The following is a 44,610-nucleotide window of genomic DNA, read 5'->3' on the forward strand; positions in this document are numbered from 1 at the left end:
GTCACCGATTCCCCGACGCCATCCGCGTGGCCTCGGGCAGCCCGCGGAGGCGCAGCATGCTCCAAAGTCCGACCGCGGGCCCGATCGCGAGGAGCGGAAAGGTGCCGGCCCAGCCCCACGCGTCGACGAGCGGCGGGACGGCACGGAGCGTGACCAAGGTGAGCAGAAAGCCCAGGCTGGTCTGCACCGTGAGCGCCGTGCCCACGTACCGCGGATCGGTGAGCTCGCTCACGGCGGCGCTGAACTGTGCGCTGTCGGCCACCACGGCAAAGCCCCACACGAGGCAGAGGACGGTGAGCACACCCGGCATCTCAAAAAAGAATCCCGCCACGAGGGCACAGCTGCCGCTCACGCCGAGGCTCCAGGCCGTGATGCGGGTGCGGCCGAGCCGGTCCGCCAGCGTGCCGGCCAGGTAGCAGCTAATGCCCCCCACGGCGATGACGCTAAAGCCCGCCACGCGGGCCCACTGCTCGCTCCACCCCGCCGCCTCGTAGCTCGCCAGGAGAACGATGGGCACCCACGTCCACATCGCGTAGAGCTCCCACATGTGCCCCAGATAGCCAATGTTGGCCAGGCGGGGCGGCTCGTTGCGGAGCCCCTCTCCCGCGTGCCGCCAGTCAAAGCCGGAGGCCGACCGCAGATACGGTCCCTCCTCCACAAAGACGTACGCAATCCCCGCCGCCCCGACGGCGAGCCCCGACGCAACGAGGACGACGCTCCGCCAGGGCGGCAGTCCGCCCGTGCCGCCGGCCACGGGCACGGCGTTGAGCAAGTGGGGCAGGGCCGACCCGACGGTGAGCGCCCCCACGAGCAGCCCGATGCCCTCCCCCCGATCCTCCTTGCACCAGGTCGCCACCAGCTTCATCCCCGGCGGATAGACGCCCGCCAGCGCCATGCCGGTGAGGAAGCGACAGGCAATGGCGACGCTGGGCCCTGGTGCCACGACCACCGCCGCATTGACGACGGCCCCAGCGAGCGCGGACGCCGCGAAGAACGTCGATCCCGGAATCCGGTCGGCCACGTTCAGGCTCGCGCTCAGCAGCGCCCCCGCGACGAACCCGACCTGCACGCTCATCGTCATCCACGACTGCTCCCCACCGGTCAGATTCCACTCCGCCGTCAGCTGCGGCACCACGGCCGATCCCGAAAACCAGAGGGCCATTGCAAAGAGGGTCGCAATCGCCAGCAGGGCCAGGGTGCGCGGCTTGCGACGCAGGGCACCGGGGGCGAGGGACTCCGAAGGGGCAGGGACCTCCGACGAGGACGAGGCAGGACTCATGCGAGCATTGAGATGCGCGGGAAAATTGTGAAGGGGCCGCCCCCATTTCTTCTCGGCGCCGCCTGTTTGGTAACCGATGGGAGACACCAGTTACACCCATCCTGGGTCCTCAGTGAGGTCCGCGTCCCGCCTGAGTGGGACCGGGCCCTCCACGACCGTTTGCAGTCAATGCGGACGTGTCGACGGAGAGCAGGATGCCAGGACGAGAACTCCTCCCGTCCGGACGTCTACACGTTCCGTGCGTCTACCGGACGCCCCCATGTTCTTCTGCCTGACGCCCGCCCCGGCGCCGCCCTCGCGGGCATGGTGCCCCTCGTACTCTTCTACGGGCGCCCCCCGGTTTTGAAGGAAGGCGAGCCCGCGACCGAGCCGCCGTTTCCACACACCCATCCCACTTGCCCACACCGTGCACAACCCCTTCGGCCCGTACTCCTGGGAGGAGTTTTTTCCAATGGTGTGGCGGCGCTTCACCGGCCCGTCGCCTCGCCCCGCCTCCCTCGACCGGGACCTTCATTTTCGAGACGTGTCGCCGACACAAACCATTGGCTTCGTCGGCGACATCTGTCCCCTCTTCGGGCGTGAAGCGCAGTTCGGCGAAGGCGTGCGGGACTTTCTGACAGACTGCGACGTGGTGGTGGGCAACTTCGAGGGCATCTTCTCGGCCCGTGCCTGGCGGCCGTTCCTCATGAAGCACGCCCCGGACATCTTTCCGGCCCTGGCCGCGCTTTGTCCGCTGGACCGATGGGTCGTCTCGGTTGCAAACAACCACGCCACCGACTACGGCCCCGACGGCCTTCGGCGCACCCTCCAGACCTTAGAAGAGCGCGGCCTGCGCTGGGTGGGCACCGCCGGCCGGCCCCGCCTCCAGGTCGAAGACGGCATTACCGTGACGGCCTGGACTTGGTGGCTCAACCGGAGCGGCGAGGGCGTCGTCCGTCGCGACCCGGGCGCACCCGACGATCCAGGCCTTCACGTGGCCCTGCCCCACTGGGGCTACGAGCACGAGCGGCGGCCGCGCCCCGAACAAGCCCCGCCCGACGGCTACGCGCTGACCACCGGACACCACACGCACCTCCCCCAGCCGTTCGCGGTTCAGAACAGTGGGCAACTGGTGGCCTATTCGCTGGGCAACTTTGTGACGGGCAAGCAGCTCCCCGTCCTCGGCGAGGGGGCCATGCTCAAAGTCGACCTCACCCACGAGGACGAGACTGTCCCCGAAATCGTGCGTGCCGAGTTCCGCGAAATCACCCTCGACCGCGACCGCCACCGGTGCCGCGTCACCCTCCACCACCCCACCCCACCCTCCCCACAGCACATTTCGCTCGACGACAAGTCTTGAAGGCTGCGCCCGATTCGTCCCTCGTTCTCCTTGCCCACTTCTCCCTTCTCTCTTCCCGCTTCCCCACGCTCCTGGGCCCAATTGCCTCGCCTGCCATTCCCGCTGCTGGTTCTTAGGTTGGATCGCCGCACGTTCATCCTCCCAATCCACTGCTTTCTCTGATGCTGATCTACGAAGTCAACCTGGCCGTCGACGGCGACGTGGCCCCCCGATACAGCTCCTGGCTGCGCGAGCACATCCGCGAGATGCTGGAGCTCGACGGCTTCGAGGCCGCCGTCTGGTACACGTCGACGGAGAACGGCAACACGGTCCCGGACCCGGACGAGCCGACAGGGAATCGCACCTGGACCGTGCAGTATCAGGTGCGCGACCGGGAGGCCCTGCAGGCCTACTTTGACGAGCACGCCCACGACCTGCGCGAGGCGGGCCCTCAGCACGGCGACCATGTGACGGCCAACCGCCGTGTCCTCGAGCAGAAACGCCTCTTTCAGGGATAGCCGGCGCCCGCGACGCAGAACGTCGGGGGCAGTCCACCAGCGATTAGGGGTTAAGAAAAAGCGGCACGGGCCGATAACCTGTACGAAGAAGTATCCGTCTCGTCCCCGTTCCCGGTGCCCCCAATCGGCACCGGCGACCGGATCGGGCGCACTTCGGACTCTTCCTTCGTCGGACTGTCTCACCAACCCCGCCCTCCGCCCGTGCAAGAGCAGGGTCTAACGCTCACGTTTCCGACCCTTCCCTCTACCATCTCGAAGGTTGAGGACTTCATTGCCTCTGGGCGGACGGATCCCGAGCCGCTGATCGAGATTGTGGAGCAGGACCCGTCCGTCTCCCTCAACGTGCTCCGGCGCGTCAATTCCCCGTACCACGGCCTCCGGCGAGAGGTCGAAAGCATCGACCGCGCCGTTCGCCTCCTGGGATTCGTGGAGGTCTCCTCCATCATCATGATTGAGGGCGTTGAGGAGCTGCGGAGCCACTTTGACTCCCATTCCATTTTGCTCCGCCAAATTGCCCACACTGCCGTGTTTACCGGGCGGTTTGCACAGGAGCTCACCAAGGCACTCGACGTGTCGCAGGACTGGATCCGGCTTGCCTTTTCCGCCGGCTTCATCCACGCGATGGGGCGCCTGGTCCTGCTCCACATCCAGCCGGAGCGGTATGCGACCCTGGCCGAGACGAGCCCAATGCCCCTCCCCGACACCGAGACCGAGGCCCAGGCGTTCGGCGAGAACTACCGCACCCTCGCCCCGCAGGCGGCCGACCACTGGACCCTTCCGGAACGAGTCCGCTCGGTGCTCCAGATCGCCGCCAGCCCGACGGACGAGTCGGAATCGCCCAGCAAGATGCTCGCGGTGTCTATCCGGAATGGCAGCGACCTGGCCCGCCGTGACCTTGCGGAGAACTTCGCCTCCTCGCTCAACCCCCCCGACGACGCCCCCGCATCGAGCGTCGACGACCTCTTGGCAACGGTCGCCCAGGACGCATCGACATACGCGTCGGACGTCGGGCACTTCTGAGCGCCCCCGTGGGCAATCGGTCCTGTGGAGCCCGGGCCCTCAACATCGGACCGACCGCCTGCCCCCGCACTGCACCTGTTTCTGGCACTCGTCTTTCTGGTACTCGTCAGTGCGCGTGCTCCTCAAACTTCGACTGCAGGGTGAGCTGAATTTTCCCGAGGAGCTGCGAGATCCGCGCGGCACTCAGGTCGAGCACCTCGCCAATTTCTTGAAGGGTCAGGTTCTCCGTGTAGTACAGCCCCAGAATGGTCTGCTGGCGCTCCGGAAGCGTCTGAATGAGGGTTTCGAGGTGCTTCTGGGTGGAGGCCTGTTCGAGCTGCTCAAAGCCCTTCGTGCCGTCCTCGCTCGGGAGCACGTCGAGCATCGTGTGGGCGTCGTCGTCGCTGGGCCGTGACAGCGAGAGCGAGAACCGGGACTGCGCGTCTCGTAGGAGCCGACGATAGTCGTCCACGGACATGCCCATGTAGTCGGCCACGTCCTCGTCCGACGGCTCCTCCCCCAGCATCTGCCGGAGGGACGCGAGCGCCTCCTGCACGGCCCCCATTTTCTTGCGCTTGTCCCGAGACAGGACGTCGATCGACCGAAGATAGTCAATGATGTTGCCCCGGATGCGCCGGTACGCGTGGGTCGCAAACCGCGCCTTCTCCGGGTCGTAGTTGTCGAGCGCCTCCAGAAGCCCGACGATGCCCACACTTTCCAGGTCCTCGTGCGAAGCGAGCAGGTGATCGGGCACGCTGATCTTGCCGATGATGGACCGCACGAGGGGCAGGCCCGCCATCACGACGGCTTCCCGGTTCGACGGGGTCGAGTCGTTGAGGTACTGCTCGACGAGGGGCTGGAGGTCACGGGACATGGCACTACTGCGTTAGGACGTCGCAACGAGTCGCAGGGGTTTAGGCTGCCTGGGCCTCCGGAACGTTGTCGGACGGCTCGGGCTCCGACTCTGTGGAGGGCCCGTCGCTCGGGGCGTCGTCCCCCGCGTCCAACTCGAAAGGCACCCCGTGCTGGATGATGTGGCGGGCCGCCGCGTAGCCAACCGCCAAGATGAGGTAGCTCGCCACGCCTCCCCCGGCGGCGGTCACCAGGGTGTGCTCCAGGGGCGCCCCGGCCCACATTTGCGCCAGAAAAATCGCGGTCCCAAACAGCACGCTCACGTCGGCGATGACCGTATGGTACGAGGGGGAGACGGAAGCGGTAGAGGACGAAGGCATGGTCCAGAATGCGATTGAGGAAGGAGGGAAACCAGAAGGGCCGGCCGCTCAAGAAACGGCGGGCGAGAGGACGTACTGCCCCTGGGCGGCCGTGTCGGCCAGGTCGGCAAAGGCGTCCCGCACCGGCCCCTCGCTCCGCACCACCGGCGCCTGGGCCGAGACGGAGCGGCGAACGGCGTGCGCGAACGGAATCCAGCCGAGGGTCTTCGGGGCCTGCCCCAGGAAGCGAGTGGTGACCGCCTTGAACCGCTCCGCCACGCTGCGGGCATCGGCCTCGTCCTCGGCAAAGTTGACGACAAGGCCGAGCGGGTAGTCCGGATCGGCGGCCCAGAGCTGTTTGGCGAGGCGGTACGCGTCGGCGACGGCGGTCGGCTCGCCCACGACGACGAGCACGCCGAGGTCGGCCCGGTCCAGGGCCCACTGCACGGGCGCGTCGGTGCCGGCCGCGGCGTCGACGAGCACGTAGTCGTGATTCGTGCGGAGGCGCCCCAGCAGGGTGTCCAGCGCGGCGTACAGGGCCTTGCTCTCCGTCGGGTCTCCAGGCACGGGCCGGCCGGCGGCCTGCACCAGGGTCACGCCGGCCGTCGTTTCGTGGGGGACGGCGCGGAGCGAGACGTCCTCCTGCACCGCGTCCAGCACCGTCGCGGCTGGCGCCTCGTTGAGGAGCACCGCCGCGTCGCTCTGGCCCAGGTCCGCGTCGACGAGGGCCACGCGGTGGCCGTCGCGGGCGAGCATCTCGGCCAGGTTGGCCGTCACGACGCTCTTCCCGACGCCCCCCTTGCCGCTGGCAAAGGTCAGTACGTTGGAGGTGACTTCCATCGGTCAAAAGATCGGGCAGCAGGAGGAAGCAAGGCGATCAGAGGTCCATGATGTCTTCCACGAACCACCGCAGGGAGAAGGCGCGGGCCCCGTCCGGCACCTCGGGCCCCTCCGACACGATCTGGACGGGCAGGTCGACGTGGATCATCCACTCGGCCACCTGGCCCCAGTCGTGCACCTCGTCCAGGTGGGTGACGGCCGCCGCCGTGGGGCGCAGGGGGAGGCGGGCAAACGTTGCCTCGTCGGCGCCCCCGAGGGCACGGGTGGCGTCGACCACGAAGTGCACGGCGGGGCTGGGAAGGGGCCGCAGGAGGCGACGAAACCGGCGCAGGACCGGACGGGCGTCCGACAGGGGCATGGGAAGCGGCGGCGTGTCGATGATCACCTGCTCGAAGCCGTCGATGGACCGAAGCGCCTTCGCCATGTCCTCCTCCGTGCGCACGCTTCGTACCGGCAGCCCGAAGCGCCGGTACAGGGCGGTCGGGTTCTGGTACGACGCGTTGCGGCCCTCCTCCGGGAGCAGGTGAATCACGGCGGTGTCCTGCGCGGCGAGCATGCGGTCGTGGACCGCGAGCTTGAGGGCGAGCGATGTCTTCCCCGCCCCGCTGGGGCCCACCAGGGCAAGCACGCCCGTGTCGTCGGTCGGCGGGTCGGTCTGAATCCGGCGACACACCACCTGCGCGAGGGCCCAGTGCAACTCGTCGCGGGGGCTTTCGTCGGGGTCCACGCCCCGGTCCACCAGATCGCCGAAGAGGGCATTGGCGGTCTTGGGGCGGAGGCCCTCCTTCAGCAGCCTGCCGTAAAGGGGATGGGCCCTCCACGCCTCGGCCTCCCCGCCGCCGCGGCGAGCCGTCCGGTCGCGCCCGCCCTCCGAGCGGGTTCGGAGCTCCTCCAGGCGCGACTCGACCCAGGCCTCGTGATCCCCGGCGGCCGAGGCCTCGGCCGCCTCCGATCCGGAGGACGGAAACACTCGCCCCCGGCCCGGCCCCTGCTGTGATGCGCGGGCCCCGGATTTCGACTGCGCCTCCAGTTCGGACTGAAAGCGCGATGCCGTCTTCGATTCTGTAGACTCGTGCCCGTCGCCTTCGTCGTACCCGAAGGACGGATTCCTGGAATCGTCGGCGCGGTCGGGCGACGGCCCGGTGTTCGGGCTCGATGCAGGGGCCTTGGAGGGCTTCGGCACGTGTCCCCACGACTGCTCGCGCTCCGGGGTGGGCTGCTCGGCCGCCTCGTCGACCATGACGGCGACCCGGGCGGGCGCCCCGTCGGCGGCCGGCTCCGACTCGACCAGCACAACCTGGTCGCCCAGCGTGTGCCGCGCCTTTTCGAGGGCGGCCTGGATGCTCGAATCGGTAAAGGTCTTGACGTCCATGGCAGTGCGCGCGTCGAACGGATGAGGCTATGCGTTGGCCACCCCGACGGCCGCCTCCGACGGATCCGCCGCGGCGGACAGGTCGGGCGCGGACGACGACCCCTGAGGGATGCTCACCTGGTCGACGATGTCGACCGGGGCGTCGGGCGTGAGGTCGTTGTAGGAAAGCACCGTGATGTCCGAGACCATCGGGTCCAGGAACTCGTGCACCGTCGCCCGCAGGACCGGAGAAATCAGGAGGATCGGGGCCCGGTCGTTGCTAATGAGCTGGGTGGCCTTCTTGTCGACCGCCTTCACGAGCGCGTCGGCCCGCTCGGGCTGGAGGCCAAGGGTGTTGGCGTCGAGGCCCCCCGCCTCGGCCTTTTCGAGCAGGTGCTGCTCCAGGGCGGGATCCATCACGACGGCCTTGATGCGCCCCTCGGGCCCCGAGAACTCGCGCGTGATGGTGGGGGCGAGGGCCGCCCGGCAGTGCTCGGTAAGCACCTCCACCGTCTGTGTCTGGGACGCGTGGTCGGCCAGCGTTTCGAGGATCGTCACGAGGTCGCGGATCGGAATGCGCTCCTTGAGCAGCCGCTGAAGCACCTTGCGGATGCTGCCCAGCGAGAGCAGGTCCGGCACCAGCTCGTCCACGAGGGCGGGGGCCGACTCCTCGACCTTGTCCAGCATCTCGCGGACCTCCTGCCGGTCGAGGAGCCGGTAGGCATTCTTCCGCAGCTCTTCCAGCAGGTGGGTCGAGATCACGGCCGGCGGCTCGATGACCGTTAGCCCCATCTGTTCGGCCTCCGACAGGTTGCGCTCCGCGACCCAGACGGCGGGGAGGCCGAAGGTCGGGTCCTCCACCTTGATGCCCGACGGGGCTTCGTCGATGTCGTCGGGCAGCAGGGCGAGCTTGTAGCCCGGCATCACCTCCCCTTCCCCGATGGGGTTTCCGCGCAGCCGGATCACGTATTTGTTCGAGTCCATGTCGACGTTGTCCCGGATGCGCACGGGCGGGATGACGAGCCCCATCTCTTCGGCCAGCTGCTTCCGCAGCATCTTGACGCGCTCCAGGAGGTCCCCGCCCTGATCCGGGTCCACGAGGGAAATGAGTCCGTACCCGATCTCCAGCTCGAGCGGGTCCACCAGCAACAGGTCGGAGGGGTCGTCGTCCGCCTCCTCTTCCGCCTGCTTCTCTTCGGCCTCGCGTTGGCGCTCGGCCTCCGCCTCGTCCTCGGCCTGCTTCTCCTGGCTGCGCAGGTACCACAGCAGGAGCACCCCCGCGCTCAGCGACCAGAACGGGATAATCGGCAGTCCCGGCACGAGCCCCATGAGGGCCAGAAAACTTCCCGTAATCAGCAGCGGGGGCGGCTTGTCGAGGAGCTGGCCCTTCATTTCACTGGCCAGCGACCCCTCCTCCCCGCTGGCCCGCGAGACGATGATGCCGGCCGCCGTCGACACCATCAGTGCGGGAATTTGCGACACGAGCCCGTCCCCAATCGAGAGCAGGGCAAAGGTGCTCGCCGCCTCGCCCATGCCCATCGCCTGCTGGGTGACCCCGATCACCAATCCCCCGACGATGTTGATGGCCGTGATCAGAATGCCCGCAATGGCCTCCCCCCGCACAAACTTCGTGGCCCCGTCCATGGCCCCGTAGAAGTCCGCCTCCTGCGTCACCTCGTCCCGCCGTCGGCGCGCCTCTCGCTCATCGATGAGGCCCGAGTTGAGGTCTGCGTCAATGGCCATCTGCTTGCCCGGCATCGCGTCGAGCGTAAAGCGGGCGGCCACCTCCGAGATGCGCTCCGTGCCCTTCGTGATGACCACGAAGTTAATGATGACGAGCACCAGGAAGATGATGCCGCCCACCACGTAGTTGCCCGCCACCACGAAGCTCCCAAACGCGTCAATGAGAGCGCCCGCCTGCGCGTCGCCCAGGATGAGGCGGGTCGACGCCACGTTCAGCGAGAGCCGAAAGAGGGTCGTCGTGAGCAGCAGGCCCGGGAAGATCGCAAACTCCAGGGGCCGCTCGGCGTAGAACGACGTCAGAAGCACCCCGAGGCTGAGGGCGATGTCCGTGGCCAGGAAGAGGTCCAGCAGGTAGCTGGGCAGCGGGACCACCATCATGAACAGAATCGCCACGATGGCGCCGGCCACGAAAATCTCGCTGTCAAAACCGCCAATCCCCAACGACCCGTTGGGCGACGACGTGCGGGAATCAGCAGCGGCGCGGGACAAGGGACCTGCGGGGGTGGATGACAGGGCGTAGCGGATTAGACGTCGCCGCGCTGCTCGTAGACTTCGGCGAGAATGGCGGCGACGGCAGGATAGAGGTCTTCGGGGATTTCCTCCTCCTCCGGCACATTCTCGTACAAGGCGTGTGCCAGGGATCGGTTTTCGAACGTGGGGACGTCAAATTCGGCCGCCAACTCCTTGATGCGCAGTGCGCGCTTGCGCACGCCCTTCAGCAGAACGCGCGGGGCCGGGGCCTCGTCGGGGTCGTAGCGCAGGGCAATGGCGTAGTGCGTCGGGTTCGTCACCACCGCGTCCGACTTCATCACGGCGTGGTCCATGCGCGGCTGCTCGGCCAGCTCCTTCGCCTTCTCTCGACGCTTCTCGTTGAACTCGGGGTCCCCCTCCGTTTCTTTCTGTTCGTCCTCCATTTCTTTTTTGCTCATCTTGAGGTCCTCGTAGTACTTCCAGCGCTCGAACGCATAGTCGAGGGCCGCGATCACGACGAGCCCGGCCAGGATCTGCCACATCAGCGCAAAGAACCAGTCGGCCGCCTGGTCGAGCAGGGCCGGCAGCGGAAGCGTGTAGACCTGCACCATCTCCGGAATCAGCGGCCGCATGGCGAAGTACGCGATCGGCCCCACCACCCCAATCTTGAGGAGCGTCTTCGCAAACCCGAAGGCGCCCTCCGAGGAAAAAATCTGCTTCAGGCCCTGCAGGGGGTTCACGCGGCTGAACTGCGGCTGGACCGGGGTGAACGACACGTTCCACCCGGACTGGGCCACGTTGAGCCCCACCGCCACCACGACGAGCGCGATGAAGAGCGGGGCCAGCATTTCTGCGAGCTGGGTCCCAATCTCTGCGACGAGGGCCTGCAGCGACTGCACGTTCAGGGGCATGCGCGCCGAGCGCAGGAAGATGCGGGACGCCAGGTCCTGGAGATCCCGGAACGCCGAGGCGCCCCCCACCGAAAAGGCCGCGATCGCCGTCAGAAGGAGCCCTACGGACACGGGCTCCGTCGCCCGCAGCACGTTCCCCTTCTCGCGCGCCTGCTCCAGGCGTCGAGGCGTTGGGTCGTATTGTTTTTCTTGCGTCTCGCTCATGAGCAGCGCGTGGGAGCGTCGAACGATCGACCGTCGCGGCGTCGCCGCGGGGAAAGGACTGCGCGGGGCGCCCCGGAAAACTTTTCCCGCCCCGGCCGCCGGCTACCCGGGCGCAATGACCCGGAGGACCTCGTGCACCATCTGCTCAATCTGCCCGAACAGCGACGGGAAGAACGGAAAGACGCCCTGGATAAAGGCGAAGAAGATTCCGATGCCCACCAGCAGCTTCGCGGGCAGGCTGAGCGTAAACAGGTTGGCCTGCGGCACGAGGCGCGCGAAGATGCCCAGCGCGATGTCGGTCAGGAAGAGGATCACCAGAAACGGCGCCGCCAGCCGGACGGCGAGCCGAAAGAAGTCGCCCATCCACTCCAGCAGCGGCGGCCCGACCGCCGCGAGGGTGGCCCCGCCCAGCGGCACCACCTCGAACGACTGCGCAAGGGCCCGCAGGAGGAAGTGGTGGCCATCGGCCAGGAGAAACGCCAGCAGAAACGCGTACGAAAGAATCTGCCCGAGGGGATTGCTCGACGTGCCGCTGATCGGGTTGTAGGTCTGCGCGAGGCTCAGGGCCATCTGGTACCCCATGATGGTTCCCGCAAAGCTCATCGCCCAGAAGATGATGCGCGCCGTGAAGCCCATGACCAGCCCCGTGCCCGCCTCCACCAGCACGACCAGGATGAACCCGACGTCGTGGGTCACATGCTCGGGCAACGGCCCTGTGGCGAAGCCCGCCAGGCTGTAGGCGAGCACCACGCCGGCCAGCACCCGCACCCGTACGGGAATGGTTTGCTGCCGAAACACCGGGGCCGCGAGCAGCAGGCCACTGACCCGCACGAAGACGAGCAGCACCCGCAGAATGTATTCGGAATCAAGCAGCGACATGGGACACGCCGTGGGACTTGGCGTCGGGCGTCACGGTCGGGACGACGAATCGGTCGAGAGCAGGCCCGCCGGTCACTTCGACACGCTGGGGATGGCGGAGAAGATCTCAACCGCAAAGTCGGTCATCATCTCGATCATCCACGGCATCATGAAGAACAAGACGACGGCGATCGCAACGAGCTTGGGGATGAAGCTGAGCGTCATCTCCTGCATGGAGGTGACGGCCTGGAAGAGGCTCACGACGATCCCGGCCAGCAGGGCCATGCCCAGCATGGGCCCGAGCACGAAGAATCCCGTTCGGAGCGATTCTTTGAGCCAGAAGATGGCGACGTCTACGTTCATGGAAACGGGGGAAGACTGATGGACGAGGATCGAAAGGGAACGGACGGGGGCGGACGCAGGGCTTTAGCCCATCGCGTAGCCCTGCATGAGCGACTCGACGATGAGGTACCAGCCGTCGGTCAGCACAAAGAGCAGCAGCTTGATGGGGAGCGAAATCATGACGGGCGGGAGCATCATCATGCCCATGCTCATCAGAATGCTCGCCACGATGAGGTCCACAATGAGGAACGGCAGGAAGATCATGAAGCCGATCTGGAACGCGATCCGGAGCTCGCTGATGACGAACGCCGGCACCACCACGTAGAGCGGCGCCTCGGCCGGGCCCTCGAAGCTCTCGATCTCCCCCATGTCCATAAAGAGCATGAGGTCCTTGTCCCGCGTATGGGTGAGCATGAACCGCTTCATCGGCGTGGAGGCCCGGTCGAACGCCTCCTGCTGAGTGATCTCGTCGTCCAGGTACGGCCGCAGCGCGTCCTGGTGGACGGTCTGCAGCACCGGTTGCATGATGAAGATGGATAGAAAGAGCGAGAGGCCGATGACGACTTGCCGGGGCGGCGACTGCTGCAGCCCCAGCGCCCGGCGCAGGATGCTAAAGACGACGACCAGCCGCGTGAAGCTGGTCATCAGGATGATGATGGCCGGGGCGAGCGTAAGGACCGTCAGCAGCAGGAGGAGCTGGATCGGCAGCTCGTACCCGTCCTCCGAGGGGGTGACGTCGACCTGGGGAAAGCCCCCGAGCGCCGACCCGGACGTGTCGACCTGAGCGGCCGTCGCCCCGGCGTCCTGCGCGAGGGCGGTCGGCCCCACGAGGGGCCCGCTCGCGAGCAGCAGTGCGACCAGGATGAGGAGGCCCGCGACCGCCCGGAGGCCCGAGGGGCACGGGGTGGAGACACGTGCAGACACGGCGTGCGGCGTCACGACAGGGAGTTACGACGGGCGAACTGCTTCAGCACGTCGGCGAAGTGGGCCGACGTGGACCCGGAGCTCCCTCCCGGCGGGGCCTCGCCCCCCTCCGTCGCGTCGAGGACCGACGCCTCAAACGCCTCCCGCGGGTACGTCTTCAGAAGCTCAACTGCCTCCTCGGTCGCGCCGACCAGGAGCACCTCGTCCCCGCACGCAACGAGGCGGAGGTGCTGCGACGGCCCCAGGGCCAGTTGCCCAATCGGATGGAGCGCAGCGGCTCCGTCCTCGGAAGAGACGTGGCGCCGCATGTACAGCGCATACCCGCCGGTGCCGACGAGCACCAGGAGGGCCGCCAGGTTGCCCCAGGTGAAGAGGTGGGGGCCGGCGTCCGACGCCGTCGAGGGCGACGCGACGGACTTTCCCGCGGACGCGTCCGCGCCCTCAGCGGACGGAACCAGCGCGGCGGCCTGCACCAGCACCCACAGGGCCACCAGGGCACCCAGCGCATACAGCGCATACCAGGCCAGACGACGCGTGGAGACACCGGTCGAGTCCGAGGGCGAGGGGACCATGAGAAGCGGACGGCGGGTCGATGAGCAGGGCAGAAGCAGAGGAACCGATGGCCGTCCCCTCTGTCTGCGAAAACGATGCCAGCCGAAAATCTCCCCTCACGTTCTTTCTCCGCCACCGCCGTGTCCGCCTAGAAAAATGCCTTCTCGCGGCTTCCCTCCGAAGCGAGATTCGTGATCCGCACCCCAAACTGTTCATCGATCACCACGGCCTCCCCCTCGGCGATCAGGCGCCCGTTGGCGTACACCGAGAGCGGCTCGCCGACCATCTTCTCCAGCTCCACCACGCTGCCACTCGTAAGCTTCAGCACGTCCGCGAGGGGAAGCTCCCGGCGGCCCAGTTCCACGCGCACCTCCAGGTCCACGTCCGCCAGCAGCTCGAAGGTGCCGGACTCGCCATCCCCGCCGATCTCCTCGTCGCCCAGCTCACTGAAGGCGGCGGGCGACACCTCGACGCTTTCCGAATCGTCGCCCGACGATGGGGCACCGCCCCCTGATGCGCCCGACGACTGCGCGGTCTCCGTGGCGGCCTGCTGGGCGGGGCGGTCGGGCTCGGCCGTCTCCTCGCCGTCCGGCAGGAGCGCAAACCCGTCCAACTCTCCACCGTCCCGCTGCGCGGTAAACGGCACGAGCCACGCGGCCCCGTCGAGGGCCGGGGGCGGTTGGCCTGGGGCGGCCGCGTCGAACTGCACCTCGGGGAGGGTCAGGCCCTCCTCCGCCAGAGTGCTCTGCACAGTCCCGAAGCCCTGCGAGGACACCTCCTGCATGAGGTCGAGGGCCCCCTCGGCGTCAGGGGCCATTTCCTCGCCAAACATGGCCTCCGAGAAGAGGGAGACCCAGTCCGGATCCAGGGCCACCACCACGCCTCGGTCGGCGGCGTGCAGAATGAAGCGGGCCTGCAGGTCGTCCTGAAGGGCGTCTTCCGGCGACCGGTCGGCAATTTGCTCCGGGGCCGACGCGTCGAGCGGAATGTCATTCCCGCTCAGCTGCTCCAGCAGCGTCTCCAGTGCCGTCAGTGCCGTCTGTACGTGCGTCGTCAGCGTGTTCTGAGTCATGGTCAAGGGAAGGGGTCAGGGAATCAAACTCAACGTCGTCGGGGGATTGTACGGACGTGATGCGCAGGGCCCGCGTCCGTCCCGAACGGCCCGGCACGGCTTCAAACTTTGGCCTGTCGTTCACGAAGACCGTGACGGGATCGTCGGTCTTGCGGTCGAGGGGGATGACGTCGCCCTCCTGCAGCCGGGCCAGCTCGGTGACCGGCAGGACGGTGCGGCCCAACTCGGCGCTTACGTCCACCTGCGTCTCGCGAAGCATCTCCTCGTATTGCTCTCGCACCTCGGGGTCGGTGGCCGTCGTGGAACTGGAAATCCACTGCTCCATGCCGGAGCGTCCCAGCATCTGCTCCAGCATGAGGTACGGGTAGCAGATGTTGATAAACGACGGCTCGTCGTAGACGCGCACGTCGAACGACGCCACGAGCGCCGGCTCGGCCGCGGGAATAATCTGTACGAACTCGGCGTTCGACTCGAAGGCGACCTCCTTCACCGACAGGTCGAAGGCCTTCTCCCACGCCTGCTCCAGCTTCCGGTACGCCCGCTTCATGACGCGGCTCATGATGCGCTGCTCAATCGGAGACACCTCGCGGGACTCCTCCATCAGCTCCCCGTCGCCCCCCATCAGCTTTTCGATGGTGTACGCCACCAGTCGGGGGTCAATCTCGAAGATCGACCGGTACTCGAGCTCGTCCTCGCGCAGCACGTAGAGGGCCGACGGCGGGGCGCTCGACATCACAAACTCGGAGTAAAGCACCTGGTCGACGGCCGTCAGCGATATGTCGACGATGGTGCGGAGCTGGGCGGACAGATACACCGAGAGGTCGCGCGCAAACGACTCGTGCACCTGATTCAGGATGCGCTTCTGGGTCTGCGAAAAGAGACGAGGCCGCTTGAAGTTGTACGGCTGCGCCTGCTTTTCCTTGTCCGACCGGCCGTCGCCCGGCCTGCTTCCGTCGCCTCCGGTACGCTCCTCCTGTTCTTCCGCCTCGGCGTCGCCGAGAAGGGCGTCAATTTCCTCCTGACTGAGGGGCTTCGACATGCCGGCGCTGCAGTGCAGTTGGGAAGATCATCGAGCGTCCCCGCGCCCGTGGCCTACATCACTGCAAAACGAATTCCGTAAAGTAGACCCGGTCGACCGTTTCCTCCTTGAGAATCCCATTTGCCTTATCGCGCAGGGCCTTTTTCAGGCCGTCGCGTCGTTCAGGATCGGACAGCTCTTCGACCGTTCGCTCCGACAGCAGCCGCAGCACGGCATCTTTGATGATGACTTTCTTTTTCTCCAGCTTTCTTTTTCCTTCGGGGGTTCCTGTTTCGAAGGCAATACTGACGGCCAAATACCGGTTGCCCTGCGACTGCGCGGGATTGACCACAAGCCCTTCTAACTTCGAAAGGGCGCCGAGCGTTTGGGACTTTGTCCCCCCGTCGGCGCCTCCCCCCACGAACGGAAGGGCGCCCGCAATCTGGTCGGCGTACGGCACCGATCCGGGCGTTCCGACCGTCTCCCCCACATAGGGAATCGACCGGAGCGTCTTTCCCACACCGCCGTAATCGGCATACGTAACCCCGACCCCCGCGACCCCTGCAAATCCGAGCGTGATGGCCAGCAGCAGCAGGAAGTGACGTTCGATAAGCGTCGACTCGCCGTCCCCCGTCACGGCTCCGTCTTCGCCGTCCGATTCGGGAATAGACGCGTCGACGTCGTCTGATCCTTGTCCCATGAGCTCCAGTTGAACATGATTTCTACACGACGATTCTGGGCCCGTCCCTCTCGGGTTTCGTTGGAGGCACGCGGGCGGGTGGACCCGTACCCGGTCGCCCGGAGGCGGGAGGGGTCGTAGTCGGGGGCACTTTCTTGCAGAAAACGTACCGACGACGCGGCCCGGGCCGTCGACAGCTCCCAATTCGACGGGAACCGTTCGGTGTCGATCGGGCGATTGTCGGTGTGTCCCTCCACGACGACCGACCCCACGTCTTCGTTGAGCAGGTTGGACAGCTCGCGCAGCACCGTCCGGGACGGCTCGATCAGGCGGGCCTGCCCGGTCCGAAACATCAGGGAGTCGGCAATGACGACGTGAATGCCGTCCTCCGTCAGGTTTGCCTGAATCTTGTCCCCCAGCCCGCGCGCTTCGATCTCGTCGAGGAACTGCTCGTATTTCTGCGAGCGCTGGCGCGTCTCGGTGGAGGCCGACGAGTGATCGGAGGGGACCACGGACTTGCTTCCGGCGAACATGCCGGGCTGCCGCTGGAAGTTGCTGATCGCGTCCTTGAACTTCTTCATCCGGATCTCCGACATGGAGATCAGGAGGACGAAGAAGGTCACGAGGAGCGTCATGATGTCGCCGTAGGTCGTCATCCAGAACGGCGCCGTCGGCATGTCGTCGCCGTCGTCCTCACCGGGGCCGGAAGAGGGTTCAGCGCTGCTCATGGAAACGCAGGGAAGCCCAAAGTATCAGAAGAGCCCGAACGATTGAATGGCTATGCGGCGGCCGTAGCGGTCTGGGGATCGGTGGCGCCCTCCGTCGCCGCCTCGTCCGCCGTCGCCTCCCCCTCCTCCCCGTCCGGCAGGAAGCCGAGACGCTGCTCGATCATGCGGGGGCTGTCCCCCCGAGCGATGGCGAGGACCCCTTCACGCACAATGTGATGGGCCTTCGCGCGGCGCTTGTTCTGCTTTCGGGCGCGGTTGCCGAGCGGCAGAAACGCGAGGTTCGCGAGGACAGCCCCGTAGAAGGTCGTGACCAGGGCGGTCGCCATGCCCGAGCCGATCTTGCTCGGGTCGTCGAGGTTGTTCAGCATCTGAATGAGGCCAATGAGGGTCCCCACCATGCCGAACGCGGGGGAATAGGTGCCCGCCTTCGTGAAAGCGTCGGCCACGAGCTGATGCCGGCGCCGCTTCTCCGCGATGCGCTGGTCGAGCAGCTCCGCAATCTCGTCTTCCCCCATTCCATCGACGGCCCGTTCGAGGCCGAAGCGGAGGAGGTCATCGTCAATGTCGTCGAGGTGTTGGTCCAGCGCGAGGACCCCCTCCCGGCGGGCGGTGCGGGCCATGTTGCTGACCTGATCGAGGTGACGCTGGAGCGACGGCGGGTTGAACGTGAAGATCTGCTGGGTCATCCCCGGCAGGCGTTTGAGGTCCTTGAACGAGTAATTGATCACCACGGCCGCGGCCGTGCCCCCGGCCACCACCAGCAGCGAGGCCGGGTCGAAAAACTTCCCCCACGTATTGCCGACCAAGATGGACCCGGTGATAAGGGCGAAGCCACTAACCAGACCGATGAAGGCCGATTTTTTCATGTCGCTTCCGTTTGGAGAACGCCGTCAGGAGAAGGTGAGTCGGAAAGAACCCCGGGCGCCGCCCCGGAAAATCGTGCCGCCCGCACGGTCTCCGAGCAGATGCTGGCGCCTGCGCCCGCCCCGCTTAGTCGGGCCCGTCCGGCCTCGTGGACGAGGGCGTCCTCAGCGGGCCTTCGGCCTTCTCCGACGACGATGGCTGGGGGCCGCGCAGCGTGTCCGGCGATGCCCTCGCCGCCCCCCGGTACGCACAGTCCTGCTGCGGCTCCCCGAGCGCAACGAGCCCGACGAAGTGGTGGAGGAGGAGAAGCAACCTCGACCGGGCCCACGCCAGAAGGGCGAGTGGGGCAGGGGGGCGCCCGGCCGGCAGGAGCGTCGCGCACGCCGGCACGGACCTCGTGCTCCCACCCCCCGTCCAGGGAGGAGACGGGACGGCGACGGTGCCGAGGGTCGCGACGGCCCCGAGGGACAGGATATGCCTCCCCACGGGGACGGGCGGCCAACGGCCAAGAGCAAAACGGTTCATGATGCGAGACGGGAAGCAAAAGGGATCCGGCGCACCTGTGGTTATCGGCGCGTCGGAGCGCTCCTTAAGCATCTCGGGGCCCGCCGCTCCCTCGTTGGAGTCCGTTTCGTGCGCGGAGGGCCGTGGTGGGGGAGTCGGCCTGTGCCCACCGCTAGGCGGCCCCGACCGTCGTCCCACTGCGGCCGCCCGCAGACACAGTCCGGGTGGACGCCCGGGCGGAGCTCGCCGTTTCGGAGACCTCAAACTGCTCGATGAGGTCGCTCAGGGCCTCGGCCTGACGGGACATGTCGTCGGCCATTTCCACCAGCTGGGTCGTCGAGTTCGACACGTCGTCGGCCACCCCAGAGATGGACTCGACGCTCTCGGCAATCTGGCTCGTCGTGGCCGACTGCTCCTGGGTCGCCGCCGCGATCTGGTCGATCGTCGTCGCCATGTCGTCGATGGAGGCCGTAATCTCTCCGAGCGCCTCCGACGCCTCCTCGGTGAGGGCCAGCCCGCTCTCCACCTCGTCGGTGCCCTTGTCCATCGAGGTCACGACCTCGTCGATCTGCGCCTGAATCTGCCCAACCACGTCCGAGATCTCTTGGGTGGCGGAGGTGGTGCGCTCGGCCAGCTCGCGCACCTCGTCGGCCACGACGGCGAACCCCTTCCCCTCCTCCCCGGCGCGCTGGGCCTCGATGGCCGCGTTGAGGGCCAACAGGTTGGTCTGATCGGCAATGTCCTCGATGACCTGCACGATGTCGCCGATCTCGGCGCTCGCCTCCCCGAGGGCCGACACCTTGTCGGACGACGCGTTGACCACCTTCACGATGCGCTCCATGGCCTGGGTGGTACGGTCGAACACCTGCTCGCCCTTCTCCGCGAGCTCGGAGGCATGGCGGGCCTTCCCGTTGGTCTGCTCGGCGTGCTCGGACGAGGACGCCACGGTCGACGACATCTGCTCCACGGCCGCCGCCACCTCCGTCGTCTGCTCGGCCTGCTCCTCGGTGCCGGCCGACATCTCTGCCGCCGTGGAGGCTGTTGTCTCCGCCGCCGTAGAGAGCTGACTGCTGGCGGCCTCCACCTCCCGAATGAGATTGGCCAGCTGCTCGATCATCGCGTTGACCTGCTGCATGAGCCGGCCCACCGCGTCGTCCTCCGTCACCGTCAGCCGCTGGGTCAGGTCGCCCGCCTCCACCGCCGACAGCACCTCGGAAATGCGGTTGAACTGCTCGCGCAGGTACGCCTGCTCCTCCTCGGCCTCGTGCTGCAGCGTCTCGGCCTTCTCCAGGGCCTCCTCGGCCTGGGCCGACTTCTCTTCGAGGGCCTCCGTCGTCTCCCGGCTGGCCTCCACCATCGCGTTGAAGGCATCGGCGAGCTGGCCGATCTCGTCCTTCTGGTCCGCCTCCACCTGCACGTTCAGGTCGCCGTCGCGCACCCGGTTGGCTGCCTCCCGAAGCGCGTTGACGGGCCGGGCCACGGTGCGCCGCAAGACCATCACGATAAACACACCCAGCAGCCCAATTCCTACGATGATGCCGCCCGCGAACAGGTAGCTCGTCTGCTTCGTCTCCTGCAGCATGTCCGGCGGCATCACCGTGAGGATCGACCCGAACTTCGTTCCGTTGCTCACCACTTCCGAGCTCGTCACCAGCGCGGACGTGCCGGCGGTGGTCTCCATCCAGCGACTCGTCTCGCCGTCTTCCTCGGTCTCGATCCCCTCCGTCAGGGACGGCAACGCGTCCTCCAGCCCGTACGAGACGATCAGGGCGCCTTCCGGCCCGTAAACTCCGCCCGCAAGCGCGGCACTGCCGTCTACGGTCCGCTTGAGGGTTCTTTCAAGGGCGGTTTGGTCGCTCATCTTAAACTCTACGATGGACTGCTGTCCCATCGTCTCGGCCATGAGGTGCCCGCGCCGCTCCACCTCACGTTCCGTTTGGTTGAGGGAGTGAAGGACGAAGGCAAGGAACAGCAGGATAAAGCCCACGGCCCCGATGGACAGAAGCAGGATGAAGCGGGGACCGAGGTTGAGATTCGAAAACCGCAAGGACATGTATCGAGACGTCAAGCAATGCGCCAGCTACCGGAAGGAGGAGACGGCGGAGCGCACCGCGGCCTGCGACACGCTCCGAGGGGAACGTGCATCAGTTGGCCGCTGCGATGAGCTTGGCGTTTGATTGGTGCTCTTCCGGTACCTTGAGGGCCGTGGCCTGTCCCGGCTGCTCGTTCAGCAGAATCTGGATCGACCCGTTGTTCTCTTCAATGGTCACGGACGCCCCGGCATCGGCCCAGTCCCGGCTCGGTGCCACCGGAGGGAGGCCACGCTTCCAGATGAGCCGGACCCGTTCGAGGTCCGGGCGCATCGTATTCGGGAAAAACATCTGCTGCACCAGTCCGGCGCTCGGGCCGGTCGCCGCGCTGGGAAGAGCGTCGGCCGGGCCCGGGTCCGCCGGAGAGCGGGCCCCGATAAAGACCGGCGTGGCCCCCGCGGCGGGAAGGGCAACAAGAAGAGGGAGGAGGGCAAGAGTACGCATGCGCATGCTGAAAGGAAGCCGAACTCGGGAGGAGCGTCGAGGAGACCACACTTCACCCGTAGACATCGGCGGCGACCGGAGACCTTTAAACTGGTGCGCAGGGGCTTCTCGCAGCGTTCGGGCCTACTACCCGCCCCGGCGCTGAAAGAACAGATAGAAGGCGTTCACGCGGCGGATGAGCTCGACGGTTTCCGCGTAGGGGGGCGTGCCGCGGTGCTGGCGCACGCGTTCCGGGCCCGCGTTCCAGGCCCCCACCGTTCGGGCCAGGTGGTCCCCGAACTCCGCGTTGTAGCGGTCCAGCAGGTAACAGCCGATCAGGATGTTGAGGGCCGGGTCTTTCAGATCCCCGGCCGACACATTGCGAAGGCGCTGCCGGTCGACGAACCGAAAGTCGTAGCCGGTCGCGTGGAGCGCACGGGCGGCCCGGCGCCCCGTCTCGGGCCGGATCTGCATGAGCCCGACGGCCCCGGCCGACGAGACGACCCGCGGCCGAGCCCCGGACTCGGCCGCGATCAGGGCCCGGACGAAGTTGGTGTTCAGGTTCACGCCGCGTCGGGTGTACGCCAGGCCCGAGAAGTATTGGACGTACGACTCGTAGTCTCGGAGTCGGCGACGGGTCGAGCGGGCGGGCGCTTCGGGCCGTGCGTTCTGGGCGACCTGTCGCACGTGCTCGCCCACGTGGGGACCGCGTTGTGCCCATGCGGAGGGCGCAAACGCCTCACTTCCCAAGGCGGCAAGGAGGAGTACTCCGCCGACGACGACGGGACAACCCGGGAGGCGGAGAGGGGAGGGGACCATAACGAATCGGATTCACTGAGCCACGACCGTCCGCCCCTCTACTGCACAAACAGCGTGCCTCTGCCTGATTGGGACGGGTCGCGTACTACGGCCGGGCGGGGGCCCCCACTGCGTTCTGCATCGCGCCCGCCAGGGCGTCGAGCGCGAAGACGTCGTCCGCGAGGCCGGCCTCCGAGACAACCCGGGGCATTCCGTACACCACGGACGTGTCCTTGTCTTGGACATACACCGTGCCGCCGCTGTCCTTGACCTGCTGTACGCCCTCCAGTCCATCGCTCCCCATGCCCGTCATTACGAGGGCGAGCACGTCGTCCCGACATGCCTCGACGGCGGACTGAAACATCACATTCACCGAAGGACGGTGGGCTTCGTCCCGGGGCGTGTTTGGGGTTCGGGCAACGAGCATGCCCTCGCGGCGCTCGAACGCAAGGTGCCGATCCCCCGCGGCGATCACCACCTGCCCGGCCTGGAGGCGCATGCCCTCGGCGGCCTCGGCCACGTCCAGCGCACTGAGGGCGTCGAGGCGGTCCGCGAGCGAACGCGTAAACTGGGGCGGCATGTGCTGCACCACCGCCACCGGCACCGGAAAGTCGGCGGGGAGGTCGGGAAGCACGTGCTGGAGCGCCATGGGCCCACCCGTGGACACCCCGATGACAGCCAGCTCGTAGGAGGCTCCGGCGCGCGGGGCGGCAGAAGCGGAGCGCCCCCCCTTCCGGGCCTCACGGGCCCCACCCGCCGTCGCAGCGTCTTCCTCGAAGAGCTGGGCGTCCGACTGCGCAAGCGCCCGCACCTTTTCAACGAGCTTCGACTCGACATCCCCGGTGCGGAGGGTCGCCGTGGAGCCGCCCTTTGGCACAAAATCGGCGGCCCCGGCCCGCATCGCCTTGATCGTGACCTCCGCCCCCTTTTCGGTCAAGGAGCTCAGCATGAGGATGGGCCGGGGAGACGTCTCCATGATGTGACGGACGGCCTCGATGCCGTTCATCTTTGGCATCTCGACGTCCATCGTGACCACGTCGGGCTCCAGTCGTCGCGCCTTCTCCACCCCGTCCACCCCGTTGGCGGCGGTGTCCACGACCGTCATGTCGTCGGCCCGCTCGAGGATTCGTGAGATGGCCTTCCGCATTACCAGCGAATCGTCAACAACGAGGACTCGGATCATGGCGGACGCAGAAACGGTGGGGGACACGGCTGTGATGAACGGGGGCTACGCCGAGGGGGCGGCCGGCGGGCCCTCCGCATCGACGGCGTCGGGGGTCTCGTCTCCGGAGATGGCTTCCTCCTTCTGAATCAATTCGCCGACATCGAGCACCATAATGACCTGCCCGTCGCCCAGGATGGTGGACCCGGCGATCCCCGACACCGACTTGAGGTAGTCGCCGAGCGACTTGATGACGACCTCCTCCTGGGAGATCAGCTCGTCGACGACCAGGGCGGCGCGGCGGTGGGCCACGCTCACGATCACGGCGTACGCGTCGTCCCCCTCCGCGAGGCGGTCGGCGCGCTGCCCCCCGGCGTCCGGAGACTGCACGTCCAGCACCTCCCCGAGCCGCATCACAGGAATCACGCGGTCCCGGTGCTCGATAACCTCCCCCTTCTGGATCGTCTCCACCATGCCCGGCTCCAGGCGCACGGCCTCCGACACGGCGTAGAGCGGAACCGCGAAGGTCTCCGTCCCGGCGCGCACGAGCATGCTCTGCAGGATCGCGAGCGTGAGGGGGAGCTTCAGCGTAAAGCGCGTCCCCTCTCCAGGGGTGGACTCAATGTCGATGGTGCCGTTCAGCTCGGCCAGGTTGGTCTTCACCACATCCATCCCCACGCCGCGCCCCGACACCTGTCCCACCTCTTCGGTGGTCGAAAAGCCCGGCCGAAAAATGAGCTGGTACGCCTCGGTGTCGCTCAGGTCCTTGGCCTCGTCCTCGCTCAGAACGTTCTTCTCAACGGCCTTCTGCTTCAGGGCGTCCGGGTCGAGCCCCGCGCCGTCGTCGGCGATCTCAATGATGATGTGGTTGCCCGCGTGCGACGCCGAGAGGTGAATTTCGCCCCGCGGGTCCTTTCCCTTCTCCTTCCGCTCCTCGGGCGGTTCGATGCCGTGGTCCGCCGCATTGCGGACGAGGTGCAGGAGCGGATCCCCGATCTCTTCCACCAGGGACTTGTCCAGCTCCGTATCCTCCCCCTCGACCGTCAGGTCAATTTGCTTGTCGAACTCGCGGGCCAGGTCGCGCACGACGCGTGGGAACTTGCCGAAGACCTGCCCCACCTCCACCATGCGCGTCTGCATGATGGCACTTTGCAGATTCGTGGTCGTGTAGTCGACCTTGTCGCTCGCCTCTTCCAGCTCCGTGAGCAGCGAGCCGAAGCGAGGGGTGTCGTCCGCGCCCGACCGTGCGTCGTGCTCGGTGCGCGCCTCGGTGATGAGTTGGAGGAGCCGGTTGCGCCCCAGTACGAGCTCGCCGACCAGGTCCATCAGCTGGTTGAGGCGACTTACCTCCACGCGGATGGTGTCCGGCGCCGTGCTGTCCGACCCGCTGTCGTCCCCGTCCTCCGCCCCCTCGGAAGAGGTCGAGGCGTCGTCCGATGACGTGTCGGAGGCTCCGTTGTTCGAATCGGTCGACACGAGTTCGTCGCCTCCTTCTGCCACGCCGCCCCCGGCCCTGTCCGCCGCGTCCGGGTCCGGGAGGGATGCCGCGCCCGCCTCGAACGTCCCCTCGTTGATCGCCTCCAGGGCATCCAGGACGGGCTCCAGGTCGAGCGGCTCCAGCTCCCGGTCGATGACCTGCTGGGTGAGCACCTTCATGTGATCGAAGGCGCACAGCATCACGTCGGTCATGGCCGGCTCGAAGTCCACCTCCTGGTCCCGCATCGCGTCGAGCACCTCCTCGAACCGATGCGCAAGTGTGCTGAGCTGCTCCAGGTCCAGGAAGCCCGCCGTGCCCTTCACGGTGTGCACGTCCCGAAAGACGCTATCGACGAGCTCTTCGTCTTCGGGCGTCTTTTCGAGCTGCAAGAGATCGCCCTCGAGCCCGTCGTAGATCTCCGTGGCCTCCACCACGAAGCTCTCGACGATCTCCTGCATGCTGTCGTCGTGTAGGGGGTGTTGTTCGTCCATGGGACCGGAAACAGATTGTGCGCCGTGTGAAGAACCAGGGGCCGCGGGGGGCGCATTGGGCGCGGGCCCTACTGAAAAAGCTCGTCGATCTCCTCCTGGGAGGCCGCCTCGCCCCCCTCATTGCCCCCGTCGGGGCTGTCCCCGCCGCCGCCGTCGAACATCTGGTCGATATCGGACTGTGAGGCCGCCCCGCCCCCGTTTGCGGACGCGCCGTTCGGCGCTGCGGGCTGCGACGACGTGCCGCCCGGCCCCCCTCCGTTCTCTCGGCCCGCCGGGGCGCCCCCCTCGTTGCCTGCCATCAGGTCGTCGGCCATGCGCTGCTTGTCGCCGGAGCGGTCGTACTCGGCGTTCATGTTGAACGTCGCCGTGCGCGAGGGCTCCGCGGATGGGGCCTCCTCGCGATCGGCCTCGCCCGTTCCAATCCGGGTGAGCAACGCGTCAATCCGGTTGCGGACCGTTCCGATCAGGTGGTTCACACTGGAGAGCTGCTGCTCCGTGATGTCCTGCATCTGCAAGGACATCATGATCTGGTTCATCCGGTCCCGGATGGGGGACAGGGAGTCGCGGGTCTCCTGAAGCTGGCCCGCCCACTCGTCTCGCAGGTCTTGCTTTTCGTCCTGGATGCGCGCCACCTCATCCACCAGCTCGTCGTGCTCCTCCCCGAGTTCGTCCCGAAGCAGGGTCAAAATCTGATTGTCGGCCTCCGCTTCTTCGGCAAACTGATCTTCGAGCGTCGACAGCTGGTCCTCGATGCTTCGGAGGTCCTTCAGCACCTCGTCGGAGTGGTCGAGAATCTCGCTCGTGGCCACCTCCGTCGCCTCCGTCACGCTCTTGAGGTGCTCGGTCGCGCGCTCCATGTGTCCGGACCGCGTCCGAATGGTGGTGTTCACCTCTTCGAGGAGGACGGTGATGTCCTGGACGAAGTCGAACAGTTCGTCCAGGAAGGGCGCAAAGCGGCGGCTGAGGACGAAGATGGCCTGCAGCTCGTCGAGCTTGTCCAGAAATTTTTGGACCTGCTGGTGCGATGACATAGCGGAACGGCAAAAACTGGGGACGGGTCAGAGAAAAGTGGGGGACGAAGGGGTCTACGCAACCGCTTCGAGGCAGCTGTCGACCTTCTCCTCGAGCACCTCCGGCTCGAAGGGCTTCACGATGTAGTTGTTGACCTGCGCCTTCATGGCCGTCTTCACGTCCTCCTTCATTCCGCGCGTCGTGATCATCAGGATCGGAACGTCGGCGTACTCGGGGTGATCTCGGATGTTGGCGGTCAGGTCCACCCCGTTCATGTTGGGCATATTCCAGTCGGTGACGACGAAGTCGGGATCGGCGTCCTCAAGCTTCCCCAGCGCATCCTCGCCGTCCTCGGCCTCCACAATGTCGTCGTAGCCGATCTTCTGGAGGGCATTCCGGATGATGCGAAGCATGGTGGGAGAGTCGTCGACAATCAGAAACTTCATGGGCACGGCAGGGGATTGGAGTAAAAAAGGAACGCGTGAGGGTGAGCAAAACGCGGTTGGAGCGGGTCCTGTAAGTCCAAGGGAAGGGCTAAGGGGAGGGCGATCCATTCGTGGGGCGCTGGTAGGCGAGGGCACTTTCCATCCGGATCGGCTCCAGGGGAATGTCCAGCCCGCCCAGGGCCTCCGATCCGCCGACGAACAGGTAGCCCCCCGGGCGCAGCGACCGGTACAGGCCTCGGAGCACGTCTCGCTTGGCCGTTTCGTTAAAGTAGATGAGCACGTTGGCGCACATGATGAGGTCGAAGTTTCGCATCGTTCGCCGGTCCCCCTCATCGGTCAGGTTGAGGGCGTGAAAGTCGACCATCTCGCGGACGGCGGGCTTGATCACGAACGTGTCCCCCGAGCGGTCGAAGTACGTGCGCAGGTAGGACGCCGGCACATTGCGGACGGCCCGCTGGCGGTAGCGCCCCGTCCGCGCCGCCTCGAGCACCTCGGTGTCGATGTCCGTTCCCACGATGTGGAAGTTCATCTGCGGGTGGCGCGGCTCCAACACCTCCCGGACCAGAATGGCGAGCGAGTAGGCCTCGTCGCCGGCCGAGCAGGCCGCACTCCAGATGCGCATCGTGTTCGCCCGCTCCTGCTGGCGTCGCCGGACCAGTTCGGGCAGGATCGACGCCTCCAGGGCCTCAAACTGCGACGGGTGCCGGAAGAAGGCCGTCTCGTTGATCGTCACCGCATTCACCAGCTTCGCGATCTCGCCGGTGTGGTCCTGCTCCAGGCGGTCCGCGTACGTCTCGAAGTCGGGGAGGCCCTGCGCCAGGAGCCGGGACTTGACGCGACTTTCGAGGAGGTATCGTTTTCCGTCGGGAAAATCGAGGCCGGCCTGCTCGCGAATGATGTCCCGCAGGCGATCGAACGTCTTCTTCGAAAGCGTCGCCTCCGCTGCGTTCGACCGTTTCATGCGTACCTCCTCTGGGGGACCTGCTGGGGGCCTGCGAACACCGATTACGCCGCGACTTGGGCGGCGGGCTCCGCCTCGTCGTCCTCCATGCCCTGGAGGGCCTCGGCCTCCTCCTTGGAGAAGATGCCGCCCAGGTCCAGCAGGATGAGCAGTCGCTCGTCAAGCTTCGCCACGCCCCGCAAAAAGTGCGTGTCGATGTTGACGGCCAGGTCGGGGGCCGGCTCGATCGTGCTCTCCTCCACGCGCAGGACCTCGCGGACCGAGTCGGTCACAAACCCGACCGTCTGGTCCTCCAGCTCCACCACCAAGATGCGCGTGTCCTCGTCCGGGTCGCGCTCCGGAAAGCCCAGGCGCGTGCGCAGGTCAATGATGGGGAGGATCCGGCCGCGCAGGTTGATCACGCCCTCTACGAAGTCGGGGGCGTGGGGCACGCGGGTGATGTCGACGGGGCGGATGATCTCCTGGACCGTCAGGATATCGACCCCGAATTCCTCCTCCGCCACGATGAAGCTGACGAACTGGCGGACGTCTTCGGTTTGAGAGTCTGATTCGCGCATGGAAACAGATCGGGGCGGCAGTGAAAGAAAAACGCAATTGTTGCAATTCACTCTTCGTTATCGGCGGCCGCGGTCGATTCTTAATCCGGCTCGGGGCCCGTCGGCGTCACGAGACCCCGAGCTGCGCGGCGCCACGAGGGCGTTCGCCTACCGCTTGAGCTGGACGGTCTGGTTCAGGACCTCGTCCGCGGTCGTGATGATCTGGGCGGAGGCCTGGTAGCTCCGCTGCGCCCGAATGAGGTCGGAAAACTCCTTCGAGAGGTCCACGTTGCTCGACTCCAGCGACCCGGACACCACCGACGTCTGCAGGTCCCGGCCGGCCTGCCCGAGCTGCAGGTCGCCCGACGCGCTGGTCGTGGTGAAGAAGTTGTCCCCCTGCTGCTCCAGGCCGTTCGGGTTGTTCACATTGCCGATCGCCAGCTGGAAGAGCTGGTCCTGGACGCCGTTGGTGTAGTTGAGCTCCAGCGCCCCCTCCGGCGTAAACTGAAAGCCGGCCAGCTCTCCGGAGGACCGCCCGTCCTGGCTGGTCACGGTCGTGGTGGTGGAGCCGGAGTACTGCGTCACTGACCCGCCGTTCTCGTCTCCAAATGCAAGACTGAGGGTTTCGTCGCTCCCGTCGTCGTTGATGTCCCAGTTAAAATCGGCTTCGAAGGTGCCGGGGTTGTTGGGGTCGACGGAGGTCCCGTCGACCGAGGTCACATTGCCATCCGCGTCAAACTCGAGTGTGTTGGGGCTCGGGCCACCAGGGGGGTCAAGGGGGGTTCCTTCCCCGTCCTTGATCGTAAACTCCCACTCGTCGGTCCCATCTCCCTCGTCGCGGCTCTTGGTGCGCTCAAAATCCACCGTGAGGGACTTCGATTCTCCTTGGTTGTCATACACGACTGTGGAGATGCTGGTCGTCTCTCCGGGACTTCCTCCGTTGGTTGACAAGTCGGCGGAGAGGTTTCCTCCGATGGAGACGTTCTCCGTCACCTTGGCAGAGGACTGGGCGTTGGGGTCGAACTGAACGTCCTTCAACTCTCCGGTCTGCAGATTTCCGTCATCGCCGAACTCCCAGCCCTTCACGTTCAGGCCGTTGGCCGTCACGAGCTCGCCGTTCTGGTTGAACGAGAAGTTGCCGGCCCGCGTGAGGCGGCGCTGGTCGCTCGCCGCTCCGCTCTTGGGACTGGCGACGAAAAAGCCGTCCCCGTTCAGGGCGAGGTCGGTCTTGATTCCGGTGTCGTTGAGCGAGCCCTGCCCAAAGTTCCGGTCGATGGAGGCGACCGAGACGCCCCGCCCCACCTTCGACGGGTTGATGGCCGAGCCGCCCGCCGTGCGCCCGACCCCCAGAATCGACTGGCCGAGCTCTTCGCTAAAGGCCGCGCGCTGGCGCTTGAAGGCGGTGGTGCTTGAGTTTGCGATGTTGTTGCTGACCGTGTCGAGGCGCGTCTGGTGGCTGCGAAGGCCGGAGACGCCGATGCTCAAAGACTGAAGACTCATAAGGTCTCAGGGGGTTGGTGTAGAAAGAAAGCGTCGAAACGCGCGCAGCGTCGGTCGGTCGGCTGCGCACCGGCGTCCCGTGCCCCGTCCCGTAGGGGACAATCCCATGAGGGACAAGACGTGGGTCCCGCCGGAAAGTACTCAAAAAGCGATTCGCAGAGTGTATCGTGAGGGAGCTAGAGCCGGACGGCACTGTCAATGTCCGTGAAGACCCGTTGCTGCATCTCGGTCTGGTCGAGGGCCGTGACGACGGTCCGGCTCGGCACGTTGACCACGAAGGCGGCGTCCTCGCGGAGGACGGCCGCGTCCTGGGCCCCTTTGTCGTCGAGTTCGGTCATGGCGTCGGCAAGTTCTTGGCGCTGGCTGGCGTCGAGCGAAATGTTGCGCTGGGCGACCCGCTGCTTGGCATGCCCGGAGAGTTCAATGTCGTCCGTCTGCTCCTGGGCGGCCTCCAGGTGGTCGGCAAACGAGGCCTCGTCCGTGTCCGTGGGCGGCCCTTCGGGCGACGCCGGGTCTTGTGCAGGCGTCTGCCGGAGCGCGTCCGGCGAGACGCGGCCTTGTCGCTGGTGGACCGTCATGGGGTGGCAAGTTGCCCATCAAAAGCATCGACGAATGCGTTCGGGGGCTACTGGGCCGCGATGCTCTCGACGCGCCCCATCGACACCTGGGCGCCGCCGATCCAGAGAGACGTCCCCCCGTTCTTCAGCGTTACGCGGTCGACCGTGCCCTCCAGTCGCGCGGTCCCCTGGATGGTGTCTCCGCCCCCACTCGTGGCGCTCACGTCCACCGAGTACGTGCCCTCGGGCACCTGCCCGCCGCCGTCCGCGGTGCCGTCCCACGATACCTCCGCCGATCTCGACACGTCCTCGAGGGTCTGCGTGTGGACCGCGTTGCCGCCCGCATCGCGGATCGTGACCGTGGCCTCGGCGGCGGGGCGCTCCAGGTCGAGGCCAAAGGTGGCCTCCCCCTCGCCCGTCCACTGCATGGTGTTGCCGGAGGTCTCCACCGTGCGCCCGATGAGGTCAGTCGCAATGCTGTCATTGATGCTCTGGGCGAGGCCGTTGTTGCTGCTCTCCTGGTTCTCGATCTGGGAGCTAATGTTGTTGAGCTGCTCCACAGAGCTGAACTGGGCCAGCTGCGCGGCAAACTCGCGTCCCTTCATCGGGCTCGACGGGTCCTGATTCTTGAGCTGCGTCGTGAGCAGCTTTAGAAAGTCATTTTTGCCAAGGTTGGCCGAGGTGGCCTCCGAGAGGCCCCCGGCTCCGTTTTCGCCAGGTTCCTCCGACGAGGCGGAGGCGGGGCGGCTCGTCTCCGTGGGCGATGCAAGGGATTCAATCATGGCTGGATGAGCGCGTAAGAAAAATGGAGCGCGAAGCGATATTGAGAACGCCGGTGTACCGGCGGGCCTAGCCGACCCATTCGCGGCGACCGCGGCTGCGGAGGGAAGCCGTCCCGGTCGCTTCCTCGTCGGCGGTATCGTCCCCCCCCATCCGTGCCGAGGCCCGGTCGGCCCTCGTTCCGTCCGGCCCCTCCCGGTCCGACTCGTTCGGGTCGCCCCCACTGAAGGAGAGATCAACATCTGTGCCGTACTGGGACTGCAGGGCTTCCTGAAGCTGACGCGCGTTGGCCGTCACCTGGGCCTGGACCCGAGTGTCGCTGAAGCCGACCGACACGGCCGTCTGCTCTTGTCCCTGCCGGGCCTTCACGGTCATCGTGCCCTTGTCTTCGCCCAGCGACATCTCTAGGGCCTTCCACCCCCCGGCAAGCTCCGCCGTGCGTAGGGGCCCTTGCTTGGCCGCGTTGAGCCACGCCGACGGCATCGTGCGGGGCGGGGCCGACTTACCGCCGGATCGTCCGGTCGACTGGGTTGTCGCGGTGTGTCCATTGGACCCGGAGGTGCTGGCCGACTTTCCGTCCGTCCCCTGCGTGCCGCTGCCCGTCGAGGCGCCGTCGCGCGTCAGGGACGCACGCAGCGTCTGGGCATCGGACTCCCCGGACGTATTCGTAGAGGAGGACGCGAGGGCTTGAAACCCGGGGCCATTCTTCGTCCCTCGTCCCTGCCCGCTCTGTCCTTGTCCGTTCTGGCCGGCGCCCTGCCCGTGCGATCCTCCCTTCTGGTGGCCCTGCCCGCCCTGCTGTCCGGCCCGTCCCCGTGCCTGTCGCCCCCTGGCTTGTCCGTCCCGTGTCGTGCGGGCCGAGCGTCCCTCGCCCGGGGCCTCCCGAATGGCCTCGCGCCCACGTCCGGCGTCGGCGGCTCGACTTTTCCCGGAGAAGAGGGCGGCCGCCCTGCCCTGGGCGGACTCTTTTCCAGGGCTCCCTTTGTTCGCGGAAGCAGCGTCCGCCCCTCGCCTGGAGGAGGCTTCTGGGGACCGGCCGGCCTCTCCTCGTACCTGTGCGTCCAGATTCAAACCATTCGTGGCGGACTGCCGCCCTGCTGTCCGGCCCGCGCGGCCCGGGCCCGCCTCGGACGGGGTGCTCCCTTCGCCCCCGCTTCGGGCACCACGCTGGGCCGCCTGGGACGGCGATCCTGAACGCCCTCCATTCGGCATCTGCTTCGCAACGGTTTTCCCCTTCCCCGATGCCTGCCCTTCCGTCTTCGGTCCGGCCCTTCCATCCCCGCCCCCCCTCGCCAGATTCTGCACTTGCTTTCCCCGATTGCCCTCGGCCCCCGACGACCGCAGGGCGCTTGCGCTCGTCCCACGCGGCTGTCCCTGCTTCACACCTTGCGGACCACTGGTTTTGGCTCTGCTCATTCCCCGCACGAGGAGGACCGTCCGTCTTGCCCCTCCGGACTTCCTCGCCCGCGACTGGGCTCCTGCCCCGCGTGAGCGCCCCGGTTTCCCCTGCTGCTCTCCGCCGCGCGCCCCTTCACCGACCTTCTGCCGGAGATTCCCGTCTCCCCCCATAACGAGAAGGGGCATTCGCTTGACTATGCCTGCCGAGGCCGACGGGGCCGCTCTCTTCTCTCCTTCTTTCGTCGCTCCGTCTTCTCCCACAAGCACAACCTTCATCTGGCCCTCTCCTTTTCCGTCCACGGTTCGCAGAAGCCCTCCCTTCAGCAGCGACGCGACCTCTGCCTCGCCCTTCACCGCCTTCATCTCCAGGCCCGCGCCTCCCTCGCCCCCCGCCATGAGGCGCTGGATCGCCTGCTGCCCGTTGCCTTCCGCGCCGTCTCCGGACGCGCGCTGCACACCGGACAAGATCGCAGGAAAGCCAGTGGGGGCCGTCTTCGCCGTGTCTCCGGCGGAGGCCTGCGTGGCGGCCGTCTCGGCCGGGGCTGCGGAGCGAATCGGATGCATGATGGGTTCTGCCCGTTGCGGGCTCAATTGAAATTGAACAGTCCACGGAGCCGGGAGGCGTCCTACCGGAAGGGAGAGGCCCCCGCCGTCCCCCTTTCGGACGGGGCGTCCGTCGCGGTCGTGTCGTCGGAGGCATCGTCGCCCCCGATAACGTCATTCACAAACTGTGCCGTTCGCTCCGCCGAGATGGACTGGAGCAGCTGTGTTCGCGTCCGGCCCGAGGTTCGCTGGTACAACTCCCGGAGAACCTTCATCTCCACGTCGGCCAGCACGGTCGCCAGCTCCCGCTGGCTCATGCCCAGCAGGGCATCCTTCAGTTCGCCGACCTTCGCCTCCCGGCTCTCCAGGGACGCGACGCGTTTGCGAAGGGTCGTGGCCTCTTTCTCGGTCGTGCGGAGCCGCTCCCGGAGGGTCCGGAGCGAGTCCTGGAGGCGGGCGACGACGGTCAGGGAGTCGCGGAGCCGCTGGACGGCCGGGGCGGGCCCGCCCGTCGTATCGCGGGCCGGGCCGCCGGTGGAGTCGCGGGCCGACGGGGTGGCAGTCGTATCCGTCGCCATCGCGGCCTGCTGGGTCGTGTCGCGCCCGGCCGTGGCAAGGCTGTCGGCGAACGGCCCCATGGCCTCCGGCGCGATGGATGGCATCAGCAGGTACGCCCCGAGCAGGGCGACCACAAAGGTCCCCAGCGCCGCACCGGCAAGAAGAAGCGTGTACTTGATCACGGTCGCCTACGGGGTCGTCTCTACAGTAGCGACAGGGCCTCGTCGGTGCGCTCATGCCGAATCACCGCCTGCTCGTCAAAGAAGGCCTCACTCGCCTTCTCCTGTTCGTGGTCGTGCTGGTCTTTTTCCTGGCTTCGCAGCTCCTCCAGGGCCTCCTCCCCCTGTCGTCGTTCTTGGAGCTCGGCGCGGGCCCGCTCCACGCGCTCTCGGCCGGCCTCCACGGCTTCCCGGAGCTCGTCCACCGTCTGGCGCGCCTCTCGGCGGAACGCGTCGGCCTGCTGAATGCGGGCCGGGTCCTGTCGGCGCGCCGCTTCCATTCGGCGCCGGCACTCTGCCAGGCGGGTCTGCGCCCGCTCCAGCTCGGCCTCCTTCTGCTCGAGTGCGTGCTCGGCGTCGGCGAGGGCCTGGCGGGCCTGTTCGGTCTCGTGCCGGCGCAGCTCCAGCACTTTCTGCAGTGAGAAACGGAACTTCTTTCCGGGCATCGTTCGGAAGCGGCTGTGATTGAATGCGTGCAGAAAGGGCGCCCTCGGCATGGTTTCCACCGCGGGGTCTGCCTGCGGACCCACAGCGCCACGCCCGGCGTGGGACCGCCTCCCCCGGCATCCATTCTATGACTCAAACTCCCTGCCACGTCCACCGGGGCGCGGGGCGGTTACTCCGGGATGTCGTCCAGCAGCTGGCGGAGCTGCGTCGAAGGGGGCGGGTCCGGGGGCGGCCCGTCCACGGACTGCTGCAGGAAATCGGCCAGCGCCGGGTGGGCCTCGACGGCGCGGTCCGTCTCCGGGTCGCTCCCCGCCTCGTAGGCCCCCACGTTGATCAGGTCCTCGACCTCCTCGTAGGCGGAGAGCAGCTCGCGGGCCTCCTGGGCGGCGGCCTCGGCCTCCGGGCTCGCCACGCGCGGCATCACGCGGCTGACGCTCTGCAGGACGTCGATGGCGGGATAGTGCCCCGCCTCTGCCAGCTCGCGCGACAGGACGATGTGCCCGTCCAGGATGCCGCGGGCCGCGTCGCTGATGGGCTCGCTCATGTCGTCCCCCTCCACGAGCACCGTAAAGATGCCGGTGATCGTGCCCGCCTCCGCGGGGCCCGCTCGCTCCAAGAGCCGGGGCAGCAACGCGAAGACGCTGGGGGGGTAGCCCCGCCGCGTCGGCGGCTCGCCCACGGCCAGCCCAATCTCACGCTGGGCCTGCGCCACCCGCGTGATCGAATCCATCATGAGGAGCACGTCCTGCCCCCGGTCGCGGAAGTGCTCGGCGATCGCCATCGCCGCACTGGCCGCCTTCACGCGGCTCATTGCGGCCTCGTCCCCCGTCACGGCCACGAGCACCGATCGACGGAGCCCCTCCTCCCCCAGGTTGTCCACGATAAACTCGCGCACCTCGCGGCCCCGCTCCCCGATGAGGGCGATGACGTTGACGTCGGCCTCCGCCCGGCGGGCAATCATGCCCAGCAGCGTGCTTTTTCCCACCCCGGAGCCCGCAAAGATGCCGGTCCGCTGGCCCTTTCCCATCTTCAAGAATGCATCGATGGCCCGGATGCCCGTGGAGAGGGGCGTGTCGATGAGGGGACGATCCAGGGGCGGCGGCGGGTCGCGGTGAATGGGCTCTCGGGCTTCGGTCTGGAGGGGCCCCTTGCCGTCCATCGGGCGCCCCCCGGCATCGATGACGCGACCCAGGAGGGCCGGCCCCACCGGGGTGGTCATGCCCTCGTCGGCGGGGCGGATCAGACAGCCGGCCTGCAGGCCGTGCGTCTGCTCCATCGGCATGAGGACCGTCGTGCTCTCCTTTACGCCAACCACCTCGGCGCGCACCGTGCGCGTCTCGCCGCCCTCCTCAACGTAGATGCGACACATCTCTCCCACCGCCGCGTCCAGCTCGCTGGCCTCTACGAGCAGCCCCACGACCGACGTCACCCGGCCGTAGCGACGGGCCGGGACGGTCGTCTGCTGCACATGGTCGATTGAGCGCGCGAGTGTGGAGGGCATGGGGCGGAATGTGTCGGGGAAAACAGCAGGGGGCTACTCACGGTTCGGGGCCGCGTCGGGCGCGTCCGAATCGGTGTCGGAGGTCGAAAGGGCTCGCCCCAGCTCGCTGCGGAGCGTCTCCAGGACCTCGCCTCGCAGCCGCCGCACGACGCCGGTGGGGGACGCGACGCTCCAGTCCCCCTCTTCAAAATCGGGCTCCGGCTCCAGGGTGAGGCCGTCGAAGTTGTCGTTCAGCCGCTCGATGAGTCCCGATTCTCGGACCCGCTGGCAGTCGACCGGATGGAGCCGGATCGTCACGGGCGGGGTGCTCGCCAGTTCGGTCACGGCCTCGACCACGGCCTCCTCGGAGGCCTGTCGCATCGTCTCGGTGAACGGCGCGTCGACGATCGCCTCGGCCAGGCTGAGGGTCAGCTCCACCATCTGCGACTCGGCCTCGTCGATGTACGTGTCCCAGCACTGCTCGAACCGGGTCGTGTCCTCGACCAGCTGCTGCTGCGCCGCCTCGAGCTCGGCGCGCACGGTGGCCTCCGCCTCCGCGTAGCCGTCGTCGTACCCGGCTTCGTACCCGTCGTCGTGGCCCGCCTCGTACCCCTCGGCCCGAGCCGCCTCTACCTTTTCTTGAAGGTGCTCCCGCCACTCGTCGTCGGTCCGCGTGGGGGCGGGGCCGGCCTCGTGATCCTCGGGCCCCTCCGGCGTCGAACCGTCGTCTTCGGCGGAGGGCGCCGGCGCATCGTCGGAGGCCTCTCGGGCCTCCACCGCCTCCGGCCGTACGGTCACCGGCTCGGACGACCGGCCCGCCTGGCCCGCTCGCAGGACGCGGCCCTGGGGGGCCCCGGCGTCCGGCGCCGCCGCGTCGTCCTCGTCCGTCTCCACCTGCTCGGCGGGGATCCGGTCGGCGCCGTCCGCAAGCACCTCCTCATCGAGCGAGACGGACGTCACGTCCGACGTTTCCGCGTTTTTGATGATACGTCCCATGCAGTGGGTGCCTCGATGATGCGACAGAACATGATGCGACAGAACGGGGAAGGGCGGGCAGGCCTACTCGATCACCGCCTCCTCGGAGGCGCGCGACAGGGCGATTTCCTCCTTCTCCTCGAGCTCCTGCGCAATTTCCAGGATGCGGTGCTGGGCCTCCTCCACGTCGCTGACGCGGACGCGGCCCAGCAGCTCGATTTCCTCCTCGAGCGCCTCGGCCACCCGGTCGCTGACATTTTCCATGACCTTGTCCTGCAGCTCGTCGGAGGCGCCCTTGAGGCCAAGGGCCAGGTCCTCCTGGTCCACCTCCATGAGCAGCTTCTGCAGGTCCTCCGCCCGGACCTGGGTCAGGTCGTCGAAGACGAACATGAGGTTCTTGATGTCGGAGGCCAGCTCCTCGGAGCGGTCCCGGATGCTGTCCAGGATGCTCTTCTCCGAGGAGCGGCTCGTCGTGTTCAGAATCTCGGCCACCTGTTCGATGCCCCCCATTGTGCTCGTCTCGGCCCCAATCACGGACCCCAGCTGGTTGCGGATTACCTCCTCGATGTCGTTGATCATTTCGGGGGAGGTGTTGCCGATCGTCGCCAGGCGGTAGATGATTTCACTCTGGAGCTCCTCCTCCAGCCCCGCAATGATTTGGGCCGCCTTCCGGGGGTTCAGGTGCGCGAGAATGAGGGCGGCGGTCTGGGGGTGCTCCCGGCGGAGAAAGCTGGTGAGCTGGTCCGTCTCGACCGTCTGCAGCAGGTGAAACGCCGAGACCTCCATGGCCGCCTCCACCCGCATCATGACCTCCTCGGCCCGGCGGTTGCCCAGCGCCTCGTTGAGCACCTCCCGCGCGTAGTCCACGCCGCCCTGCGTCACATAGTCCTGGGCGCGGGCGACGTCCCGATACTCCAGAAGCACCTCCTCCACCAGGTCGCTCGGCGCGTTGCGCATCCGGGCCACCTCCACGGACACCTTCTCCACCTCCTCGTCGTTGAGGTGCTTAAGCACATCGCTGGCCGTGTCTACGCCGAGGGCAATGAGGAGGGTGGCGGCCTTCTGCGCGCCCGTAAGGTCCTCCGGATCGTCGGGAAGGGCGGTGCCCGGGGCTGCCTCCGGGCTCGCGGCCATGGCGCCCGCCTCGCCCCCCGGGCCGGACGGGTCCGTGGGGGTCGTCGGCTCGTCGGAAAACGGAGAAGCAGGAGATCCCATGGTCTTTAGGCAACTGCGTCTATGAGAAACTGGGTGCAAGCGTCGAGCGACAGGGCCCCGGCCAGGCCCCTACACGGTCTGGTCCTCCACGAGCCAGGACCGGATCATGTCGGCAGTCTGCTCGGGATTCTCCTCGACCTGGTCCTGGATTTCTTCGAACATCTCGCTCCGCGCCTCCAGGCGGGCCTTGGCCTCGTCGGACAGCTTGTTTGTGTACATGTCGTCTTTCACCAGGGCCTCGTCGTTCTCCGTCTCCCCTTCGAGGGCGGCCGGCTCCTCCGCGCCCTCGCCCCCCGACTCCGGCGTCCGGCCCTCCACCTGCCGGGACTCGGACGCCTGAAGCGGCGTGGGCTGCGCCTCGGACGTCGCAGTAAGGGCCTGGATGAGCGAGCGCGCCACCCAGACGGCCGCCCCGAGCGCCAAAAGAATGAGCCCGTAGCGCAGGTACAACTGCGTCGAGGTCCCGCCGCCCGTGCCCCCATCCTCGGCGACGGGACCAGCTGTCGTATTGAGGCGCGTCTGCTGGATTGTGAACTGATCGCCCCGCTCCGGGTCGAACCCAACGGCATTTTTGACGAGGGACTCGATCTTGTTTATCTCCTCCTCCTCGCGCGGCTCGTACGTGGTCTCTCCGTCCGGCCCCGTGGTCCGCTTCTGGTCGACGACCACCGACACGCTCAGCCGATTCACGTCCCCCACGCTCTCCTCCAAGCGCTCCTGGGTCCGGCTCACTTCATAGTTCCGCACGACCGAGTTCGAGTTGCCCGCCTCGTCGCCCCCGCCCTCCTCCTGCATGCGCTCCTCGCTGACAACGGTCGCACTCTCCGGGTCCACAAGGTCCTTCTCCGTGACCGTGCGGTCGAAGTTGAGGTCGGCCGACACCCGAACGACCGAATTCTGCGGCCCCACGACCTTCCGGAGCATCGACTCTCCCTGCTCCACAAGCTGCTTCTCCACCGACCGCTGCATGTCGATCTGCGTGGAGGTCATCTGCACGTTTTCGTCCGCGGCGTTCGGCTCGGACAGCATGGTGCCCGCCTGGTCAATCACCTTCACCTGGGAGGGGCTCAGCTTCTCCACCGCCCCCGCCACCAGCTGCGTCACGCCCTGCACCTGGGCCTGCGACAACGAGCCGCCCGCGAGGGCGAGGACGACCGAGGCGCTCGCCTCCACCTGCTGGGCCTGAAACGGGTCGTCCTCCGGCTCCACGAGGTGCACCCGGGCGCTCTCCACCTGCCCGATGCTGGAGACCGTCCGGGCCAGCTCCCCCTCCAGCGCCCGCTTGCTGTTGAGCTTCTGCATGAAGTCGGTCATCCCGAGCGAGCCCTGGTCGAACAGCTCGTACCCGGTCTGCCCGTCGTCGATGGTGCCGTCCGAGCTGAACTGGAGGCGCAGCTCGTGCATCGAGGCGCGGGGGACGTAGACCGCCGATCCCTGATTGCGGAGCTCGTAGGAGACGCCCTCCTCCTTCAATCGGCTGACCACCTGGTTGGCGTCCCCGGGGTCGAGGTCGCCGAAGAGGAGCGCGTAGTCGGGCTGGCTCGACCAGTAGGCCGTGCCGACGAGCAGCCCGAGCGTGCCGACGGCCAGCAGCCCGAGCCCCACCTGCTGCCCCGTGGAGAGCCGTCCCAAGAATTGCTGCAAGCGCGCGAAGAACGTCTGCATTCGAGGATGAGAACACCACTAGCGCAACGTGAATCCCCCCAGCTGTTCGTCTCGGCGTCGGGGCAACGGCCCCAGGGCCGGACGGAAGGGCCCCGATTAGATTTGCGTCTGCATCAGCTTCTGGTAGGCCTCGAGGCCCCGGCTGCGCACCTCGTTCATAAGCTCAAACTGAAGGCGGGCCTGGTTCATCGAGATCATGACGTCGTGCAGGTCCTTCTCCTCCCCCGCCACGAAGGCGCTCACCTTTTCGTTGGCCACGTCCTGCGCCTCGTCGACGCCCTCGACCGCGTTCTCGAGCGTGTCGCCGAAGCTGGGGCCGTCGGTCGCCTCCTCCAGGTCGGGAAGGTCGCCGCCCCCCTCGTCCGTCTGCTGGAGGGCCGCCTGTCGAAAGTTTTGGAGCTGTGACGCCTTCATGGCCGTTGAACGTCTGTCGTCGAATGGAGGACTGTCGGGGTCCTAAAAAATCAGCGCGAGCGTCTTGAACTCGGCCCGGGGCCGCGGGGGCTGTTACCCCGTCACGTCCAGGTTGCCGCCCACAGCGTTCGGATTCACTGTCTGGGCCCCTCGCCCCCGCCCGTACAGCCGCATCGACAGCTCCGGGTCCTCCGGAAAGTTTTCCGAGATGGCCTCGCGCTCCTGCGTGGTGAGCGTGTCGTCGGAGGCGTCTTGTGCCTCCGACGGGCCTGTGGCCTGCTGCGTCTCGGAAGATTTCTCGGGACTCGAGGCAGATTTTTCTGGGCTTGAGGCCGCACCGGACGACTCCTGGGACGGATTGACGCCCTGTGTGTAGGCGGCGCGGCCGGCCGCGGAGGAACCAATTGTGTTCATGAGGGGCGAGACGACGCGTGCAAGAGAACGAAGCGAGGAGGAAGCACGGGGGCCTAAATCTCGAAGGTGCGCTGGGCCATGCTCTTGGTGGCCTCTACCGCCGAGAGGTTGGCCTCATAGACCCGGTTGGCGGACGTCATTCGGGCCATCTCCTGCGCCACGTTCACGTCCGGGTAGTGGACGTACCCCTCCTCGTCGGCGTGCGGGTGCGAGGGGTCGTATTCCAGGCGCTCCTTCTCCACCTCCTCAATGTTCGTCTCGGGCCCCAGATGTTCGGGCCCGCGCCCCGGCGGGAGCGCCCCTCCAGGGAGGTGGCGCGCGTCGGTGCTGCGCAGCTCCGTCTGTGGGTTGAGGCCGCTCCGGTTCAGGCGGGCGTAGTTCGCGTCGTCGACCTCCTGCACGGCCCGCTTGATGCGGAACGGGTCTCCGTCTTCGGTCCGCGAGGTGGAGGCGTTGGCGAGGTTCTCCGTGGCGGCGCCCAGCTTGCGGCGCTGGGCCTCCAGCCCGCGCGCAGCGGTCTTCATGGCGGGCAGGAACTGGTTTCCAATGGGCATGGGACAGGGATCGGCTCTGGGTGAAACGAGACGCGAGCATGCGGGCACGGCGGCTACCGCGCGCTTCCGGTGATGCCCATTCGCATGAGGTCGAAGTGCTCGGTGAGCGCCCGGGAGGCCAGCCGCGTGCGCATCTGCGTGTCCGTCAGCGCCATGAGCTCGTCCTCCAGCACGGGCGGCCCGTCTTCGACCTCCATGTTGGCCTCCACCTCCGACTGCTCGCGGAGGCTCCCCGAGTGGCGGCGGGCCTGCTGCAGCTTCTCCTCGAAGGACACCGACATCCGGTTGTAGCCGGGCGTGTCGACGTTCGCAAGGTTGCTGGACGCGGCCCGCCGGCGCTGGGTGTAGGCCGACATCGCGTTGCGCAAGAGGCGGACGTTGGTGGTTTCCATGGCCCCGTGGGTCCTGTGAAGAAAGCGCGTCGGGCCTACAATCCTATCAATCACTGTGCCACGATCACGGCCCGGCCCGCAGCTCCTCCTGCCCTCGATCTGCCGTCGTGGTAAAATGGAAGACGGCCGGGCCGAAACTGGGAAATATTTACACCGAACGGCGGAGCCGCGCCCCCATCCCTCCCCCACAGACGCGCGCTGCGGTCCGGTTGGCGGCGTTGCAGGGACGGGCGGCCGGGGTCGGCGTATGGTTTGCAGCCACGGTGGCCGCCGCATTGGCTCTCCTCATCGCCCCCTTTCTGCGCATGTCTCCCGACGCGTCTTCCGAGCGTGCCCCGGTCCCGACCCTGGAGGTCCCGTCTCTCCCGAGCGAGACGGAGCACGCCGACGGGGCCGGGCCGCTGGCCCCGGCCGGTGGGCAGCACGACGCCCTGAAGCACCTGACGTCGGTGCTCACCCGCCACCTCGCCCCCCTCACCAACACGATTGCCCGCCACGCAGACGGCCTGGTGGACGCCCCCGACCCGCAGCGCCGGCGCGAAAGCGCCCTGGACGTGCTGGCGGCCTCCAGTCGCATCGACGACCTGCTGGCGGCGCTGCGCCACTACAGCCGCCCCACCGAGGCGTCCCCGCACCCCGTGCCCGTGCCCGAGGTGGTGGCCGACACGGTGGCCCTGCTCGACGACGCGGCCCAGGCTCGAGTCCGGACGAAGGTGGAGCCCGAAGCGGACGGCCGCATCGACGCGGACCCGGCACTGCTCCACCAGGCCCTCCTCAACCTGCTGACGAACGCCCTGGACGCGACCACCGCCCCCGAGACCGTGCTCCTGCGGGTGGCCCGCTCCACGCCCCAGGTCGCGTTCGAGGTGTGGAACGACGGGGAGATTGCGCTCGACGACCCCTCCGCGGTCTTCCAGCCGTTCTATTCCACCCGCCCCCAGCACCTCGGGCTCGGACTGCCCATCGCGGCGGACATCGCCGAGCAGCACGGCGGGGCGCTCCGCCTGTCCACCAACAGCACCGCGGACGGCGGGACCTGCTTCACCCTGCAGGTCTGAGCGGTCGCTGCCTGCTCCGTCCCTCCCCAACGGCGCGCCGCCCTCCGACGGCGCGCGGCCCCCTGCTGCACCGGATCCCCCTCACCCACCGACCTGATAAGCATGGAAACGAAATCGCCTACGCCCTGCACGACCTCCTCTCCTCACATTCTGGCCGTCGACGACGAGGTGATGCTCCACGACGTCTTCGAGCGCCTCTTCCCGCGGGAGGGCATCGCGGTGACGGCCTGCTCCAGCGGCACGGAGGCGATGGAGCAGCTCAAGGACACCGCCTTCGACCTCGTGCTGGCCACCCACCAGATGCCGGGCCCCGACGGGATGGAGCTCCTGGACCACATCCAGGAACAGCACCCACAGGTCCAGGTCATTTTGCTCTCGGACCAGGACAACGCGCAGAATGCCGTGCGGGCCATGCAGCGGGGCGCGGTGGACTACATCCCGAAGCCCTTCTCCACCGACGAGCTGGTGGACCGCGTGAAGGCCCTCCTGGAGGAGCCGGAGCCGGCTTCCCAGCCGACGGCCGACACGCCGAATGGAGACTCCCTCCCGGACGCGGCGGACATTGCGGCCTCCGACGGGGCCCCCGCCGGCAAGGACGGCGCTCCCGTGTTGTCGTCGTCCGCGTCCCTCGCCTCGGACGATCCCGACTCGTCCCGGTTCGTGGGGCAGCACGAGAGCATCCAGCACCTAAAGACGATGGTGCCGCGGGTTGCGCAGAGCGAAGCGCCCGTCTTCATCCACGGCGAGAGCGGAACGGGGAAGGAGATTCTCTCCCAGCTCATTCACGACCAGAGCGCCCGGGCCGACGAGCCCTACGTGCCCATCAACTGCGCCGCCCTGCCGAGCGACCTGGTGGAGAGCCACCTGTTCGGCCACGTGGAGGGCGCCTTCACCGGCGCGGTGGACGACATGGAGGGGGCCTTCGAACAGGCCGACGGGGGGACGCTGCTCCTCGACGAGATCACGGAGATTGACTGCGGCGTCCAGGCGAAGCTGCTGCGCGTGCTGCAGGAGCAGGAGTTTCAGAAGGTGGGCGCCTCGAAGAAGAAAGAGGTGGACGTTCGCATCGTGGCCACGAGCAACCGCGACCTCAAAGAAGCTGTGGAGGACGGGGCGTTTCGGGAAGACCTGTACCACCGCCTGGCCGTCTTCCCCCTGCACGTGCCGCCGCTCCGCGGGCGCCTGTCCGACATTCCCCTGCTGGCCCGGCACTTCGTGCAGAAGTACGCGGACCAATACGGGCTGCCGGAAAAGGCCCTATCGCCCGGGTTGCTGAAACACTTTCAGACGCACGACTGGCCCGGCAACGTGCGGGAGCTCGAAAACATGATCCATCGGGGCGTGGTGATGGCCACCGACGCGGACACCATCACGAAAGAGCACGTGCTGAACAATTCGTTCGTCAAGGACACGGCCGGGGCACCGGATGGCAGTGCGTCTGCCACGCTCACGGACCTTTTGGACGGGGAGGATCCCCCGACGATTGCCGAGATGGAGCGCAAGCTGATCCTCCGCACCCTCTCCGAAGAGGACGTGAGCCAGAAGCGCGCCGCCGAGCAGCTCGGGGTGAGCGCGCGCACGATTCGCAACAAGCTGCAGGAGTACCGGGACGAAGGCTTTTCGATCTAGCGTCGAAAGGCCTGTTGGCCGGTCAAGCCAAAAGCGTGTGGGACGCGGGCTGCACTAGCCGAAGAGCTCCGTGAGGGTCGACGCCACCTCCTCGGTCACGTCCGGCTCGGTAAACCGCCCGTTCTCCACCTGCTCCTGGAGCTCCGTGCGCCGCTCCTCCGAGAGCGACGCCTCCTCGGTCAGGGCCTGGCGGCCCCGCTCCACGAGGGCCACGTCTTCGCCGCTAAGCTGCTCCTGGGCGGCGCGGGCCGCGTCGGAGATTTCAACCTGATCGGTGCCGGCGGCGTCGGTCGTCTCGCCCGTCTCCTCCGGCGTCGACCCCTCCGTGTTTGCGGCCTGCTGCGCCTCACTGACGTCGTCGTTGCGCGCCGAGTTCGGCTGCACCGGCCCCGTCGATGGGTTTTGAATGGTCATGGGCGTAGGCGCTGCTTGTGTGAAAGGTGTGCTGGGGCCCCGTGCCTCAGGATGCCGCAACTCTGGTACGGATTATCGGGCTAAGCGGGGCACTTTTAAATGAAGAAAAGATTAAGGGATCTGTCAACCGCTGAGTTCGGGGGGCAGAACCCCATCGTGGCCGCCCCCGTCGGCCGGGGACGCGGCGTGGTCGTCGTACGAGTCGTTCGCGTGCTGCAACTGCTGGAGCTGTCCGAGCTCCGCCTCGATCGCGTCCCCGCGTTCGCGGAGCCGGGCCAGCAGCGTCTCGTGCTGGTCGGCCAGGGCCGCGCGCTTCTGCCGAAGCGTGCGGTCGGGCACGCCCGTCTCGCTTGATCCTGCTTCCGTGGACGACGACACGTCGCCGTCTGTTTCGTCGGGGGCCGGCGCGAGTCGATCGATGATCCGCGCCCGCCGCTCGAGCAGGTCCGACACGCGCGTCCAGTCGTCGGCCTCCATCGCCCCGGCCACGCGCTCGCCGAGGCGGAGGAGGGCATCGAGACGTTCAAGGGACACAGCCATTCGCTCAGAACGGTGCTGTGACAGAGAGGGGCGCAGCGACGCCGGCTAGAAGAGGCGCTGGCTGATGGACTGCTGCTG

At 67.3% G+C, this 44,610-nt stretch carries 47 protein-coding genes; 5 read left to right on the plus strand and 42 right to left on the minus strand.

Annotated elements, in window-relative coordinates:
• Position 1: 1 nt before the first annotated feature.
• On the minus strand, positions 2-1,279 hold the full coding sequence (locus V5A20_RS02050) for an MFS transporter (RefSeq protein WP_332315186.1): 1,278 nt from the start codon (positions 1,277-1,279) through the stop codon (positions 2-4).
• 406 nt (positions 1,280-1,685) lie between these two features.
• On the opposite strand from V5A20_RS02050, the gene V5A20_RS02055 reads away from it, so the two are divergent.
• The 3 genes from V5A20_RS02055 to V5A20_RS02065 all read left to right on the plus strand — a co-directional run bounded on the left by V5A20_RS02055 (position 1,686) and on the right by V5A20_RS02065 (position 4,135).
• Positions 1,686-2,618 carry a CapA family protein gene (locus V5A20_RS02055; protein WP_332315187.1) on the plus strand — a complete coding sequence of 311 codons (933 nt, stop codon included), beginning with the start codon at positions 1,686-1,688 and terminating at the stop codon, positions 2,616-2,618.
• Positions 2,619-2,779: 161 nt separating this feature from the next.
• Positions 2,780-3,115 carry a DUF4286 family protein gene (locus tag V5A20_RS02060; protein ID WP_332315188.1) on the plus strand — a complete coding sequence of 112 codons (336 nt, stop codon included), beginning with the start codon at positions 2,780-2,782 and terminating at the stop codon, positions 3,113-3,115.
• A gap of 201 nt (positions 3,116-3,316) precedes the next feature.
• Positions 3,317-4,135, plus strand: coding sequence for an HDOD domain-containing protein (locus tag V5A20_RS02065; protein ID WP_332315189.1), 819 nt, complete (start codon positions 3,317-3,319; stop codon positions 4,133-4,135).
• Positions 4,136-4,241: 106 nt separating this feature from the next.
• On the opposite strand, the gene V5A20_RS02070 is transcribed toward V5A20_RS02065, so the two are convergent.
• The 39 genes from V5A20_RS02070 to V5A20_RS02260 form a co-directional block, all read right to left on the minus strand.
• Positions 4,242-4,988 (minus strand): sigma-70 family RNA polymerase sigma factor, encoded by a 747-nt coding sequence (locus V5A20_RS02070; RefSeq protein WP_332315190.1) that lies wholly within the window; start codon positions 4,986-4,988, stop codon positions 4,242-4,244.
• A 40-nt stretch (positions 4,989-5,028) separates the two neighbouring features.
• On the minus strand, positions 5,029-5,346 hold the full coding sequence (locus V5A20_RS02075) for a hypothetical protein (protein WP_332315191.1): 318 nt from the start codon (positions 5,344-5,346) through the stop codon (positions 5,029-5,031).
• Positions 5,347-5,394: 48 nt separating this feature from the next.
• Complete coding sequence (locus V5A20_RS02080; protein ID WP_332315192.1) at positions 5,395-6,165, minus strand: P-loop NTPase; 771 nt, start codon at positions 6,163-6,165, stop codon at positions 5,395-5,397.
• A 37-nt stretch (positions 6,166-6,202) separates the two neighbouring features.
• Positions 6,203-7,537 (minus strand): flagellar biosynthesis protein FlhF, encoded by a 1,335-nt coding sequence (locus V5A20_RS02085; RefSeq protein ID WP_332315193.1) that lies wholly within the window; start codon positions 7,535-7,537, stop codon positions 6,203-6,205.
• A 27-nt stretch (positions 7,538-7,564) separates the two neighbouring features.
• Positions 7,565-9,748, minus strand: a complete 2,184-nt coding sequence (flhA, locus tag V5A20_RS02090) for a flagellar biosynthesis protein FlhA (protein ID WP_332315194.1) — start codon at positions 9,746-9,748, stop codon at positions 7,565-7,567.
• Between the two features lie 35 nt (positions 9,749-9,783).
• Positions 9,784-10,845: an EscU/YscU/HrcU family type III secretion system export apparatus switch protein gene (locus tag V5A20_RS02095; protein ID WP_332315195.1), complete on the minus strand. Its 1,062-nt coding sequence runs from the start codon at positions 10,843-10,845 to the stop codon at positions 9,784-9,786.
• A 102-nt stretch (positions 10,846-10,947) separates the two neighbouring features.
• Positions 10,948-11,724, minus strand: a complete 777-nt coding sequence (fliR, locus tag V5A20_RS02100; protein ID WP_332315196.1) for a flagellar biosynthetic protein FliR — start codon at positions 11,722-11,724, stop codon at positions 10,948-10,950.
• Between the two features lie 72 nt (positions 11,725-11,796).
• The gene (gene fliQ, locus V5A20_RS02105) at positions 11,797-12,066 is read right to left on the minus strand and encodes a flagellar biosynthesis protein FliQ (RefSeq protein ID WP_332315197.1); all 270 of its coding nucleotides are present in this window, start codon (positions 12,064-12,066) and stop codon (positions 11,797-11,799) included.
• A gap of 63 nt (positions 12,067-12,129) precedes the next feature.
• Positions 12,130-12,909, minus strand: coding sequence for a flagellar type III secretion system pore protein FliP (gene fliP, locus V5A20_RS02110; protein WP_442978384.1), 780 nt, complete (start codon positions 12,907-12,909; stop codon positions 12,130-12,132).
• 71 nt (positions 12,910-12,980) lie between these two features.
• Positions 12,981-13,541 (minus strand): FliO/MopB family protein, encoded by a 561-nt coding sequence (locus V5A20_RS02115; protein ID WP_332315199.1) that lies wholly within the window; start codon positions 13,539-13,541, stop codon positions 12,981-12,983.
• Between the two features lie 128 nt (positions 13,542-13,669).
• Entirely contained in the window at positions 13,670-14,593 is a 924-nt protein-coding gene (gene fliN, locus V5A20_RS02120) for a flagellar motor switch protein FliN (protein WP_332326617.1), read from the minus strand.
• Entirely contained in the window at positions 14,511-15,632 is a 1,122-nt protein-coding gene (gene fliM / locus V5A20_RS02125; RefSeq protein WP_332315201.1) for a flagellar motor switch protein FliM, read from the minus strand. Before fliM ends, fliN begins: the two co-directional genes overlap by 83 nt.
• 58 nt (positions 15,633-15,690) lie before the next feature.
• Entirely contained in the window at positions 15,691-16,311 is a 621-nt protein-coding gene (locus V5A20_RS02130) for a flagellar basal body-associated FliL family protein (RefSeq protein ID WP_332315202.1), read from the minus strand.
• Complete coding sequence (locus tag V5A20_RS02135; RefSeq protein ID WP_332326618.1) at positions 16,245-17,018, minus strand: OmpA/MotB family protein; 774 nt, start codon at positions 17,016-17,018, stop codon at positions 16,245-16,247. Before V5A20_RS02135 ends, V5A20_RS02130 begins: the two co-directional genes overlap by 67 nt.
• A 50-nt stretch (positions 17,019-17,068) precedes the next feature.
• The gene (locus V5A20_RS02140; RefSeq protein WP_332315204.1) at positions 17,069-17,884 is read right to left on the minus strand and encodes a motility protein A; all 816 of its coding nucleotides are present in this window, start codon (positions 17,882-17,884) and stop codon (positions 17,069-17,071) included.
• A 124-nt stretch (positions 17,885-18,008) separates the two neighbouring features.
• Positions 18,009-18,407 carry a hypothetical protein gene (locus V5A20_RS02145; protein WP_332326619.1) on the minus strand — a complete coding sequence of 133 codons (399 nt, stop codon included), beginning with the start codon at positions 18,405-18,407 and terminating at the stop codon, positions 18,009-18,011.
• 151 nt (positions 18,408-18,558) lie between these two features.
• The gene (locus V5A20_RS02150; RefSeq protein WP_332326620.1) at positions 18,559-20,439 is read right to left on the minus strand and encodes a methyl-accepting chemotaxis protein; all 1,881 of its coding nucleotides are present in this window, start codon (positions 20,437-20,439) and stop codon (positions 18,559-18,561) included.
• 91 nt (positions 20,440-20,530) lie between these two features.
• Positions 20,531-20,920, minus strand: a complete 390-nt coding sequence (locus V5A20_RS02155; protein WP_332315206.1) for a hypothetical protein — start codon at positions 20,918-20,920, stop codon at positions 20,531-20,533.
• Between the two features lie 126 nt (positions 20,921-21,046).
• The gene (locus V5A20_RS02160; protein WP_332326621.1) at positions 21,047-21,718 is read right to left on the minus strand and encodes a lytic transglycosylase domain-containing protein; all 672 of its coding nucleotides are present in this window, start codon (positions 21,716-21,718) and stop codon (positions 21,047-21,049) included.
• 85 nt (positions 21,719-21,803) lie between these two features.
• A complete protein-coding gene (locus tag V5A20_RS02165) occupies positions 21,804-22,880 on the minus strand; it encodes a protein-glutamate methylesterase/protein-glutamine glutaminase (protein WP_332315208.1) in 1,077 nt (358 codons plus the stop codon).
• Between the two features lie 45 nt (positions 22,881-22,925).
• Positions 22,926-24,827 carry a chemotaxis protein CheA gene (locus V5A20_RS02170; RefSeq protein ID WP_332326622.1) on the minus strand — a complete coding sequence of 634 codons (1,902 nt, stop codon included), beginning with the start codon at positions 24,825-24,827 and terminating at the stop codon, positions 22,926-22,928.
• 68 nt (positions 24,828-24,895) lie between these two features.
• Positions 24,896-25,858, minus strand: coding sequence for a hypothetical protein (locus V5A20_RS02175; RefSeq protein WP_332326623.1), 963 nt, complete (start codon positions 25,856-25,858; stop codon positions 24,896-24,898).
• Positions 25,859-25,912: 54 nt separating this feature from the next.
• Positions 25,913-26,284, minus strand: a complete 372-nt coding sequence (locus V5A20_RS02180) for a response regulator (protein WP_332315211.1) — start codon at positions 26,282-26,284, stop codon at positions 25,913-25,915.
• Positions 26,285-26,372: 88 nt separating this feature from the next.
• A complete protein-coding gene (locus tag V5A20_RS02185) occupies positions 26,373-27,245 on the minus strand; it encodes a CheR family methyltransferase (RefSeq protein WP_332315212.1) in 873 nt (290 codons plus the stop codon).
• Positions 27,246-27,289: 44 nt separating this feature from the next.
• Positions 27,290-27,802, minus strand: a complete 513-nt coding sequence (locus V5A20_RS02190) for a chemotaxis protein CheW (RefSeq protein ID WP_332315213.1) — start codon at positions 27,800-27,802, stop codon at positions 27,290-27,292.
• Positions 27,803-27,949: 147 nt separating this feature from the next.
• Positions 27,950-29,281 (minus strand): flagellar hook protein FlgE, encoded by a 1,332-nt coding sequence (locus V5A20_RS02195; RefSeq protein ID WP_332326624.1) that lies wholly within the window; start codon positions 29,279-29,281, stop codon positions 27,950-27,952.
• A gap of 176 nt (positions 29,282-29,457) precedes the next feature.
• Positions 29,458-29,859, minus strand: a complete 402-nt coding sequence (locus V5A20_RS02200) for a TIGR02530 family flagellar biosynthesis protein (protein ID WP_332316034.1) — start codon at positions 29,857-29,859, stop codon at positions 29,458-29,460.
• Between the two features lie 47 nt (positions 29,860-29,906).
• Positions 29,907-30,620, minus strand: a complete 714-nt coding sequence (locus V5A20_RS02205; protein ID WP_332316035.1) for a flagellar hook assembly protein FlgD — start codon at positions 30,618-30,620, stop codon at positions 29,907-29,909.
• A 67-nt stretch (positions 30,621-30,687) separates the two neighbouring features.
• The gene (locus tag V5A20_RS02210; protein WP_332326625.1) at positions 30,688-31,689 is read right to left on the minus strand and encodes a hypothetical protein; all 1,002 of its coding nucleotides are present in this window, start codon (positions 31,687-31,689) and stop codon (positions 30,688-30,690) included.
• A 953-nt stretch (positions 31,690-32,642) separates the two neighbouring features.
• Positions 32,643-33,299, minus strand: coding sequence for a kinesin (locus V5A20_RS02215; RefSeq protein WP_332326626.1), 657 nt, complete (start codon positions 33,297-33,299; stop codon positions 32,643-32,645).
• Between the two features lie 20 nt (positions 33,300-33,319).
• Entirely contained in the window at positions 33,320-33,781 is a 462-nt protein-coding gene (locus V5A20_RS02220) for a flagellar export protein FliJ (protein ID WP_332326627.1), read from the minus strand.
• Between the two features lie 170 nt (positions 33,782-33,951).
• Complete coding sequence (locus tag V5A20_RS02225; RefSeq protein WP_332326628.1) at positions 33,952-35,283, minus strand: FliI/YscN family ATPase; 1,332 nt, start codon at positions 35,281-35,283, stop codon at positions 33,952-33,954.
• A gap of 33 nt (positions 35,284-35,316) precedes the next feature.
• Positions 35,317-36,258: a FliH/SctL family protein gene (locus V5A20_RS02230; protein WP_332316040.1), complete on the minus strand. Its 942-nt coding sequence runs from the start codon at positions 36,256-36,258 to the stop codon at positions 35,317-35,319.
• Positions 36,259-36,321: 63 nt separating this feature from the next.
• Entirely contained in the window at positions 36,322-37,452 is a 1,131-nt protein-coding gene (gene fliG / locus V5A20_RS02235; protein WP_332316041.1) for a flagellar motor switch protein FliG, read from the minus strand.
• Between the two features lie 69 nt (positions 37,453-37,521).
• Positions 37,522-39,117: a flagellar basal-body MS-ring/collar protein FliF gene (gene fliF, locus V5A20_RS02240; protein WP_332316042.1), complete on the minus strand. Its 1,596-nt coding sequence runs from the start codon at positions 39,115-39,117 to the stop codon at positions 37,522-37,524.
• 96 nt (positions 39,118-39,213) lie between these two features.
• The gene (gene fliE, locus V5A20_RS02245; protein ID WP_332316043.1) at positions 39,214-39,531 is read right to left on the minus strand and encodes a flagellar hook-basal body complex protein FliE; all 318 of its coding nucleotides are present in this window, start codon (positions 39,529-39,531) and stop codon (positions 39,214-39,216) included.
• 93 nt (positions 39,532-39,624) lie between these two features.
• Complete coding sequence (locus V5A20_RS02250; RefSeq protein ID WP_332316044.1) at positions 39,625-39,945, minus strand: hypothetical protein; 321 nt, start codon at positions 39,943-39,945, stop codon at positions 39,625-39,627.
• 53 nt (positions 39,946-39,998) lie between these two features.
• Complete coding sequence (locus tag V5A20_RS02255) at positions 39,999-40,499, minus strand: flagellar basal body rod protein FlgC (protein WP_332316045.1); 501 nt, start codon at positions 40,497-40,499, stop codon at positions 39,999-40,001.
• Positions 40,500-40,552: 53 nt separating this feature from the next.
• Positions 40,553-40,891, minus strand: coding sequence for a flagellar basal body rod protein FlgB (locus V5A20_RS02260; RefSeq protein WP_332316046.1), 339 nt, complete (start codon positions 40,889-40,891; stop codon positions 40,553-40,555).
• Between the two features lie 305 nt (positions 40,892-41,196).
• On the opposite strand from V5A20_RS02260, the gene V5A20_RS02265 reads away from it, so the two are divergent.
• Positions 41,197-41,949, plus strand: coding sequence for a sensor histidine kinase (locus V5A20_RS02265; RefSeq protein ID WP_332316047.1), 753 nt, complete (start codon positions 41,197-41,199; stop codon positions 41,947-41,949).
• 102 nt (positions 41,950-42,051) lie between these two features.
• The gene (locus V5A20_RS02270) at positions 42,052-43,578 is read left to right on the plus strand and encodes a sigma-54-dependent transcriptional regulator (RefSeq protein WP_332326629.1); all 1,527 of its coding nucleotides are present in this window, start codon (positions 42,052-42,054) and stop codon (positions 43,576-43,578) included.
• 54 nt (positions 43,579-43,632) lie between these two features.
• Here V5A20_RS02270 and V5A20_RS02275 read toward each other — a convergent pair whose 3' ends face one another.
• Together V5A20_RS02275 and V5A20_RS02280 are read right to left on the minus strand one after the other, a co-directional pair.
• Positions 43,633-43,992 carry a hypothetical protein gene (locus V5A20_RS02275; protein ID WP_332316049.1) on the minus strand — a complete coding sequence of 120 codons (360 nt, stop codon included), beginning with the start codon at positions 43,990-43,992 and terminating at the stop codon, positions 43,633-43,635.
• A gap of 123 nt (positions 43,993-44,115) precedes the next feature.
• Positions 44,116-44,532, minus strand: coding sequence for a flagellar protein FliT (locus V5A20_RS02280; protein ID WP_332316050.1), 417 nt, complete (start codon positions 44,530-44,532; stop codon positions 44,116-44,118).
• Positions 44,533-44,610: the final 78 nt, after the last annotated feature.

The sequence above is a fragment of the Salinibacter sp. genome (assembly GCF_036626415.1).
Lineage (GTDB): Bacteria > Bacteroidota > Rhodothermia > Rhodothermales > Salinibacteraceae > Salinibacter.

What these genes read in the sequence shown, in the direction of transcription:
- V5A20_RS02050 (WP_332315186.1), bottom strand. Translation starts at nt 1,279, where the DNA reads ATGAGTCCTGCCTCGTCCTCGTCGGAGGTCCCTGCCCCTTCGGAGTCC.
- V5A20_RS02060 (WP_332315188.1), top strand. Translation starts at nt 2,780, where the DNA reads ATGCTGATCTACGAAGTCAACCTGGCCGTCGACGGCGACGTGGCCCCC.
- V5A20_RS02070 (WP_332315190.1), bottom strand. Translation starts at nt 4,988, where the DNA reads ATGTCCCGTGACCTCCAGCCCCTCGTCGAGCAGTACCTCAACGACTCG.
- V5A20_RS02075 (WP_332315191.1), bottom strand. Translation starts at nt 5,346, where the DNA reads ATGCCTTCGTCCTCTACCGCTTCCGTCTCCCCCTCGTACCATACGGTC.
- V5A20_RS02080 (WP_332315192.1), bottom strand. Translation starts at nt 6,165, where the DNA reads ATGGAAGTCACCTCCAACGTACTGACCTTTGCCAGCGGCAAGGGGGGC.
- V5A20_RS02085 (WP_332315193.1), bottom strand. Translation starts at nt 7,537, where the DNA reads ATGGACGTCAAGACCTTTACCGATTCGAGCATCCAGGCCGCCCTCGAA.
- V5A20_RS02095 (WP_332315195.1), bottom strand. Translation starts at nt 10,845, where the DNA reads ATGAGCGAGACGCAAGAAAAACAATACGACCCAACGCCTCGACGCCTG.
- fliR (WP_332315196.1), bottom strand. Translation starts at nt 11,724, where the DNA reads ATGTCGCTGCTTGATTCCGAATACATTCTGCGGGTGCTGCTCGTCTTC.
- fliQ (WP_332315197.1), bottom strand. Translation starts at nt 12,066, where the DNA reads ATGAACGTAGACGTCGCCATCTTCTGGCTCAAAGAATCGCTCCGAACG.
- V5A20_RS02115 (WP_332315199.1), bottom strand. Translation starts at nt 13,541, where the DNA reads ATGGTCCCCTCGCCCTCGGACTCGACCGGTGTCTCCACGCGTCGTCTG.
- fliN (WP_332326617.1), bottom strand. Translation starts at nt 14,593, where the DNA reads ATGACTCAGAACACGCTGACGACGCACGTACAGACGGCACTGACGGCA.
- fliM (WP_332315201.1), bottom strand. Translation starts at nt 15,632, where the DNA reads ATGTCGAAGCCCCTCAGTCAGGAGGAAATTGACGCCCTTCTCGGCGAC.
- V5A20_RS02130 (WP_332315202.1), bottom strand. Translation starts at nt 16,311, where the DNA reads ATGGGACAAGGATCAGACGACGTCGACGCGTCTATTCCCGAATCGGAC.
- V5A20_RS02135 (WP_332326618.1), bottom strand. Translation starts at nt 17,018, where the DNA reads ATGAGCAGCGCTGAACCCTCTTCCGGCCCCGGTGAGGACGACGGCGAC.
- V5A20_RS02140 (WP_332315204.1), bottom strand. Translation starts at nt 17,884, where the DNA reads ATGAAAAAATCGGCCTTCATCGGTCTGGTTAGTGGCTTCGCCCTTATC.
- V5A20_RS02145 (WP_332326619.1), bottom strand. Translation starts at nt 18,407, where the DNA reads ATGAACCGTTTTGCTCTTGGCCGTTGGCCGCCCGTCCCCGTGGGGAGG.
- V5A20_RS02150 (WP_332326620.1), bottom strand. Translation starts at nt 20,439, where the DNA reads ATGTCCTTGCGGTTTTCGAATCTCAACCTCGGTCCCCGCTTCATCCTG.
- V5A20_RS02155 (WP_332315206.1), bottom strand. Translation starts at nt 20,920, where the DNA reads ATGCGTACTCTTGCCCTCCTCCCTCTTCTTGTTGCCCTTCCCGCCGCG.
- V5A20_RS02160 (WP_332326621.1), bottom strand. Translation starts at nt 21,718, where the DNA reads ATGGTCCCCTCCCCTCTCCGCCTCCCGGGTTGTCCCGTCGTCGTCGGC.
- V5A20_RS02165 (WP_332315208.1), bottom strand. Translation starts at nt 22,880, where the DNA reads ATGATCCGAGTCCTCGTTGTTGACGATTCGCTGGTAATGCGGAAGGCC.
- V5A20_RS02170 (WP_332326622.1), bottom strand. Translation starts at nt 24,827, where the DNA reads ATGGACGAACAACACCCCCTACACGACGACAGCATGCAGGAGATCGTC.
- V5A20_RS02175 (WP_332326623.1), bottom strand. Translation starts at nt 25,858, where the DNA reads ATGTCATCGCACCAGCAGGTCCAAAAATTTCTGGACAAGCTCGACGAG.
- V5A20_RS02180 (WP_332315211.1), bottom strand. Translation starts at nt 26,284, where the DNA reads ATGAAGTTTCTGATTGTCGACGACTCTCCCACCATGCTTCGCATCATC.
- V5A20_RS02185 (WP_332315212.1), bottom strand. Translation starts at nt 27,245, where the DNA reads ATGAAACGGTCGAACGCAGCGGAGGCGACGCTTTCGAAGAAGACGTTC.
- V5A20_RS02190 (WP_332315213.1), bottom strand. Translation starts at nt 27,802, where the DNA reads ATGCGCGAATCAGACTCTCAAACCGAAGACGTCCGCCAGTTCGTCAGC.
- V5A20_RS02195 (WP_332326624.1), bottom strand. Translation starts at nt 29,281, where the DNA reads ATGAGTCTTCAGTCTTTGAGCATCGGCGTCTCCGGCCTTCGCAGCCAC.
- V5A20_RS02200 (WP_332316034.1), bottom strand. Translation starts at nt 29,859, where the DNA reads ATGACGGTCCACCAGCGACAAGGCCGCGTCTCGCCGGACGCGCTCCGG.
- V5A20_RS02205 (WP_332316035.1), bottom strand. Translation starts at nt 30,620, where the DNA reads ATGATTGAATCCCTTGCATCGCCCACGGAGACGAGCCGCCCCGCCTCC.
- V5A20_RS02220 (WP_332326627.1), bottom strand. Translation starts at nt 33,781, where the DNA reads ATGCCCGGAAAGAAGTTCCGTTTCTCACTGCAGAAAGTGCTGGAGCTG.
- V5A20_RS02225 (WP_332326628.1), bottom strand. Translation starts at nt 35,283, where the DNA reads ATGCCCTCCACACTCGCGCGCTCAATCGACCATGTGCAGCAGACGACC.
- V5A20_RS02230 (WP_332316040.1), bottom strand. Translation starts at nt 36,258, where the DNA reads ATGGGACGTATCATCAAAAACGCGGAAACGTCGGACGTGACGTCCGTC.
- fliG (WP_332316041.1), bottom strand. Translation starts at nt 37,452, where the DNA reads ATGGGATCTCCTGCTTCTCCGTTTTCCGACGAGCCGACGACCCCCACG.
- fliF (WP_332316042.1), bottom strand. Translation starts at nt 39,117, where the DNA reads ATGCAGACGTTCTTCGCGCGCTTGCAGCAATTCTTGGGACGGCTCTCC.
- fliE (WP_332316043.1), bottom strand. Translation starts at nt 39,531, where the DNA reads ATGAAGGCGTCACAGCTCCAAAACTTTCGACAGGCGGCCCTCCAGCAG.
- V5A20_RS02250 (WP_332316044.1), bottom strand. Translation starts at nt 39,945, where the DNA reads ATGAACACAATTGGTTCCTCCGCGGCCGGCCGCGCCGCCTACACACAG.
- V5A20_RS02255 (WP_332316045.1), bottom strand. Translation starts at nt 40,499, where the DNA reads ATGCCCATTGGAAACCAGTTCCTGCCCGCCATGAAGACCGCTGCGCGC.
- V5A20_RS02260 (WP_332316046.1), bottom strand. Translation starts at nt 40,891, where the DNA reads ATGGAAACCACCAACGTCCGCCTCTTGCGCAACGCGATGTCGGCCTAC.
- V5A20_RS02265 (WP_332316047.1), top strand. Translation starts at nt 41,197, where the DNA reads ATGTCTCCCGACGCGTCTTCCGAGCGTGCCCCGGTCCCGACCCTGGAG.
- V5A20_RS02270 (WP_332326629.1), top strand. Translation starts at nt 42,052, where the DNA reads ATGGAAACGAAATCGCCTACGCCCTGCACGACCTCCTCTCCTCACATT.
- V5A20_RS02275 (WP_332316049.1), bottom strand. Translation starts at nt 43,992, where the DNA reads ATGACCATTCAAAACCCATCGACGGGGCCGGTGCAGCCGAACTCGGCG.
- V5A20_RS02280 (WP_332316050.1), bottom strand. Translation starts at nt 44,532, where the DNA reads ATGGCTGTGTCCCTTGAACGTCTCGATGCCCTCCTCCGCCTCGGCGAG.